The sequence below is a fragment of the Paraburkholderia sp. AV2 genome (genome assembly GCF_054968425.1).
Map to the genome: position 1 here is coordinate 1 of NZ_JBANLK010000006.1, position 57,671 is coordinate 57,671.

General features: G+C 65.9%; 48 protein-coding genes, 1 other RNA gene and 1 pseudogene (1 of these 50 running past the window's edge). 19 read left to right on the top strand and 31 right to left on the bottom strand.

The genetic code is table 11. From position 1 onward, the window contains the following. The 3 genes and pseudogenes from V8683_RS06335 to V8683_RS06345 form a co-directional block, all read right to left on the bottom strand. Positions 1-178, bottom strand: a pseudogene (locus tag V8683_RS06335) (electron transfer flavoprotein subunit beta/FixA family protein); the annotation flags it as partial. Between the two features lie 215 nt (positions 179-393). Continuing rightward, positions 394-1,047 (bottom strand): methionine ABC transporter permease, encoded by a 654-nt coding sequence (locus V8683_RS06340; protein ID WP_411188941.1) that lies wholly within the window; start codon positions 1,045-1,047, stop codon positions 394-396. Beyond that, positions 1,037-2,071 (bottom strand): methionine ABC transporter ATP-binding protein, encoded by a 1,035-nt coding sequence (locus V8683_RS06345; protein WP_411188940.1) that lies wholly within the window; start codon positions 2,069-2,071, stop codon positions 1,037-1,039. The genes V8683_RS06340 and V8683_RS06345 overlap by 11 nt, the downstream gene beginning before the upstream one ends. A gap of 368 nt (positions 2,072-2,439) precedes the next feature. Here V8683_RS06345 and V8683_RS06350 point away from each other — a divergent pair, with 368 nt between their 5' ends. Beyond that, complete coding sequence (locus V8683_RS06350) at positions 2,440-3,303, top strand: alpha/beta hydrolase (protein ID WP_411190508.1); 864 nt, start codon at positions 2,440-2,442, stop codon at positions 3,301-3,303. 2 nt (positions 3,304-3,305) lie between these two features. Here the strand turns inward: V8683_RS06350 and V8683_RS06355 are convergent, their stop codons facing one another. Next, on the bottom strand, positions 3,306-4,115 hold the full coding sequence (locus V8683_RS06355) for an enoyl-CoA hydratase (RefSeq protein ID WP_411188939.1): 810 nt from the start codon (positions 4,113-4,115) through the stop codon (positions 3,306-3,308). Between the two features lie 90 nt (positions 4,116-4,205). Then, a complete protein-coding gene (locus V8683_RS06360) occupies positions 4,206-5,132 on the bottom strand; it encodes a histone deacetylase family protein (RefSeq protein ID WP_411188938.1) in 927 nt (308 codons plus the stop codon). Positions 5,133-5,336: 204 nt separating this feature from the next. Between V8683_RS06360 and mltB the strand changes: the two genes are divergently transcribed. Next, complete coding sequence (gene mltB / locus V8683_RS06365; RefSeq protein ID WP_411188937.1) at positions 5,337-6,632, top strand: lytic murein transglycosylase B; 1,296 nt, start codon at positions 5,337-5,339, stop codon at positions 6,630-6,632. A 66-nt stretch (positions 6,633-6,698) separates the two neighbouring features. On the opposite strand, the gene cysM is transcribed toward mltB, so the two are convergent. The 17 genes from cysM to gyrA form a co-directional block, all read right to left on the bottom strand. Further along, complete coding sequence (gene cysM, locus V8683_RS06370) at positions 6,699-7,601, bottom strand: cysteine synthase CysM (RefSeq protein WP_411188936.1); 903 nt, start codon at positions 7,599-7,601, stop codon at positions 6,699-6,701. A 266-nt stretch (positions 7,602-7,867) separates the two neighbouring features. Beyond that, the gene (locus V8683_RS06375) at positions 7,868-8,224 is read right to left on the bottom strand and encodes a ComEA family DNA-binding protein (RefSeq protein ID WP_411188935.1); all 357 of its coding nucleotides are present in this window, start codon (positions 8,222-8,224) and stop codon (positions 7,868-7,870) included. 78 nt (positions 8,225-8,302) lie between these two features. After that, positions 8,303-9,295, bottom strand: coding sequence for an ADP-glyceromanno-heptose 6-epimerase (gene rfaD, locus V8683_RS06380; protein ID WP_411188934.1), 993 nt, complete (start codon positions 9,293-9,295; stop codon positions 8,303-8,305). 12 nt (positions 9,296-9,307) lie between these two features. Beyond that, the gene (gene rfaE1 / locus V8683_RS06385; RefSeq protein WP_411188932.1) at positions 9,308-10,315 is read right to left on the bottom strand and encodes a D-glycero-beta-D-manno-heptose-7-phosphate kinase; all 1,008 of its coding nucleotides are present in this window, start codon (positions 10,313-10,315) and stop codon (positions 9,308-9,310) included. Further along, on the bottom strand, positions 10,278-11,684 hold the full coding sequence (locus V8683_RS06390; RefSeq protein ID WP_411188931.1) for a UDP-glucose dehydrogenase family protein: 1,407 nt from the start codon (positions 11,682-11,684) through the stop codon (positions 10,278-10,280). Before V8683_RS06390 ends, rfaE1 begins: the two co-directional genes overlap by 38 nt. Before the next feature lie 79 nt (positions 11,685-11,763). After that, positions 11,764-12,939 carry a lipopolysaccharide assembly protein LapB gene (gene lapB / locus V8683_RS06395; protein WP_411188930.1) on the bottom strand — a complete coding sequence of 392 codons (1,176 nt, stop codon included), beginning with the start codon at positions 12,937-12,939 and terminating at the stop codon, positions 11,764-11,766. 64 nt (positions 12,940-13,003) lie between these two features. Beyond that, entirely contained in the window at positions 13,004-13,297 is a 294-nt protein-coding gene (locus V8683_RS06400) for a lipopolysaccharide assembly protein LapA domain-containing protein (RefSeq protein ID WP_411188929.1), read from the bottom strand. A 279-nt stretch (positions 13,298-13,576) separates the two neighbouring features. Next, a complete protein-coding gene (locus V8683_RS06405; protein WP_411188928.1) occupies positions 13,577-13,900 on the bottom strand; it encodes an integration host factor subunit beta in 324 nt (107 codons plus the stop codon). A 26-nt stretch (positions 13,901-13,926) separates the two neighbouring features. Then, on the bottom strand, positions 13,927-15,657 hold the full coding sequence (gene rpsA / locus V8683_RS06410; RefSeq protein ID WP_411190507.1) for a 30S ribosomal protein S1: 1,731 nt from the start codon (positions 15,655-15,657) through the stop codon (positions 13,927-13,929). A 159-nt stretch (positions 15,658-15,816) separates the two neighbouring features. Next, positions 15,817-16,542, bottom strand: a complete 726-nt coding sequence (gene cmk, locus V8683_RS06415) for a (d)CMP kinase (protein WP_411188927.1) — start codon at positions 16,540-16,542, stop codon at positions 15,817-15,819. A 71-nt stretch (positions 16,543-16,613) separates the two neighbouring features. Next, entirely contained in the window at positions 16,614-17,918 is a 1,305-nt protein-coding gene (aroA, locus tag V8683_RS06420; RefSeq protein WP_411188926.1) for a 3-phosphoshikimate 1-carboxyvinyltransferase, read from the bottom strand. 64 nt (positions 17,919-17,982) lie between these two features. Continuing rightward, the gene (locus V8683_RS06425) at positions 17,983-18,918 is read right to left on the bottom strand and encodes a prephenate dehydrogenase (RefSeq protein WP_411188925.1); all 936 of its coding nucleotides are present in this window, start codon (positions 18,916-18,918) and stop codon (positions 17,983-17,985) included. A gap of 34 nt (positions 18,919-18,952) precedes the next feature. Further along, complete coding sequence (hisC, locus tag V8683_RS06430; RefSeq protein WP_411188924.1) at positions 18,953-20,059, bottom strand: histidinol-phosphate transaminase; 1,107 nt, start codon at positions 20,057-20,059, stop codon at positions 18,953-18,955. Between the two features lie 57 nt (positions 20,060-20,116). Continuing rightward, positions 20,117-21,199 carry a prephenate dehydratase gene (gene pheA / locus V8683_RS06435; RefSeq protein ID WP_411188923.1) on the bottom strand — a complete coding sequence of 361 codons (1,083 nt, stop codon included), beginning with the start codon at positions 21,197-21,199 and terminating at the stop codon, positions 20,117-20,119. A 69-nt stretch (positions 21,200-21,268) separates the two neighbouring features. Next, the gene (gene serC, locus V8683_RS06440) at positions 21,269-22,351 is read right to left on the bottom strand and encodes a 3-phosphoserine/phosphohydroxythreonine transaminase (RefSeq protein WP_411188922.1); all 1,083 of its coding nucleotides are present in this window, start codon (positions 22,349-22,351) and stop codon (positions 21,269-21,271) included. 178 nt (positions 22,352-22,529) lie between these two features. Further along, on the bottom strand, positions 22,530-23,138 hold the full coding sequence (locus V8683_RS06445; protein WP_411188921.1) for a DUF2059 domain-containing protein: 609 nt from the start codon (positions 23,136-23,138) through the stop codon (positions 22,530-22,532). A 189-nt stretch (positions 23,139-23,327) separates the two neighbouring features. Further along, positions 23,328-25,940 (bottom strand): DNA gyrase subunit A, encoded by a 2,613-nt coding sequence (gyrA, locus tag V8683_RS06450; RefSeq protein WP_411188920.1) that lies wholly within the window; start codon positions 25,938-25,940, stop codon positions 23,328-23,330. A 542-nt stretch (positions 25,941-26,482) separates the two neighbouring features. Between gyrA and ompA the strand changes: the two genes are divergently transcribed. From ompA to ssrA, 4 genes are all read left to right on the top strand, one after another. Beyond that, positions 26,483-27,130 (top strand): outer membrane protein OmpA, encoded by a 648-nt coding sequence (gene ompA, locus V8683_RS06455; RefSeq protein WP_411188919.1) that lies wholly within the window; start codon positions 26,483-26,485, stop codon positions 27,128-27,130. Positions 27,131-27,301: 171 nt separating this feature from the next. Beyond that, positions 27,302-28,000 (top strand): bifunctional 2-polyprenyl-6-hydroxyphenol methylase/3-demethylubiquinol 3-O-methyltransferase UbiG, encoded by a 699-nt coding sequence (gene ubiG / locus V8683_RS06460; protein WP_411188918.1) that lies wholly within the window; start codon positions 27,302-27,304, stop codon positions 27,998-28,000. 28 nt (positions 28,001-28,028) lie between these two features. Continuing rightward, entirely contained in the window at positions 28,029-28,760 is a 732-nt protein-coding gene (gene gph / locus V8683_RS06465) for a phosphoglycolate phosphatase (protein ID WP_411188917.1), read from the top strand. A gap of 91 nt (positions 28,761-28,851) precedes the next feature. Then, positions 28,852-29,221, top strand: a transfer-messenger RNA (tmRNA) gene (gene ssrA / locus V8683_RS06470). A gap of 109 nt (positions 29,222-29,330) precedes the next feature. Here ssrA and V8683_RS06475 read toward each other — a convergent pair. Both V8683_RS06475 and V8683_RS06480 read right to left on the bottom strand, forming a co-directional pair. Further along, positions 29,331-29,597 carry a hypothetical protein gene (locus V8683_RS06475; protein WP_411188916.1) on the bottom strand — a complete coding sequence of 89 codons (267 nt, stop codon included), beginning with the start codon at positions 29,595-29,597 and terminating at the stop codon, positions 29,331-29,333. A 105-nt stretch (positions 29,598-29,702) separates the two neighbouring features. Beyond that, the gene (locus tag V8683_RS06480) at positions 29,703-30,788 is read right to left on the bottom strand and encodes a substrate-binding domain-containing protein (RefSeq protein WP_411188915.1); all 1,086 of its coding nucleotides are present in this window, start codon (positions 30,786-30,788) and stop codon (positions 29,703-29,705) included. Positions 30,789-30,919: 131 nt separating this feature from the next. On the opposite strand from V8683_RS06480, the gene V8683_RS06485 reads away from it, so the two are divergent. Genes V8683_RS06485 through V8683_RS06500 form a run of 4 tightly spaced genes read left to right on the top strand, consistent with a single transcriptional unit; the run spans position 30,920 to position 36,200 of the window. Then, entirely contained in the window at positions 30,920-31,438 is a 519-nt protein-coding gene (locus tag V8683_RS06485) for an NAD(P)H-dependent oxidoreductase subunit E (RefSeq protein WP_411188914.1), read from the top strand. Continuing rightward, complete coding sequence (locus tag V8683_RS06490) at positions 31,435-33,003, top strand: formate dehydrogenase beta subunit (protein ID WP_411188913.1); 1,569 nt, start codon at positions 31,435-31,437, stop codon at positions 33,001-33,003. Before V8683_RS06485 ends, V8683_RS06490 begins: the two co-directional genes overlap by 4 nt. 13 nt (positions 33,004-33,016) lie before the next feature. Next, the gene (fdhF, locus tag V8683_RS06495; RefSeq protein WP_411188912.1) at positions 33,017-35,956 is read left to right on the top strand and encodes a formate dehydrogenase subunit alpha; all 2,940 of its coding nucleotides are present in this window, start codon (positions 33,017-33,019) and stop codon (positions 35,954-35,956) included. Positions 35,957-35,960: 4 nt separating this feature from the next. Continuing rightward, positions 35,961-36,200, top strand: a complete 240-nt coding sequence (locus V8683_RS06500; protein WP_411188911.1) for a formate dehydrogenase subunit delta — start codon at positions 35,961-35,963, stop codon at positions 36,198-36,200. Between the two features lie 30 nt (positions 36,201-36,230). On the opposite strand, the gene V8683_RS06505 is transcribed toward V8683_RS06500, so the two are convergent. The 3 genes from V8683_RS06505 to V8683_RS06515 all read right to left on the bottom strand — a co-directional run bounded on the left by V8683_RS06505 (position 36,231) and on the right by V8683_RS06515 (position 39,343). Further along, positions 36,231-37,907, bottom strand: coding sequence for an FAD-dependent monooxygenase (locus V8683_RS06505; protein WP_411188910.1), 1,677 nt, complete (start codon positions 37,905-37,907; stop codon positions 36,231-36,233). An 81-nt stretch (positions 37,908-37,988) separates the two neighbouring features. Continuing rightward, the gene (locus tag V8683_RS06510) at positions 37,989-39,017 is read right to left on the bottom strand and encodes a cation diffusion facilitator family transporter (protein WP_411188909.1); all 1,029 of its coding nucleotides are present in this window, start codon (positions 39,015-39,017) and stop codon (positions 37,989-37,991) included. Beyond that, positions 39,017-39,343, bottom strand: coding sequence for an ArsR/SmtB family transcription factor (locus V8683_RS06515; protein WP_411188908.1), 327 nt, complete (start codon positions 39,341-39,343; stop codon positions 39,017-39,019). The genes V8683_RS06510 and V8683_RS06515 overlap by 1 nt, the downstream gene beginning before the upstream one ends. A gap of 128 nt (positions 39,344-39,471) precedes the next feature. Here V8683_RS06515 and V8683_RS06520 point away from each other — a divergent pair, with 128 nt between their 5' ends. Further along, a complete protein-coding gene (locus V8683_RS06520) occupies positions 39,472-41,379 on the top strand; it encodes a tetratricopeptide repeat protein (protein WP_411188907.1) in 1,908 nt (635 codons plus the stop codon). A 24-nt stretch (positions 41,380-41,403) separates the two neighbouring features. On the opposite strand, the gene tcuC is transcribed toward V8683_RS06520, so the two are convergent. Further along, complete coding sequence (gene tcuC / locus V8683_RS06525; protein ID WP_411188906.1) at positions 41,404-42,699, bottom strand: MFS transporter; 1,296 nt, start codon at positions 42,697-42,699, stop codon at positions 41,404-41,406. Positions 42,700-43,003: 304 nt separating this feature from the next. On the opposite strand from tcuC, the gene V8683_RS06530 reads away from it, so the two are divergent. Both V8683_RS06530 and V8683_RS06535 read left to right on the top strand, forming a co-directional pair. Continuing rightward, positions 43,004-43,534: a GNAT family N-acetyltransferase gene (locus V8683_RS06530; protein WP_411188905.1), complete on the top strand. Its 531-nt coding sequence runs from the start codon at positions 43,004-43,006 to the stop codon at positions 43,532-43,534. Positions 43,535-43,766: 232 nt separating this feature from the next. Beyond that, positions 43,767-44,888 carry a hypothetical protein gene (locus V8683_RS06535; RefSeq protein WP_462847611.1) on the top strand — a complete coding sequence of 374 codons (1,122 nt, stop codon included), beginning with the start codon at positions 43,767-43,769 and terminating at the stop codon, positions 44,886-44,888. A 152-nt stretch (positions 44,889-45,040) separates the two neighbouring features. On the opposite strand, the gene V8683_RS06540 is transcribed toward V8683_RS06535, so the two are convergent. From V8683_RS06540 to V8683_RS06550, 3 genes are all read right to left on the bottom strand, one after another. After that, complete coding sequence (locus V8683_RS06540) at positions 45,041-45,760, bottom strand: DUF2968 domain-containing protein (protein ID WP_411188903.1); 720 nt, start codon at positions 45,758-45,760, stop codon at positions 45,041-45,043. A 235-nt stretch (positions 45,761-45,995) separates the two neighbouring features. Continuing rightward, complete coding sequence (locus V8683_RS06545; RefSeq protein WP_411188902.1) at positions 45,996-47,345, bottom strand: gamma-glutamyl-gamma-aminobutyrate hydrolase family protein; 1,350 nt, start codon at positions 47,343-47,345, stop codon at positions 45,996-45,998. A 124-nt stretch (positions 47,346-47,469) separates the two neighbouring features. Beyond that, positions 47,470-49,227, bottom strand: a complete 1,758-nt coding sequence (locus V8683_RS06550; protein ID WP_411188901.1) for a cation:proton antiporter — start codon at positions 49,225-49,227, stop codon at positions 47,470-47,472. A gap of 144 nt (positions 49,228-49,371) precedes the next feature. On the opposite strand from V8683_RS06550, the gene V8683_RS06555 reads away from it, so the two are divergent. The 6 genes from V8683_RS06555 to V8683_RS06580 all read left to right on the top strand — a co-directional run. After that, positions 49,372-50,760: an amidase gene (locus V8683_RS06555; RefSeq protein WP_411188900.1), complete on the top strand. Its 1,389-nt coding sequence runs from the start codon at positions 49,372-49,374 to the stop codon at positions 50,758-50,760. Between the two features lie 144 nt (positions 50,761-50,904). Next, positions 50,905-51,435 (top strand): disulfide bond formation protein B, encoded by a 531-nt coding sequence (locus V8683_RS06560; RefSeq protein ID WP_411188899.1) that lies wholly within the window; start codon positions 50,905-50,907, stop codon positions 51,433-51,435. Positions 51,436-51,826: 391 nt separating this feature from the next. After that, positions 51,827-53,368 carry a xanthine dehydrogenase small subunit gene (gene xdhA, locus V8683_RS06565; protein WP_411188898.1) on the top strand — a complete coding sequence of 514 codons (1,542 nt, stop codon included), beginning with the start codon at positions 51,827-51,829 and terminating at the stop codon, positions 53,366-53,368. Further along, on the top strand, positions 53,365-55,782 hold the full coding sequence (xdhB, locus tag V8683_RS06570) for a xanthine dehydrogenase molybdopterin binding subunit (protein WP_411188897.1): 2,418 nt from the start codon (positions 53,365-53,367) through the stop codon (positions 55,780-55,782). The genes xdhA and xdhB overlap by 4 nt, the downstream gene beginning before the upstream one ends. A 66-nt stretch (positions 55,783-55,848) precedes the next feature. Then, positions 55,849-56,907: a xanthine dehydrogenase accessory protein XdhC gene (gene xdhC, locus V8683_RS06575; RefSeq protein ID WP_411188896.1), complete on the top strand. Its 1,059-nt coding sequence runs from the start codon at positions 55,849-55,851 to the stop codon at positions 56,905-56,907. Between the two features lie 28 nt (positions 56,908-56,935). Continuing rightward, positions 56,936-57,671, top strand: the 5' portion of a protein-coding gene (locus tag V8683_RS06580) for an adenosine deaminase (protein ID WP_411188895.1). 308 nt of this gene lie beyond the right edge of the window; only the first 736 of its 1,044 coding nucleotides appear in the window; its start codon is at positions 56,936-56,938; its stop codon lies off the right edge, out of view.

The following is a 57,671-nucleotide window of genomic DNA, read 5'->3' on the forward strand; positions in this document are numbered from 1 at the left end:
CCACCACCTCGGTCGCCACGCCCGCTTCCTTCAGACGTACCGCTTCTTCCACCGCAATCTCGTCGAACGGGTTCATCGACATCTTCACATTGGCGATATCGACGCCCGTGCCGTCCGACTTCACACGGACCTTGACGTTGTAATCGACTACGCGCTTGACTGGCACAAGGATTTTCATTCACATGCTCCGAAGTTACGAATACGTCAACCTGGCGGACATTATAGCGAGCGCCTCGCCGTGCGCCTCTGCCGCCCGCACTTTTCACAGCTACCGCTTTTGCGCGACAGCGAACGATCGTGCTATTTTACGGTGGAAAAAACCCGGGCTACAACCCCGGGTTCCGACGAATTTCTCTAAACGGGAGATCCATGGCCTCCCGCCCTGGTTGTCGTTCACTTGTGACTCAGGCGCCGCACGAGCCAGTCGCCGAGCGACTGCACGAGTTGCACGAACACGATCAGGATCACGACGACGATCAGCATGACCTCCGGCTCGAAACGCTGGTAACCGTAGCGGATGCCGAGATCGCCCAGGCCACCGCCGCCGATCGCGCCCGCCATCGCCGAATAGCCGACGAGCGAGATGAACGTGATAGTGAGCCCCGCCACGACGCCGGGCAGCGACTCGGGCAGCAGCACCTTGAAGACGATCTGGCTCGTGCTCGCGCCCATCGCCTGCGCAGCCTCGATGAGACCGCGATCGACTTCGCGCAGCGCCGTTTCGACGAGCCGCGCGATGAATGGCGCGGCGGCAATCGTAAGCGGCACGACCGCGGCTGCCGTGCCGATCGACGACCCCACCACGAGCCGCGTAAACGGAATCACGGCAACGAGCAGGATGATGAACGGCACCGAGCGCACGGCGTTCACGATCGCACCCATTACGCGATTGACGGCGAGACTCTGCAGCACGCCGTCCCGATCGGTCAGATAGAGCAGCACGCCGAGCGGGAGACCGACGGCCGCGCCCACGACGCCCGAGATGCCCACCATGACGAGCGTTTCCCAGAACGACTGGACGAACATGTCGAACATTTCACTCCACATGGGACAGTTCCTCCACCACCACGCCTTGCTCGCGCAGCCAGGCCACGGCCTGCGCCACCCTGGCCGGATCGCCGCCGGCCAGCACCGCGAGCGAGCCGAACGCCTGCCCCTGGATCTCGTCGATCTGGCCATGCAGGATGTTGAAATCGAGTTCGAAGCGGCGAATCGTCTCCGAGAGCACCGGCTGATCCACGCCCGTACCCTTGAAAGCCAGGCGCAGCAGATGGCCGCTGCCCTTCGCGAGCCGTTCGGTCACGCGCGCCTTGAGCGCGGGCGGCAGTTCCTGCGCGATCACGTCGCCGAGCAGCGCGCGCGTCACTTCGTGGCGCGGCTGCAGGAACACGTCGATCACGGGGCCGGTTTCGACCACGCGGCCGGCATCGAGCACGGCAACGCGGTCGCAGACCTGTTTGATCACCTCCATCTGGTGCGTGATCATCACGATCGTGAGGTTCAGCTCGCGATTGATCTTGCGCAGCAGGTCGAGGATCGCCCGCGTGGTTTCAGGGTCGAGCGCGGACGTGGCTTCGTCGGAGAGCAGCACCTTCGGCTTGCTCGCCAGCGCGCGCGCAATGCCCACGCGCTGCTTCTGGCCGCCGCTGATCTGCGACGGGTAGCGATCCTTCTGCGCCGCGAGGCCCACGAGTTCGAGGAGCGGCAGCACCGTCTCCTCGATCTGCGCGCGCTTCATGCCCGCGAGTTCGAGCGGCAGCGCCACGTTGTCGAACACGGTGTGCGACGAGAGCAGATTGAAGTGCTGGAAGATCATGCCGATCTCGCGCCGCGCTTCGCGCAGCGCGGCGGGCGAGAGCGACGTGAGCGTATGGCCGTTGACGACGATATCGCCTTCGGTAGGGCGCGTGAGCAGATTGATGGTGCGCACGAGCGTACTCTTGCCCGCGCCGCTGCGCCCGATGATACCGAACACTTCGCCCGGAGGGATGGTCAGATTGACGTTGTGCAGCGCCTCGATCCAGCCTTGCGGGCCGGCGAAACGCTGGGACACGTTGCGTATTTCGATCATGGAGAAAAACGAAACGGCGGACGTGCCGCGCACCGCACGCCGGAAAGATCGCAGGGATCACCGAAGCGCCGGGCGCCGGCAAACAGCCGCCGTTGCTGGACTGAATTCAACTCGCGATTTTACCCTGGCGGCCGTCATTCCTTTTAATAATTGATTTCGATATTTTCATAACCGGATTGCATTAGAGGAATGCCGCTGCCCCGCGCGAGCCCAACGGGGCGGCGCGGCGGCTATGATCGGGCGGCGCACCGCGCAGACGATACCGACAATAGCCACCGCAAAGGACAAGAAGAGCCATGGAGACAAACCCGCCGTTCGACGCCGCCGCGCGTGATGCCGCACCCGGCGCGACTCCCGAAACCTCGACACTGCATGCGCCCGACGGCGCGACGCTGCCTCTCTACGTCTGGCGCACGACCGCCACGCCGCCGGTGGCCGCGATCGCGCTGCTGCATGGCCTGGCCGAACATGCGGGCCGCTACGCGGCATTCGCTGCCGCCATGAACGCCGCGGGCATCGACGTCTATGCGATCGACCTGCGCGGCCACGGCCGTGCAAGCGGCCCTCGCGCGTGGGTCGCGCACTTCGACGAATACCTGAACGATGCGTATGCCCTCGTCGCCCACGCGGGCGATGCCTGCGCCCGGCAAGGCACCCCGCTCTTCCTGATGGGGCACAGCATGGGCGGCGCCATTGCGGCGCTTTATGCGATCGAACGCGCGCCGCATGGCGGCGTGCCGCTCGCGGGCCTGTTGCTGTCGAGCCCGGCGCTGGCGCCCGGCCGCGACGTACCGTCATGGATGATTGCCGCGAGCCGCGTGATGAGCGCGATCTGGCCGCGCTTTCCCGCAATGAAGATCGATGCTGCCCTGCTCGCGCGCGACGCGCGCGTGGTCGAGGCGAACCGTGCCGACCCGCTCGTCCATCACGGCCCGATTCCGGCGCGTACAGGAGCCGAAGTGCTCAACGCGATGCGGCGTATCGAAGCCGGCCGCGCGGAATTGCGCCTGCCGGTGCTGATCTGGCACGGCACCGCCGACAAGCTCACCGAACCCGACGGCAGCCGCGCGTTCGGCCCCCATGTGGGCTCGCCCGACCGCACGCTCACGCTCTACGAAGGGAATTATCACGAGACGCTCAACGACCTCGAACGCGAACGCGTGATCGACGCCGCGATCGACTGGATAAAGGCGCACAACGCGGGCACGACGGCGGCGCCCGCTGAAGCCTGACCTCACTTCACCCCGCGGCGCTCGATGAAAGCCTGCACGCCATCGAGCGCGGGGTCGGTCATCATGTTGCAGGCCATCGTCTGGCCCGCCAACTGGTACGCGGCCTCGATGCCCATTTCGAGCTGCCGGTAGAAGAGCCCCTTGCCGGCCACGACCGCTTCGCGTGGCTTGGCGCAAATGCTTGCGGCCAGCGCCGTCACCGCCGCGTCGAGTTCTTCCGGCGCAACCACGCGGTTCACGAGCCCCTCGCGCTGTGCAGCGACGGCATCGATGAATTCTCCCGTCATCAGCATCTCGAACGCCGCCTTGCGCGAAACGTTGCGCGTAAGCGGCACCGCGGGCGTCGAGCAGAAGAGACCGAGGTTGATGCCCGATACGGCGAAGCGTGCCGTGTCGGCAGCGACGGCCAGATCGCACATCGCCACGAGCTGGCAGCCGGCCGCCGTCGCGACGCCGTGCACGCGCGCGATCACGGGCTGCGGCATTTTCTGGATCGTCAGCATCAGCTTCGTGCAGCGCGCGAATAGCTGCGCGTAGTACTCGCGCGAAGGGGCCGCCCGCATTTCCTTGAGATCGTGCCCGGCGCAGAACGCGCGGCCCGCACCGGCGATGACGACCACGCGCGCCGGCGACTTTGCCAGCGCCGAAAGCTGTTCCTGCAGCGCGTCGATGAGCGCCTCGGAGAGCGCGTTGAACGCATCGGGCCGGTTCAGCGTGACACGCACGACGCCCGGCACACCCCAGGCATCGTGCGTCACTTCGATTAGCGACGATTCGGCACCGGTGGCCGGGACGGACGGTTGAACGCTCATGCACACTCTCCTTCAGGCTCGATGCGTGTCACGAGGCATGACAAAGCGACACGGCAATACGGCAACACGGCACGGCGATGCGCGGCGATTTCACAGATCGGCGAGCGCGCGCAGATGCGCGACCACGCTGCGCCCGAGCGCCGAGAGGTTATAGCCGCCTTCGAGGCAGCTCACGATGCGCCCCTTCGCATAGCGTTGGGCGATCGCGCGGACCTGCTCGGTGATCCACGCGAAGTCGTCCTCGACGAGGCCCATGTTGCCGAGGTCGTCCTCGCGATGCGCGTCGAAGCCTGCCGAAATGAACAGCATCTCCGGCTTGAATTCGTGCAGGCGCGGCAGCCACATCAGGTCGATGGCCTCGCGCACTTCCATGCCCTTCGTGCGTGCGGCCATCGGCAAGTTGACCATGTTCGGCATCGGGTGATCCGCACCCGAGAACGGGTAGAACGGATGCTGGAAAAAGCTGCACATCAGCACGCGCGAGTCGCCCGCAAAGGCCGCCTCCGTGCCGTTTCCGTGGTGTACGTCGAAATCGATGATCGCGACGCGCTCGAGGCCGTGCACCTCCAGCGCGTGCCGCGCCGCGACCGCGACGTTATTGAAGAAGCAAAAACCCATTGCGCGCGCGGGTTCCGCGTGATGGCCCGGCGGCCGGATGCTGCAGAACGCGTTTTCGTAGCGCCCCGCGATCACGGCGTCGGTGGCGGCAAGCGCCGCGCCCGCGGCGCGCAGCGCAGCCTGCCACGTGTGCGGATTCATCGACGTATCGGGATCGATCTCCGCATACCCTTCTTGCGGTGACGTATTGCGGATGAAGTCGATATGCGCCTGCGTGTGCACGCGCAGCAGCGCTGACACTTCGGCGAGCGGAGCCGACTCGTCGCGCTCGATCAGCGTGTCGATGCGGCCCGCGATCAACTGGTCTTCGATGGCCTGCAGGCGCGCCGGGCATTCGGGATGCCAGTCGCCCATTTCATGCAGCAGGCAGTCTGGGTGCGTAAAGAATCCGGTCGTCATATGTCGTGCTTGCCGCGGCATGCACGTCGCCGCGGGTCTCCATCCTTGGGGCGCGCCGGAAAAGCACGCAATCAGTCATCACGTTACCACAGGGACTCCGTGCGAAAGCGCCGACCCGGCACGCCGGAGCGCCAATTCCGGCGGGGCGCTCGGGTATACTGCCCCGTGCCCCTTTCACTCTTCGCTCCCACCTTTCCGCTTCCCATGACGCTCAAGTCCGCTCTGTCCGCATCCGGCCGCCTGCGCATCACGACTTTCGCCCTCGCGCTCAGCGCCGCGCTGCCGCTGTGGACCGGCACGGCGCGTGCCCAGACGGCAGCGCCACAGGTACCCCAAGCGCCCCAGGCCCCGCTCACCGTCACGCAGGCGCAGCCCCAGGCGCCCACGCAGCAGGGCCAGACGTTCGAAGAGGAAATCATCCCGCAGCGTTATGCGAACAACCCGGATGTCGACGGATTCATCAACGACATGGTGGCGCGCTACGACTTCGACCCGACCGCGCTGCACGCGCTGTTCGCGGGCGTGAGCTATTCGGCGACGGCGGTGAAGCTCGTCACCCCCTCGCCCACGCCGGGCATCAAGAACTGGCGCGTCTACCAGGCGCGCTTTCTCGATCCCGTGCGCATCAATGCGGGCGTGAAGTTCTGGCGCGAAAACGCAGCCACGCTGCAGCGCGCCGCCGACGAGTTCGGCGTGCCGCCGGAGGTGATCGTCGGCATTATCGGCGTCGAGACGATCTACGGCCGCTACATGGGCAACTTCCGCGCGCTCGACGCGCTGACGACGCTTGCGTTCGACTACCCGAACACGCCGAACCGCGCCGACCGCGAAGCAACGTTCCGCAAGAATCTTGAAGACTATCTGGTGTGGACGCGCGGCGCGCAGATCGATCCGACCTCGGTGCTGGGTTCCTACACGGGCGCAATCGGCATTCCGCAGTTCCTGCCGAGCAGCATCGTGCAGTATGCGGTGGACTACGACGGCAATAACCATATCGACCTGCGCACGAGCCCGGCCGACGCAATCGGCAGCGTCGCCAACTATCTGCGGCAGAACGGCTGGGAATCGGGCCGTCCGGTGGTCTGGCAGATCGCCGGCGATGCGGGTAGCCAAGGTATCGCGCAGGCCGCCGCCGACGGGCAGCCGGAACCGCACTGGCCGCTCGAACAGTTGCTGCGCTCGGGGCTAGTGCTCGGCGAGCCGAGCGTGGACATCGCGGCCGAAGCGGGCACGCCGGTCACGGTCGTCGATCTGCCGACGCCGGGGCGGCCCACTCAGTACATGCTCGGGCTGAAGAACTTCTACGTGCTGACGCGTTACAACCGCAGCTTCTTCTATGCGCTTGCGGTGTATCAGTTGGGGATGCGCGTGAAGGCGCAGATGCTGGCGACGCAGCCCGGTGTGGGCAGCGGGCCAGGTAATAGCGGATCGGGTAGCCCGGGTGGATCGGGTGGCCCTGCCGCGCCGGGTATGGCGCCCGCTCCCGGCGATCAGCAGTAAACATCGATCCAGGGGTGGCCCCCCGCTTTTCCTGAGCGGCGCGCCACCCGCGCGTCACGACGCCGCTCAGGCCGGGAACACGCCAGTCGAAAGATAACGGTCGCCACGATCGCAGACAATGAACACGATGGTCGCGTTCTCGACCTGACGTGCAATGCGCATCGCCACCTCGCACGCGCCGCCCGACGATATCCCCGCGAAAATGCCTTCGACGGAAGCGAGGCGCCGCGCCATGGTCTCGGCGGCGGCCTGGCTCACGTTCTCGGTGCGATCGACGCGGCTGCGGTCGAAGATTTTCGGCAGGTATGCCTCCGGCCACTTGCGGATGCCCGGAATGCGCGAACCTTCTTCCGGCTGCGCCCCGACGATCTCGATGGCCGGATTCTTTTCCTTCAGAAACTGCGACGTGCCCATGATCGTGCCGGTCGTGCCCATCGACGACACGAAGTGCGTGATGCGGCCCTCGGTCTCGTTCCAGATTTCCGGACCGGTGGCCTCGTAGTGGGCAAGCGGGTTGTCCGGGTTCGCGAACTGGTCGAGGATGATGCCCTTGCCGTCGCGCTGCATCTGCTCGGCGAGATCGCGCGCGTACTCCATGCCGCCCTTGACCGGCGTGAGCAGGATCTGCGCGCCGTAGGCAGCCATGCTCTGGCGGCGCTCGACCGAGAGATCCTCCGGCATGATGAGCAGCATCTTGTAGCCGCGAATCGCCGCTGCCATCGCGAGCGCGATGCCGGTGTTGCCGCTCGTGGCCTCGATGAGCGTGTCGCCGGGCTTGATGCGGCCGCGCTCTTCCGCCTTGCGGATCATCGAGAGCGCCGGACGATCCTTCACCGAGCCCGCGGGATTGTTGCCCTCCAGCTTGGCCAGGATGACGTTGTTGCGCGCGCGGATGTCGTCGTCCACCAGGCGGACGAGTTGCACGAGGGGCGTGTTGCCGATCGTGTCTTCAATGGTCTTGTATGGCATGGCAGATTGCGTTTCGGGCGCGATGCACAAGGCATGGCGCGTAGGATGTGATCCGTCGATTCTAAACCACGCAGTGGCCTGGCGCTGACGACCCCTGACAGCGGTAGGGGCGAGGCCGCTGTGGTGTGGCGCTGCGATGATTGCACGGTGGCGCAAAAAACCCGCGGCCCGGGCCGCGGGTCAAGGCCACGGGTCGACGTCACCTGAGTGGCCACCTGAAGGGACCGTCAGGCGCTACCGCGCGTAAGCGAAGAACGGGACGGCGGCTACTTCTTGACCGTCACGGCGGCCGCCGGCTGTCCAGGCGGTGCCGCCTTCGCAGTTTGTGCCGACTGACCGTTGCCGTGCGCGGCCTGCGCGCTCGCCGGCCCGACCGACAATCCTTCGGCCTGCAAACGTTCGACCGTATGGCCGCCCATGCCCTTCACGCGCTTGCCGAGGTCGGAGGCGTCCCTGAACGGCCCGTGCGCGCCGCGCTCGTCGAGAATGGCCTTCGCGCGTGCCGGCCCGATGCCCTTGATGCCGCGCAGCGCGTCTTCATTGGCGGTGTTGACGTCGACCGCCGCGAACGCGTGGCCGACTGCGGCAACGAAGAGTGCCGCGGCGAGCAGTTTTCTGAACATGCTGGATCTCCCTTGAAACGACCTGCCGGCGACCGTCGCCGGCAGTGAGAGTCCAGTTTAGGGAGCGGCGGGTGCGAATTACACCTGGCCAGACAGCCAACGCACGTAGCGATCGACGCCTTCCTGCACCGTGAGGAACGGCGCGTCGTAGCCTACTGCGCGCAGTTTCGTCTGATCGGCCTGCGTGAAGCACTGGTACTTGCCGCGCAACGCGTCGGGGAACGGAATGTACTCGATCAAACCTTGCTCCACCTGTTCGCCGAGTGTCAGCGCGTTCTTGCCTTCCATCGCGCGCAACGTGTTGACCACGGTGCTTGCAATGTCGTTGAACGGTTGCGCACGGCCGCTGCCCAGATTGAAAATGCCCGTCTTCCCGGGATGATCGAAGAAGAACAGATTGACCTTCACGACGTCCTCGACCGAGACGAAGTCGCGCGTCTGCTCGCCCGGCGCATAGCCGTTGTACTCGCCGAACAGCTTCACTTTGCCTTCGGCGCGGAACTGGTTGAAGTTGTGGAACGCCACCGACGCCATGCGGCCCTTGTGCGTTTCGCGCGGACCATAGACGTTGAAGTAGCGAAAGCCCGCAATCTGGCTCTGCGCCGTGGGCAGCACGCGGCGGATCACCTGGTCGAACAGGAACTTCGAGTAGCCGTAGACGTTCAGCGGCGCCTCCACCTCGCGATCTTCGACGAAGCGGCTCGAACCGCCGTAGATCGCCGCCGACGAGGCATACAGGAACTGCACGCGCTGCGCGAGGCAGGCGTCGAGCACCGCGCGGCTGTAGCGGAAGTTGTTGTCCATCATGTAGCGGCCGTCGGTCTCCATCGTGTCCGAACAGGCGCCTTCGTGGAATATCGCGCGCACTTTACCGAAGTCGCCGCGCGCGAAGCGCTCGACGAATTCGGTCTTGTCGAGGTAGTCGTCGATTTCGCAATCGACCAGATTTTTGAACTTGTCGGCGCGCGTGAGGTTATCGACGGCGATGATGCGATCCTCGCCGCGCTCGTTGAGCGCCTTGACGATATTGCTGCCGATGAAGCCGGCCGCGCCGGTCACGATAAGAGTCATGGTGTGCCTGCGTCAGCGAAAGAGTTCGTCGTAGTCGACGGTAGCGGTCCCGAGCTTGCCGACCACGATGCCGGCCGCACGGTTCGCGAGCGCGACGCCCTGCACGAGCGGCAGGCCCGCGCCCAGCGCCACGGCCACCGTGGCGATCACCGTGTCGCCGGCGCCCGAAACATCATACACTTCGCGCGCGTCGGCCGCCGCGTGCAGCACGCCGTCGTCGGTGAAGAGCGTCATGCCCTCCTCCGAGCGCGTCAGCAGCAGCGCATCGAACTGCAGCTCTCGGCGCAGCTTCGTCACGCGCGCGAGCAGATCCTCTTCGGACTTCCACGTGCCCACCACCTCGCGCAGCTCGGCGCGGTTCGGCGTGATGACGCTCGCGCCGCGATAGCGCTCCCAGTCGTCGCCCTTCGGGTCGACCAGCACGGCCTTGCCTGCCGCACGCGCCTTCGCGATCATCTGCGTGACGTGCGTGAGGCCGCCCTTCGCGTAGTCGGACATGAGGATCACGTCGTGCGAGGGCAGCAGTGCGTCGAAGCGCGCGAGGCCTGCGAGCAGCACTTCGTGCGCCGGCGTGTTTTCGAAGTCCACACGCAGCAACTGCTGCTGACGCGAAAGCACGCGCAGCTTGATCGTGGTGGGCAACGCAGGATCGCGTTCGAGATGGGCGTTGACGCCGCTTTCGCCGAGCAGTCCGACGATGCGCTCGCCCGGCTCGTCGTGGCCGACCACGCAGAGCAGGCCCGCTTGCGCGCCGAGCGCGGTGGCGTTGCGCGCAACGTTCGCCGCGCCGCCCAGGCGATCCTCCTGGCGCTGCACGTGCACGACCGGCACCGGCGCTTCGGGTGAAATGCGGTTGACGTCGCCGAACCAGTAACGGTCGAGCATCACGTCGCCCACCACGAGCACGCGCGCGGCGGCGAAGCGCTCGCGCGGCACGTGCTCGACGGCAGGCGCGGGCGTCGCGACGCCCTTCTCCGTGGAATCAGACCGTGGGAGTTGCATCGGTTGCGAGCTTGACATGGGGTCGCCCAATCGAATAGTAGTCAATGCCGAGTTCCGCCATCGCGTCCGGCTCGTAGAGATTGCGGCCGTCGAAAATAAACGGCGACTTGAGCACGGACTTCAGGTAGGCGAAGTCCGGCGCCTTGAAAACGGTCCATTCGGTAACGATCACGAGCGCGTCGGCCCCCACGACCGTCTCTTCGGGACCCGTTGCAAACGTCAGCCGCGCGAGCAGTTCCGGCACGTGTGCGAGATCGAGTCCGAACACGCGGCGCGCCTCGTCGGTCGCAACCGGATCGTAGGCCGTCACCGCCGCGCCGCGCGCGAGCAGCTCGGCAATCAGGCGACGGCTCGACGCCTCGCGCATGTCGTCCGTGTTCGGCTTGAATGCGAGCCCCCAGACCGCGAAGCGCCGGCCGGAAAGATCGTCCCCGAATGCGCCGACGATCTTGCGCACCAGCACTTCCTTCTGCCCGTGGTTCACGTCCTCGACGGCTTCGAGAATGCGCAGATTCTGGCCCGATTCCGCTGCGGTGCGGATCAGCGCCTGCACGTCCTTCGGAAAGCACGAGCCGCCGTAGCCGCAGCCGGCATAGAGGAAGTGATAGCCGATGCGCGGATCAGAGCCAATGCCGCGACGCACCGACTCGATATCGGCGCCTACGCGATCGGCGAGGTTGGCCATTTCGTTCATGAACGAAATGCGCGTGGCGAGCATGGCGTTGGCCGCGTACTTCGTGAACTCGGCGGAACGCACGTCCATGTAGATCGTGCGCTCGTGATTGCGGTTGAACGGCGCATAGAGGCGCTTCATCTTCTCGCGCGCGAGGCCGCCGTTCTCGTCTTCGTCGATACCGATGATGATGCGGTCGGGCCGCATGAAGTCGTCGACGGCCGCGCCTTCCTTCAGGAACTCGGGATTCGAGACAACCGAGTAGCGATGCTCCGCGCTGCCCGCCAGGCCGCGCCTCGCGAGTTCCTCGCCGAGCACGGCGTGAACGCGCTGCGCGGTGCCCACGGGCACGGTCGACTTGTCCACGATCACCTTGAAGGCGCTCATGTGGCGGCCGATGTTGCGCGCCGCTTCGAGCACGTATTGCAGGTCGGCGGAGCCGTCCTCGTCGGGCGGCGTCCCCACGGCGATGAACTGCACCTCGCCGTGCGCGACGCTCGCGGCGACGTCGGTGGAAAACGTGATGCGGCCCGCCGCACGGTTGCGCGCAATGAGCTCGAGCAGGCCCGGTTCGTGGATGGGCACGCCACCGCCATTCAGGATGTCGATCTTGCGCGGATCGACGTCGAGGCAGAACACGTCGTGACCGATCTCGGCAAGGCACGCCCCGGTGACGAGGCCGACGTAGCCGGTGCCGACAATGGTGATTTTCATACGCGCTCCGGTGAGAGATTCTGTGTTGTGTTGCGGCGCCGCCCCGCCTGCATACGGCCCGCGGACGAACGCCGGACGCTCAGCTCGACGCGGGGATCGGCTCGACGCGGCGCGGCGCGTAGGTTTCCCAGCCGCTGCACCCCGGGCACTGCCAGTAGAAGAGGCGCGCCCGGAAGCCGCAATTCTGGCACGTGTAGCGTGGCAAATTTTTGGTGCGCTGCTGCAGGAGCGAGCGCATCAACTGGAGCTCGCTGTTGCGCGGCTCCTCTGCCGTGGCCTGCTGCGCTTCGAGCAGACGCGCCATGCCGGCGAGATTCGGTGCCTTCTGCATCTGCGTGCGCGCAAGCGCGTGCGCCGCGTCGCCGCCACGCAGCGCCGCAACGTACTTGTAGGCGACGTCGAGCAGATCGTTCGACGGATACGTATCGACCCACGTGGTCAGCAATTGCGCGCCCTCTTCCGCGCGGCCGAGCGATTCGTAGGCTTTCATGACCTTCTCGGCGACGAGCGGCAGATACGCGGGATTCTGCTCCTCCACGCCGCGCCACCGGTCGAGCGCCGCCTCCCAGTCGCCACCCGCCGCGTCGGCGTCGCCGCCAAGGATCGTCGCGCGCACATTCTGAGGATTCGCCTTGAGCGCGAGCTCGAGCTGGCGCCGCGCTTCGTCGGGCTTCTTCTGCTGTAGCGCTTCCTGCGCCAGCTCGCAATGGAACTGGGCGATTTCGACGTCGAGCGAACCCGCGCCCATGGTTTCGAGCTGGCGCGCGGTATCGATCGAGCGGTTCCAGTCCTTCTCGATGCCGTAGATCGTGAGCAGTGCCCGCTGGGCGCCCAGCGCATAGTCGCCCGATTGCAGCGAGACGAAGGTCTCTTCCGCGCGATCAAGCATGCCCGCCTTCAGATAATCCTGGCCGAGTTCATAGAGCGCGTGATCGCGCTCGTTCACCGGCAGGTCCGGGCGCGAAAGCAGATTCTGGTGCACGCGGATGGCGCGGTCGGTCTCGCCGCGGCGGCGGAACAGGTTGCCGAGCGCGAAGTGCAGCTCGACCGTTTCGGGATCGAGCTTGGCGACTTCGATGAACGCATCGATGGCCTTGTCCGGCTGTTCGTTGAGCAGGAAATTCAGGCCGCGGAAATAGGAGCGCGGCAGGTTGGCGCTTTCGGACAAAAGCGCCTTGAGGTCGTAGCGCGACGCCATCCAGCCGAGCGCGAAAGCGACGGGAATGACGAGAAGCCACCAGAAATCGAGATCCATGCGAGCGACGGTGTAAGCGGGACACAAGCCGCACGCCTTGCGGGCGCACGGCGAAACGATGGCGTCAGATGAGCGGCGGCAGCGGCGGCTCGACAACCGGCGACGGCGTCTCGCGCGCCACCCGCAGATCGCGCTTCAGGCGGCCATTCTCCATACGCAGCCGGAACAGGCCCGGCAGCGCCGAAAGCAGCCCGGCCAGCAACCCCACCACGAAGAATGCGAGGCCGATCAAGATCAGCGGAGCCTGCCACGCGTACCCGGCAAGAAAGTTCAACGTTGTGGTTTGCGTGTTGGCGAGCGCAAGCACGAGCAGCAACACGAATACCAGCACACGGATCACCCAGGCAATCAATCTCATGAAAGAGTCTCTTGGCAGTTGCGAAGAAGGCGCCGGCACCGGCCGCCATGCTGCGCCGCAGCACGAGCCGTGCCGAAGTGACCCGTATTGTAAATGAACGCCTCGCCCATCGGGATGTGCGCTATAGCGCATGTCGCGGGCACGCGGCGAATCCGCAGGCGATACCACCGGGTATGCACAAAAAAAAACGCCGGGGGTCGATAACCCCCGGCGCTTTCCGGTCCTTATATCTGGCCATCTGGCATTGACCGCCGACAACCGCAAGCACCCAAGGGCGACTTACAGATCATCGTCCGGCTCGTCCGCTTTCAGCGGCTCGCCCGCACGCCGGTCCACACGCTCGCGCAATTCCTTGCCCGGCTTGAAGTGCGGCACGAACTTCTCAGGCACCAGCACCTTCTCACCCGACTTCGGGTTGCGTCCCACGCGCGACGGCCGGCGGTTCAGGCCGAAGCTGCCAAAACCGCGAATTTCGATGCGATGGCCCTTGGCAAGCGCCTCGGACATCGCATCGAGCATCGTCTTGACCGCGAAATCCGCATCCTTGAGGACAAGTTGCGGAAATCGCGTAGCCAGCTGCGCGACCAATTCAGATTTGGTCATACTTCAGCTTGCCCCCGTTATGAGGCTTACTGGTTCTGGCCGTCGAGCTTGGCCTTGAGCAGCGCGCCGAGGTTGGTCGTGCCGGTGGCAGCCGAACCCGTGTCCGACGACATGCTGCGCAGCGCTTCCTGCGTTTCAGCCGAGTCCTTCGCCTTGATCGACAGGTTGATGCCACGCGACTTGCGATCGATGTTGATGATCATCGCGTTAACCTTGTCGCCTTCCTTCAGCACGTTGCGAGCATCTTCCACGCGGTCTTGCGCGATTTCCGAAGCACGCAGGTAGCCTTCGACGTCGGCCGTCAGGGTGATAACCGCACCCTTCGCGTCGACCGACTTCACCGTACCGTCGACAGTCGCACCCTTGTCGTTGATGGCAACGAAGTTGCTGAACGGGTCGCCTTCGAGCTGCTTGATGCCGAGCGAAATGCGTTCCTTCTCGACGTCGATGCCCAGAACCACGGCTTCGACTTCGTCGCCCTTCTTGTACTTGCGCACGGCTTCTTCGCCGGTTTCGCTCCACGACAGGTCGGAGAGGTGAACCAGGCCGTCGATGCCGCCAGGCAGACCGATGAAGACGCCGAAGTCGGTGATCGACTTGATCGCGCCTTGCAGCTTGTCGCCCTTCTTGAAGTTGCGGCTGAAGTCATCCCACGGATTCGGCTTGCACTGCTTCATGCCGAGCGAGATGCGGCGGCGGTCTTCGTCGATCTCGAGGACCATGACTTCGACTTCGTCGCCGAGCTGGACAACCTTCGACGGCGCAACGTTCTTGTTGGTCCAGTCCATTTCGGAAACGTGAACCAGGCCTTCGATGCCCGATTCGACTTCGACGAACGCGCCGTAGTCGGTGATGTTCGTGACCTTGCCGAACAGGCGCGTGCCCGACGGGTAACGGCGCGAGATGCCTTCCCACGGATCGTCGCCCAGTTGCTTGATACCGAGCGAAACGCGGTTCTTTTCCTGGTCGAACTTGAGGATCTTCGCGGTGACTTCCTGGCCAACCGAGAGAACTTCGCTCGGGTGACGCACGCGACGCCATGCGATGTCGGTGATGTGCAGCAGGCCGTCGATGCCGCCGAGGTCCACGAACGCGCCGTAGTCGGTGATGTTCTTGACCACGCCGTTGACGATCGCGCCTTCCTTCAGCGTTTCGAGCAGCTTGGCGCGCTCTTCGCCTTGCGTGGCTTCGATCACGGCACGGCGCGACAGCACGACGTTGTTACGCTTGCGGTCGAGCTTGATGACGCGGAATTCGAGGGTCTTGCCTTCGTACGGCGTGGTGTCCTTGACCGGACGCGTGTCGACGAGCGAACCCGGCAGGAACGCGCGGATGCCGTTGACCATGACGGTCATGCCGCCCTTGACCTTGCCCGTGATCGTGCCGGTCACGAGTTCGTTGTTGTCGAGAGCCTTTTCCAGCGACAGCCACGAAGCGAGACGCTTCGCCTTGTCGCGCGACAGGATCGTGTCGCCGTAGCCGTTTTCCAGCGCGTCGATCGCGACGGAAACGAAATCGCCCGCCTGAACCTCCACTTCGCCCTGGTCGTTCAGGAATTCCTCGATGGGAATGTAGGCCTCGGACTTCAGGCCAGCGTTCACGACCACGAAGTTGTGGTCGACGCGCACGACTTCAGCGGAGATGACTTCGCCGGCGCGCATGTCCTGGCGGGTCAGCGACTCTTCGAACAGAGCCGCGAAAGATTCGGTATTCGGGGTGGAGGTTTGCAGGTCGGACATAAAAATCTGAATTTGCAGGGTTTTCGCCGCGGGTTCGACTGCCTGCCGGTCATCTGGACCGGTCCCGCCTTGCTGCCGGAACGCCTGTTCGCGGCACGGATGCGAAAGCCATACGGGGTTAAAGGGTTTAACACACGCTCCGCTCGTGCGGAGCACCACTGCTACTACAACTACGGCTTACGCCTGTTTGCCGTGCCCGTCGTGGTGACGGGCGGGCTGCGATGCTGACGACAGCGTCTGGTACCACTGCACCACCTGTTCGACCGCCTGGTCGATCGAGAGCGCCGAGGTGTCCAGAAGCTTCGCATCTGCTGCGGGCTTGAGCGGCGCGGCCGTGCGACTACTGTCGCGCGCATCGCGTTCACGCAAATCCCGGAGCAAGTCATCCATATTAGCAGAAAATCCCTTCTGGATCAATTGCTTATGCCGGCGGGCCGCGCGGGCCTCGACGCTCGCTGTCAGAAACACCTTCAGAACCGCCTCCGGAAAGATCACGGTACCCATGTCGCGACCGTCCGCGACGAGCCCCGGCAGCTTGCGGAAGGCCCGCTGGCGCGCCACGAGCGCCGCGCGCACCGAAGGATGCGCGGCGATCACCGAGGCCCGGTTGCCGACTTCCTCGGCGCGGATTTCGGTCGAGACATCGACGCCGTCGAGCTGCGCAAGCCCCTCGCGGAACGTGATGTGAAGATCGTCGATCAGCTTTGCAAGGCCGTCCGCGTCGTCGCAGGCAATCGCATAGCGGATGCTGGCGAGCGCCGCGAGCCGGTACAGGGCGCCGCTGTCGAGCAGGTGAAAGCCGAGATGCGCGGCCACGAGCGTGGCCACCGTGCCCTTGCCGGAAGCGGTCGGGCCGTCGATTGCAATGACGGGCGTCGGATAAAAGGGACGGTTTGATTTCATGCTGGCGTTATTAGCAACTGCGAACCACTACGGTGACAACTTCAGTATCGGCGTCAGGGAAAAATAAGGCGTTACGGCTGCGCGAGCGCGAGGAACCGGTCGAAATAGTCGGGGAACGTCTTGCCGACGCATTTCGGGTCGTTGATGCGCACGGGCACGCCGCCGAGACTCACGAGCGAGAAGCACATTGCCATGCGGTGATCGTCGTACGTGTCGATTGCCGCGTTCGGCGTGAGTTGCGCGGGCGGGCGCACGATCAGATAGTCCACGCCCTCCTCCACCTCCGCGCCGACCTTGCGCAGCTCCTTGGCCATCGCCGCGATGCGGTCGGTTTCCTTCACGCGCCAGCTCGCGATATTGCGCAGCGTCGTGGCGCCGTCCGCGAAAAGCGCCGCCACGGCGATCGTCATGGCCGCGTCGGGAATCAGATTGAAGTCCATGTCGATCGGGTCGAGCTTGCCGTGATCGTTGCCGATCCCGCGCACTTCGATCCAGTCGTCGGCCATCGTGACGTTGGCGCCCATGCGGCCGAGCGCGTCGGCAAAGCCGATGTCGCCCTGGATGCTCGCGCGCCCCACGCCCTCCACGCGCAGCGGACCGCCGCCGATGGCGCCCGCGGCGAGGAAATACGACGCGGACGACGCGTCGCCCTCGACCATGATCTTGCCGGGCGACTGATAGCGCACGCCCGCCGGCACTTCGAAGCGGTGCCAGCCGTGGCGCCCGACCTTCACGCCAAAGCGCTCCATGAGCTTGATCGTGATCTCGATATAAGGCTTCGAAATGAGCTCGCCGTCCACCTGCACGACCGTCACGCCGTCCTTGGCGCGCACGAGCGGCAGCGTCATCAGCAGCGCCGTGAGGAACTGGCTCGAAACGTCGCCGCGCACGGTGATCGGCGCATCGACCGAAATCGCCGACGGACGAATGCGCAGCGGCGGAAAGCCTTCGTTCTCCTCGTAATCGATCTTCGCGCCGATCTGGCGCAGGCCGTCCACGAGGTCGCCGATCGGCCGTTCGTGCATGCGCGGTACGCCGTGAATGCGGTAGTCGCCGCCGTTCACCGCGAGCGCCGCCGTGAGCGGACGCACGGCCGTACCCGCGTTGCCGAGGAAGAGATCCGCGCGCACCGCCGTGAATGCGCCGCGCGTGCCCTGCACGACGCAGGTGTCGTCTTCGCGCTTGAGCTTCACGCCGAGCTTTTCGAGCGCGTCGAGCATGACCCGCGTGTCGTCGGAGTCGAGCAGATTCGTGATCGTGGTCTCGCCTTCGGCCAGCGCCGCGAGCAGCAGCACGCGGTTCGAGATGCTCTTCGAGCCGGGCAGGCGGACGGTGCCGGACGCACGGGAGAAAGGTCCGAGATCGAGGTAGTCCATGGGTGTGTCCTGAGAATTCGGTCGGGCGCGAGGGCGCGGCGGGTCTGTCGGCTGATCTTTCGGCTTACTTGTCCGGTGCGGCCTCGGCAGCGCGCTTGCCGCCGCGCTCCTGCCACGCGCTGCGCGCCGCGCGCGAGCGCGCGAACACCGTTTCGAGGGCGGCGCCGTCGCCGGTGTCGATGGCTGCGCGCAGCTTCGCCAGCACTTCGGTGTAGGCGTCGAGCTCGGCGAGCAACGCCGCGCGGTTCGCGAGGCAGACGTCGCGCCACATCTCCGGGCTCGACGCGGCAATACGCGTGAAATCGCGAAAGCCTCCGGCAGCGAACGAAAATTTGAGCTCGGCATCGGGCGACGCGAGGATCTGGTCCACGAGGGCGAACGACAGCACGTGCGGCAGATGGCTCACCGAGGCGAACACGCGATCATGCTGCGCAGCGCTCATCGTGCCGATCACGGCCCCCGTCGCGCGCCACATCGCGGCGATGCGCTCGACCGCTTCCGGCGCGTTCTCCGCGAGCGGGCACAGCACCACGTTGCGGCCGACATAGAGATCGGGCAGCGCGGCCTCCACGCCGCTCGACTCGCGGCCCGCAATCGGGTGAGCCGGCACGAACTGCGCGATACGCGCGCCGAGCGCCGCGCGCGCGGCCTCGATCACGTCGCTCTTGGTGCTGCCCGCATCAGTGATGAGCGTCTCGTCTTCGAGATGCGGCGCGATGCGCTCGAACAACGCGCGCATCTGCGCGACAGGCGCAGCCAGCAGCACGACGTCGGCGCCCTTGAGCGCTTCGGCCAGCGCCGCATCGTCGTCGAGCGTGGCGGCCGCATCGATCACGCCCAGTTCGAGCGCGCGCTCGACCGAATGCAGACGCCGCCCCACGCCAATCACGCGGCCCGCATGGAGGCCGCCGGCACCGCGCTCGCGCAGCCCGCGAGCGAGCGACCCGCCGATCAGGCCGACACCGAAAATCACCAGTTTGTTGAAGGAAAACACGCTCACGACATCACCGGAAAAACGAAAACATACGCGTCGCTCACACGAGCGCGCGTTCAAGCGCCGCGAGGAAGGCCACGTTCTCCTCGGGCAGGCCGATCGTCACGCGCAGCCACTGCGGCAGGCCATAGTTGCCGACCGGACGCACGATCACGCCCTGCCTGAGCAAGGCGAGATTCACCCGGTCGCCCGCGCCGTCTTCATTGCCTACGCGCACGAGCACGAAGTTACCGTCCGACGGCACGTATTCGAGCTTGAGGCGTTCGAAAGCGGCCGTCAGCAGGCGATACCCTTCGGCGTTGAGCGCGGCGCTCTTTTCGAGGAACGCGGTGTCGCCGAGTGCGGCAACAGCCGCAGCCTGCGCGAGCGTATTCACGTTGAACGGCTGACGCAAACGGTTCAGCAGATCGGTCAGCTCCGGCTGCGCAATCGCGAAGCCGATGCGCAGACCGGCGAGCCCGTACGCCTTCGAGAACGTGCGCGACACGAGCAGGTTCGGATAGCGGCGCACCCAGGCAATCGAGTCGTAACGCTTGCCGGCGGCAAGATACTCCGTGTAGGCCTCGTCGAGCACGACCACCACATGGCTCGGCACCTTCGCGATGAAGGCCTCGAGCGTCGCGCCGTCGATGAACGTGCCGGTCGGGTTGTTCGGATTGGCGACGAAGACGAGGCGCGTGTCGTCGGCAATCGCCGCGAGCATCGCGTCGAGATCGTGGCCATGATGGACGGCCGGCGTCACGAGATGCCTTGCACCGAGGCCCTGCGCGGCGAGCGCATAGACCGCGAACGAGTACTGCGAATAGACGATCGACTGCCCCCGCTCGACGAACGCACGCGCCGCGAGTTCAAGGATGTCGTTGCTGCCGTTGCCGAGCGTGATCCATTCGGGCGGCACGTCGTAGCGCGCGGCGAGCGCGGCCTTCAGTTCGAACGCGTTCGAATCGGGATAACGGCCCAGCTCGCACGCGGCCTGCGCGATTGCGCGTTGCGCCGACTCGGGCATGCCGAGCGGGTTCTCGTTCGAGGCGAGCTTCACGATGCGCGCCTCGTCGAGCCCGAACTCGCGCGCCACTTCCGAAATCGGCCTGCCCGCAACGTAGGGCGCGATCGCGCGCACGTAGTTCGGGCCGAATTGCGATGTCATGCAGGGTCTCCTTCAGCAGTTCCTGGCGGACGGCCTGGCAGCCGCCCGACCACGTTTTCAGCGCGAGCGCGGATACGAACCCAGGATCTTCAGATACGCGGCCTTCTTGCCGAGATCGTCGAGCGCGCCGGCCACGGCGGGATCGTCGCGATGGCCCTCGAAGTCGATATAGAAGTAGTACTCCCACGTACCGACACGCGCCGGACGCGACTCGAAGCGCGTCATCGACACGCCGTGGCGCGCGAGCGGTTCGAGCAGCTTGTAGACGGCGCCCGGCTCGTTCTTCACCGAAACGATCATCGACGTCTGGTCGTTGCCCGTCGGGCCCGCCGGCTGCTTGCCGATCACGACGAAGCGCGTGCGATTGTGCGGATCGTCCTGGATCAGCGCATTCGCGATCAGGAGGCCGTAATGGGTGGCCGCCCGCTCGCCGGCAATGGCGGCGACCGTCGGGTCGGCGCCGGCAAGACGCGCCGCCTCCGCGTTGCTCGCCACGGCCTGGCGTTCCAGGTGCGGTGCGTGCGCCGTGAGCCAGTGCTGGCACTGCGCGAGCGCTTGCGGATGCGCGCACACGCGCGTCACGCCCGCCAGCTTGCCGCTTTGCGTCATCAGGTTGTGCTCGATCGGCAGCGCGATTTCCCCGCCGATCACGAGCTGCGTCTCGAGAAACAGGTCGAGCGAGCGCGACACGGCGCCTTCGCTCGAATTCTCGACCGGCACCACGCCGAACTCGGAGGCCCCGGCCTCGACCGAGCGGAACACCTCGTCGATCGACGGACACGGCAAGCCTTCGATCGACTGGCCGAAGTACGCGTGCATCGCCTGCTCGCTATAGGTGCCGACCGGCCCGAGATAGGCCGCGGTGATCGTCTTTTCGAGCGAGCGGCTCGCGGCCATGATCTCGCGCCAGATCGCGCTGATGTGCTCGTTGCCGAGCGGCCCTGCGCTCAGTCCCTGCAGGCGCGCGATCACCTGCAGCTCGCGCTCCGGGCGGAACACCGGCGCGTTGTAGTGCTTCTTGACCTCGCCCACTTCGAGCGCCACCGCCGCGCGCTGGTTGAGCAGCGCGATCAGTTGCGCATCGATCGCGTCGATACGTTCGCGCAGCGGCTTGAGTTTGGAATTGAGTTCGTCGTCCATGCGTGAGACCGGCAATCTGAAAGGAGGCGCACGCGCGAGCCGCGCATAGTTAGATACTAAATGCGGCGCTCATGCGTGCTTCGCTTCGAATTCCTTCATGTACTCGACCAGCGCTTTCACTGCTTCGAGCGGCACCGCGTTGTAAATCGACGCCCGCATGCCGCCGACGGACTTGTGGCCCTTCAGCTGCAACAGCCCACGCGCCTTCGCGCCGGCAAGGAAATCTTCGTTACGTGATTCGTCGGCGAGGAAGAACGGTACGTTCATCCGCGAGCGCGCGCGGCGCTCCACCTTGTTGATGTAGAAGCCGCTCGCGTCGATCGTGTCGTAGAGCAGCTTCGCTTTTTCGATGTTGCGCGCTTCGATGGCGGTGAGGCCACCCTGGCGCTTGAGCCACTTGAACACGAGCCCGGCGATGTAGATCGCATAGGTGGGCGGCGTGTTGAACATGGAGTTGTTCGCGGCAACCGTCTTCCATTCGAACGCGGACGGGCAGATCGACATCGCGCGGTCGAGCAGATCCTCGCGCACGATCACGACCGTCACGCCGGCCATGCCGATGTTCTTCTGCGCGCCGCCGTAGAGCACGCCGTACTTGGCGATGTCCATCGGGCGCGAGAGGATGTGCGACGAAGCGTCGGCCACGAGCGGAATGTCGCCGAGATCGGGGATCTCGAAGGTCTCGACGCCGTCGATCGTCTCGTTCGTGCACAAATGGACGTAAGCGGGATCGTCCGAAAGCTTCCACTCGTTCGCGGACGGCGCATGCGTGAAGCCCGCCTCGGTCCGCCCGCTGGCCGCGATGTGCGACGCGCCGTACTTGAGCGCCTCCTTCTGCGACTTCTGCGACCAGGCGCCGGTGACCACGAAGTCGGCGCGCGGCTTCACCCCGAACAGGTTCAGCGGCACGATCGCGTTCTCGCCAATGCCGCCACCTTGCAAGAACAGGATGTGGTGGCTCGCCGGGACTTCCATCAACTCGCGCAGGTCGAGCAGCGCCTCGCTGTGGATCTGCATGAACTCGGGGCCGCGATGGCTCATTTCCATCACGCTCATGCCGCTACCGTGCCAGTCGAGCATTTCGTCGGCGGCCTGGCGCAGCACTTCTTCGGGCATGGCCGCAGGTCCGGCGGAGAAGTTGAAGACGCGCATCGTTAAAGGACCCCGGGGAGGCAGGCGCGGCGGTATCACGGTGGCATAAAAGGCACCGGAAAAACGCGCCCGAAATGAAAAATGGTTGCTTGCGCTCACGCGCAAACAACCATTATCGCACTGTCAGCTGGAACCCGCCAACGCGAGCCCGGCAGCCAGCGGCGCCGGTATGCCTGACTTACTTGGCCTTGGCGGCGTTGGCGACTTCCTGGTCAGCCTGCTGACGCGTTGCCTTGATCGACTGCGGCATGTACTTCTGCATCAGGCCGTTCACGACGTCGCGGCCCACCTGGTCTTGCACCTGGATGAACTTGCGGCCGGTCGGGCTGCGGTAGAACGTCGTCAGGTCCTTGATTTCCTGCGTGCTGTAGTACTTCGCGTAAGCGTCGTACTGAGCTTGCATGGCATCTTGCTGGAACGCGGGGGTCGCGAAGACCTGGCCTGCCGAGTCAACCAGCTTCGGCACGGCATTCTTCTGCAGCCCCGGGACGGAAGCCTGCTTCTGCTTGTCCGTCATCGTCTTGTTTTCCGTCAGCGCGTCCGACAGGATCGCCGGGACGAGTTGCTTGGCCTGCATCTGCGCGCTGTTGCCGATTGCGCCGACGAGCTTCTGCGCGTCGATCGCGTCGAGCAGGTCCTTGATCGCGGCTTGCTTTGCCGGATCGATCGGTGCTGCGGCAGCGGCCGGTGCAGACTGGTCGGGCGCCTGGTTCTGGAGCGCCTGAGCCATCGCAAACGTCGGCACGAGAGCGGCCAGCAACAAAACCTGCTTGAATCGTTTTTGCATCATTACTCCCTTAGAGAAATTAGTCGAACTGCCTGCCAGACGGACCATTCAGGGACAAACTCAGACCCGCGCGGCACCGTCTTCACTCGAAGACGGTCGCCCGCAGCCGGATCCGCCCGGCACCATTTCAGGACCTTCCTGCGCTGGCCCGCCCGCATCTCGCGGACCGTCGCTTTGCATCACGCCTGCTTACTCCTGGCTTTCACCCTCGCCCGGCTCGGCATCACCCGCTTCGCCTTCCCCGTCGGCCTCTGCGACCTGCTGCAGGCCGGAGAGTTTCGTGCCTTCGTCAAGGCTGATGAGTGTAACACCTTGCGTCGCGCGGCCCATTTCGCGTATCTCGGAAACACGCGTGCGAATCAGCACGCCTGTCGTCGTGATCAGCATGATCTGGGCTTCCGGGTCCACGAGCGTCGCTGCGACCACCTTGCCGTTGCGCTCCGACGTCTGGATCGCGATCATCCCCTTCGTACCGCGCCCGTGGCGCGTGTACTCGGTGATCGGGGTGCGCTTGCCGTAGCCGTTCTCGGTTGCGGTGAGCACCGACTGCTGCTCGTCGCCCGCCACGAGGAGCGCGATGACCTGCTGACTCTCTTCGAGCTGCATGCCGCGCACGCCGCGCGCTTCGCGGCCCATCGGGCGCACGTCGTTCTCGTCGAAGCGCACGGCCTTGCCGGCGTCGGAGAACAGCATGACGTCGTGTTCGCCGTCGGTGATGGCCGCGCCGATCAGGTAATCGCCGTCATCGAGGCCGACCGCAATAATACCCTTGCGCAACGGGCGGCTGAAGGCCTCGAGCGGCGTCTTCTTCACGGTACCGAGCGCGGTCGCCATGAAGACGTACTTGTCGGCCGAAAACTCCTTGACCGGCAAGACAACCGTAATCTTTTCACCGTCCTGGAGCGGGAACATGTTGACGATCGGCCGGCCGCGCGAGTTGCGCGAGCCCTGCGGCACTTCGTAGACCTTCACCCAGTAGACGCGCCCGCGATTCGAGAAGCACAGGATGTGGTCGTGGGTGTTGGCGATGAAGAGCGTGTCGATCCAGTCGTCGTCCTTCATCGAGGTGGCCTGCTTGCCGCGACCTCCGCGCTTCTGGGCGCGATATTCGGACAACGGCTGCGATTTCACGTAACCCGCGTGCGACATGGTCACGACCATGTCCTGCGGCGTGATCAGGTCCTCAGTGTTGAGCTCGGTCGCGTTCATCTCGATCTTCGAACGGCGTTCGTCGCCGAATTCGCTCTTGATCGCGGTGAGTTCGTCGGAGATCATGACCGTTACGCGCTCGGGGCGTGCAAGAATGTCGAGCAGGTCGGCAATCTGGGCCATCACGTCGCGGTACTCGCCGATGATCTTGTCCTGCTCCAGCCCCGTTAGGCGCTGCAGACGCATCTGCAGGATTTCCTGCGCCTGGGTATCGGACAGACGATAGAGACCGTCGCCCTGCATGCCGTACTGCGGGTTCAACCCTTCCGGGCGATACGCCTCGCGGCCGCCCGCCGCCGAGTTTTCGGTCTCGGCGCGCGCGAGCATTTCGCGCACGAGGGACGAATCCCACGAGCGGTTCATGAGTTCCTGCTTCGCGATAGGCGGCGTAGGCGCGGCCTTGATGAGCGCAATGAACTCGTCGATGTTCGCGAGCGCGACGGCGAGGCCTTCCAGCACGTGGCCGCGTTCGCGCGCCTTGCGCAGTTCGTATACAGTGCGCCGCGTCAGCACCTCGCGGCGGTGCGACAGGAAATGCTCGAGCATTTCCCTCAGGTTCAGCAGCTTCGGCTGGTTGTCTACCAGCGCGACCATGTTCATGCCGAACGTGTCCTGCAGCTGCGTCGCCTTGTACAGATTGTTGAGGATAACCTCGGGCACTTCGCCGCGCTTGAGCTCGATCACGACGCGCATGCCGCTCTTGTCGGATTCGTCGCGAATATCGGAAATGCCTTCGAGCTTCTTCTCGTTGACGAGTTCGGCGATACGTTCCAGCAGCGACCGCTTGTTCACCTGGTACGGCAGTTCGTCGACGATGATCGCCATGCGCTGACCGCGATCGATTTCCTCGAAGTGCGTGGCCGCGCGCATCACCACCCGGCCACGGCCGGTGCGATAACCGTCGCGCACGCCGGAGACACCGTAGATGATGCCGGCGGTCGGAAAATCGGGCGCCGGAATGATTTCGATGAGTTCGTCGATCGACGCCTGCGGATTCTTCAGAAGATGCTGACAAGCATCGACGACTTCGTTCAGGTTGTGCGGCGGAATGTTCGTGGCCATGCCGACCGCGATCCCCGACGAACCGTTGATGAGCAGGTTCGGGATGCGCGCGGGCAGGATCAGCGGTTCGCTTTCGCTGCCGTCGTAGTTCGGCCCAAAATCGACCGTTTCCTTGTCGATGTCGGCCAGCAGTTCGTGACCGATCTTCGCCATGCGGATTTCGGTGTACCGCATCGCGGCGGCATTGTCGCCGTCGATCGAACCGAAATTACCCTGGCCGTCCACCAGCATGTAGCGCAGCGAAAAATTCTGCGCCATGCGGACGATCGTGTCGTAGACAGCCGTGTCGCCGTGGGGATGGTATTTACCGATGACGTCGCCGACGATACGCGCCGACTTCTTGTAGGCGCGGTTCCAGTCGTTGTTCAGTTCGTGCATCGCGTAGAGCACGCGCCGGTGCACGGGCTTGAGGCCGTCGCGAACATCCGGGAGCGCCCGCCCGACAATCACGCTCATCGCGTAGTCGAGATACGAGCGGCGCATTTCCTCCTCGAGGGAGATAGGCAGAGTCTCTTTGGCGAATTGATCCATTATCGATGTCGTATACAGGCACACGCGAGGCACGCGCGATGCTACCCGGAGGCAGCAACGCAAAAGCGCACCCTGCTGTCGCATGGACGCCGCGGACGCAGCGCATCACGCGATTCTACCACGCACGACACCCCCGACTTCGCTCTACGTATACCTATTAGAGGGGTGGCGCCGAACCGCTCAGAACGCCACCTGAGCGCCATCCGGCGACTCCGGCGAGGAGCCGCCAGGATATCCGCAGTGCAGCACCCGCCCGTTTGCGGGACCTGCCCGAAATCAGGCGCCATACCAGGGTATCCCGCGGGAACTTTTTGTTGCGGGTGTACCACATTCGATCGATCGCAAAGAAAGGGGCGGATTTTTTTTATCGTACGACGGGAACGATATGGCAAAATGCCAACGCACAAAGTTAGACGCTGCTCGAAGTCTACACAACACGTTCGCTGCAACGCGCCAATGTTATACTTCGAGCAATGTATGACTTGTCTTCGTCATATGGCTCGCAGTAAACCTGCGGTAATCTCAATTTCGAGAGGAGAAATATGAATAAACTTTCAAAGCTCGCGTTCATTGCAGCTACCGCAGTCATGGCTGCATCCGCTCAGGCACAGTCGGTGCCGGCGTCGCGACAAGCCGTCAATGACAACTGGGTGAATGGTACGGGCGAGTGGGTGTGGATGAACGGCACGAACGAGCTTTGCTGGCGCGATGCGTTCTGGACGCCGGCCACGGCCAACGCCAAGTGCGATGGCGCGCTGGTCGCCCAGGCACCGCAGCCGCCGGTCGCTCCGCCGCCGCCGCCGGCCATCACGAGCCAGAAGATCACGTATCAGGCTGACGCTCTGTTCGACTTCGACAAGGCTATCCTGAAGCCGGCCGGCAAGGAAAAGCTGGACGATCTGGCAAGCAAGATCGAAGCTCTGAACCTGGAAGTCGTCGTTGCAACCGGCTACACCGACCGCATCGGCTCGAACGCGTACAACGACCGTCTGTCGCTGCGCCGTGCGCAAGCCGTCAAGGCGTACCTGGTCAGCAAGGGCGTGCCGGCCGACCGTGTCTACACGGAAGGCAAGGGCAAGCGCAACCCGGTCACGACGGGCTGCAACCAGAAGAACCACAAGGCTCTCATCGCCTGCCTCGCACCGGATCGTCGCGTGGAAGTCGAAGTTGTCGGCACGCAGAAGCAGTAATTCGCGAGTCGCGACTGAAAGTCTCAAAGCCCCGCTTCGGCGGGGCTTTTTTATTCTTCACGTCCTGAGAGGCACTGCGAAGGTGCGTGGCATTTTGCCGCCATCGGAGCCCGCCTATATACTCAGGCCTTATCCTCACCCATCCGCCCCCGCGCTTCAGGCCGCTCCGACATGACCAATGCCGATCCCCACGAACTGCAGAAATTCAGCGATCTTGCTCATCGCTGGTGGGACCCGAACGCGGAATTCAAGCCGCTCCACGAACTGAACCCTGTCCGCCTTGGCTGGATCGACGCGCACGCGCACGTCACCGGCAAGCGCGTGCTGGACGTCGGCTGCGGCGGAGGCATCCTGTCCGAGTCGATGGCCGGGCTGGGCGCCACCGTGAAAGGCATCGACCTCGCCCGCGAGGCGCTGGGCGTCGCCGATCTGCACAGCCTCGAAAGCGGCGTCACGGTCGATTACGAAGAAATCGCCGCGGAAGCGCTCGCAGCACGCGAGCCCGCCTCGTTCGACGCCGTGACCTGCATGGAAATGCTCGAGCACGTGCCGGATCCTGCCGGCATCGTTCAAGCCTGCGCCACCCTCGTGAAGCCGGGCGGCTGGGTGTTTTTCTCGACGCTCAACCGCAACCTGAAGGCCTATCTGCTCGCCGTGATCGGCGCCGAATACATCGCGCAGATGCTGCCCAAAGGCACGCACGACTACGCGCGCTTCATTCGCCCCTCCGAGCTCGCCGGCTTCGTGCGCCTCGCCGGTTTGCGCCTCGTCGAGATCAAAGGCATCACCTACAACCCGCTGACGCGGCATTTCTCGCTCTCGAACGACTCCAGCGTCAACTACATGATCGCGTGCCGGCGCGAGGGCTGACGCGGCAACAGGTACCCCCCTCTCCGATATGACTGCATCGACTCTCATTGACGCCGCATCCGGCAACGGCGTGGCGCTCGCCGCCTGCGACGCCGTCCTGTTCGACTTCGACGGCACGCTAGCCGATACCGCCCCGGACCTCGCCGCCGCCGTGAATCAGATGCGTCACGCACGCGGTCTCGCGCCTGCGCCGCTCGAACGGCTGCGGCCGCTCGCCTCGGCGGGCGCACGCGGTCTGATCGGCGGGGCATTTGGCATTGGCCCTGACCATCCCGATTTCGCGGCGATGCGCGAGGAATTCCTCGCCAACTACGCGGCGAACCTGCGCGTCGAGACGGCCCTCTTTCCGGGCATCGACACCGTCCTCGACGACCTCGACGCGCGTGGCGTGCGCTGGGGCATCGTGACCAACAAGGTCGCACGCCTGACCGATCCGCTCGTGAAGCTCATGCATCTCGACGCGCGGGCTGCATGCGTCGTCAGCGGCGACACCACGCCCTACTCCAAGCCGCACCCGGCGCCGCTGCTGCATGCGGCCGAGGTAATCGGCGTCGAGCCGCAGCGTGTGGTCTATGTCGGAGACGACGCGCGCGATGTGCAGGCGGGCGCGGCTGCCGGAATGGCGACGATCGCCGCCGCCTACGGCTACTGCGGCAACGAGGTTCCGCCGTCGCAATGGAACGCGCACTACATCGCTGAAACGACCGCGGCGCTGCTCGACTTGCTCAAGCCGGTCGGAAAGGCAGCACGGCCGGACTAAATCCCGCCGATTCCTTGATGCAGCCCGCGCCTGTTGAAACGGGCGCGGTTCGCCTCATCCGGCGAACTATGGGATAATTGATCCTTCCTCTGGGGCCGACCTGGTTTCGACAGGGGTTATGAAGCAGTCAGGGCATGCCGAGGACCCGTCACCTCGTTAATCAATGGGAAAAACGTAACTGCAAACGACGATACGTTCGCACTGGCAGCCTAAGGGCCGCCGTCCTCTGCCTGGCTCACTGACGGGTTAGCGTCGCAAGACCGGTAGCAATACCGCCAGAGGTCATTTACGTCAGTTAAGCTCTGTCGGCGTCACGACGGCAGAGTCGAAAATTTAGTGAATCGCCGTAGCGCAGCGTGTTCGTCCGCGTCGCTGCGGTTAAATCAAACGACAGAACTACGCATGTAGAACTGGGTGTGGACTGCCTTTGGACGCGGGTTCGATTCCCGCCGGCTCCACCAGAATTCCCGCCTCAAAAGAAAAACTCGCGGCGCCCTTACGGGCCTCGCGAGTTTTTCTTTTTACGCGCCGCAGCCGGCAGGCACGTCGTACACGGCCGGCTTCAATCCCTCAATTGTCGTCCGGACACTGCAGATTACAGCCGTTCGGATCTCCCATATCGCCCTTTTTGCGCATTTCCGAAGGCGCACCGTGCTGATATTTGTTCGACGGCGCCGAAGCCGCGAACGGCAACTGCGGATGTTGCTGCAGACGGAATTCGTCGCTGAGAATACCGTCGGGCTGGCCCGGCGAATTCTGCGCAAAGGCGATCGAAACAGTGGCGAACAAGGCTCCCGCAGTCGCGGCAGCAGCACAAACATTAAACAGGAATTTCATGGTCGATCGGCGCGTGTGGCGCGCATCTGAAACGAGAAGGCCAATACCCGCCCGAAAGTATCACAGAAAGCACCGTCGGCTGCAGTACCCGCTAATTGCATCGCATTACAGCGCCGGCTCCAGTCCGGCCCAGCCGGCGTCGAGCGCCACGACCTTGCCGCAGTCGGCGGGATCGTAGCCTTCGAGGCGCGCGACATTCTGGCGGAACGCAGCGCCGCGCAGCAGCGCCAGTACGGCAGCCAGCGGCTCCCGCTCCAACTGGGCCCGATCGCACGCGAAATAGTAATCTTCATCGGCGATTGGCATGAAGTCGAGCCCGAAATGATGCGCCGCCGGCTCGACCCCGAACCCCACGTCGGCCATGCCGCTCGCAACGAAGGCGGCAATCGCCGAATGGGTCAGTTCCGACGACGCGTAGCCATTGACCCGTCCGGGATCGACGCCGATGCGCGTCAGCAGCAGATCGATCAGCATCCGCGTGCCCGAGCCCGGCTGCCGGTTTACGAAGCGGATGTCGCCGCGCGCGAGATCGGCTAGCCCGGCGATCTGCTTCGGGTTGCCGCGGCCAACGAAGAGGCCCTGCTTGCGCCGCGTCAGATGGATGAAGACATGCCGCTGGGGATCGAGCCAACCGCGATATGCATCGGCGCAGGCCGCGCGAAAGTCCCCGCGCGGCAGGTGAAAGCCGGCCAGATCGCACTCGCCGCGCGCGAGCGCCGTAATGGCGTCGACGCTGTCGCGATACTTGATCTCCACCGGTAACTGCTGCGCGACCAGCGCCGTCACCAGCGAGGCCACGGCGTAACCGTGCGAGGCATGAATGCGCAGATCGAGCGCATGCGGCACGAGCCAGCGATTGAGGTCGCTCGCCACTTCGCTCGCCAGCGCCTGCAGGTTGCCTTGCAGACGCTCGCCGCACAGCCGCTGCGAGCGCAGCACCGCCTCGCCGAGTTCCGAGAGGACCGATCCACGGCCACGCGCCTTGGCGATCAACGCGCCGCCCAGACGCTCTTCCACCTCGCGCAGCAGGCCCCACGCATGCCGATAGGACAAACCCTTACGCTGTGCGGCCTGCGCGATGCTGCCTTCCTCGGCGACCAGCGCGAGCAGCGGCACAACGTCCGTCAGGCTTGCCTCACGCCCTTCCGCATCGCGCACGACGAGTTGCGCCTGGCATTCGACCTTGATCATTATGAATTCGCCCTTCCTATTGCGAAACCCAATACATCGGCCTATCGTTCGTTCACACAACGAGACAACGGCAGCATATATGCGCACTTTATGAATAACAAGTGCATATTTGCTCCAGGAGGTACCCCACCTTGGACGAGACGACACCTATCGCGCCCGACGAACTCGTGCGCCGGCACACGCTGCCAGGGCGCACCCTGCTCGCGATCCTGCATGCGATCCAGGACGAAACCGGCTACGTGCCGCCCCAAACCATCGTGCCGCTTGCGAAAGCCCTGAATCTGTCGCGGGCCGAGGTGCATGGCGTCATCAGCTATTACCACCACTTCCGCACGGCGCCGCCGGCGGCCGTCACCGTTCAGCTTTGCCGTGCCGAGGCATGCCGCAGCATGGGCAGCGAGGCGCTGGCCCGGCACGCCGAAGCGCATACGGGCTGCCGCTTCGCGCAGGCGCACGGCCATGATGGGCAAACCGCGCGCGAGGCCACCGGGCAGGTCGCGCTGGAATCGGTCTACTGTCTCGGCCAGTGCGCGCTCTCGCCGGCGATGACGATCAACGGCACGCTGCACGCGAAAGTGACGCCGCAGAAGTTCGACGCACTCCTCGGCGCCGCGATGGCCGCGGCCGTCGGCGCAAAGGAGGCCGCATGATCCGCGTCTACGTTCCCCGCGACTCGTCGGCGCTCGCCCTCGGCGCCGATGCGGTCGCCGGGGCCATCGAACGCGAAGCCGCCGCGCGCGGCGACGCCATCGAACTCGTGCGCAACGGTTCGCGCGGCCTGCTCTATCTGGAACCGCTCGTCGAAGTGGAAACGCCCGATGGCCGCGTCGGCTATGCCAACGTCGAAGCAGCGGACATCGCTGCGCTGTTCGACGCCGGCTTTCTGCAGGGCGGCCAGCACGCGCGCAGCGTCGGCCTCGTCGAGCAGATTCCGTATCTGGGCAAGCAGCAACGCCTCACCTTCGCGCGCATCGGCATCACCGACCCGCTCTCCACCGACGACTACGTCGCGCACGGCGGCCTCGAAGGACTACGCCAGGCACTCGCGACGACGGGCGCCGCCGCCTGCGAAGCGCTGATCGAATCCGGCTTGCGCGGACGCGGCGGCGCAGCGTTCCCGGCGGGCATCAAGTGGCGCACCGTCGCGAACGCGCAGGCGGATCAGAAGTACATCGTCTGCAATGCCGACGAAGGCGACTCGGGCACGTTCTCCGATCGTCTCATCATGGAAAGCGATCCATACGTGCTGATCGAAGGCATGACGATCGCGGGCATCGCCGTCGGTGCGAGCGTGGGGCATATCTACGTGCGCAGCGAATACCCGCATGCGATTGCCGCGCTCGAAGAAGCGATCCGGCGCGCACGCGCGGCGGGTTGGCTCGGCACAGACGTGCTGGGCAGCGGCAAGCCGTTCGATCTCTTCGTAGCGAAAGGCGCCGGCGCTTACGTATGCGGCGAGGAAACCGCGCTGCTCGAGTCGCTCGAAGGCAAGCGCGGCATCGTGCGCGCGAAGCCGCCGCTGCCCGCGCTCGCGGGTCTGTACGGCAAGCCCACGGTCATCAACAACGTCATCACGCTCGCCACGGTGCCGGTGATCTTCGCGAAGGGTGCAGCGTTCTACAAGGATTTCGGCATGGGCCGCTCGCGCGGCACGCTGCCGTTCCAGCTTGCGGGCAACATCGCGCGCGGCGGGCTCGTCGAGCTCGCGTTCGGCGTCACGCTGCGCGAACTCGTGTTCGACTACGGCGGCGGCACGGCGAGCGGCCGCCCGGCTCGCGCCGTACAGGTAGGCGGCCCGCTCGGCACCTATCTGCCCGAAAGCCAGTGGGACATTCCCATGGACTACGAAGCGTATGCGGCCGTCGGTGCCGTGGTGGGACACGGGGGTCTCGTGGTTCACGACGACGCCTCGAATCTCGCGGAGCTCGCCCAATACGCGATGGCGTTCTGCGCGCTCGAATCGTGCGGCAAATGCACGCCGTGCCGCATCGGCTCGACGCGCGGCGTGGAAGTGATCGCGAAGATCCGCCAGGGCGACACCTCGGAGAAACAGGTCACGCTGCTGCGCGACCTGTGCGACACGATGATGGCCGGCTCGCTCTGCGCAATGGGCGGCATGACGCCCTACCCGGTGCTCTCCGCACTGAACCATTTCCCCGAAGATTTCGGCCTCGAACCCGCAGCCCACCCCACTGCCCCTGCGGCGGCGGCCTGATTCAGGAGCCAGCATGTCCGACGCGCTCATTCCCAACGCCGGATGCGGTTCCGGCGCGTGCAGTTGCAAGTCGCAGGCGATGAAACCACGCTCGCCGTTCGACGACACCGACTACGGCACGCCGTTGCGCCACGCCGATGTGGACGTCGCGCTCGAAATCGACGGCCAGGCCGTGACGGTGCCCGCGGGCACGTCCGTCATGCGCGCCGCGATCGAGGCCGGCGTGAACGTGCCGAAGCTCTGCGCCACCGACACGCTCGAGCCGTTCGGCTCGTGCCGCCTGTGCCTCGTCGAGATCGAGGGGCGCCGCGGCTACCCGGCGTCGTGCACGACGCCGGTCGAAGCGGGCATGAAAGTGCGCACGCAAAGCGACCGTCTGCAGCAACTGCGCCGCAACGTGATGGAGCTTTATATCTCCGATCACCCGCTCGACTGCCTCACCTGTCCCGCCAACGGCAACTGCGAACTGCAGGACATGGCGGGCGTAACGGGGCTGCGCGAGGTGCGCTACGGATTCGAAGGCGCCAATCACCTCGCCGACCAGAAGGACGAATCGAACCCGTACTTCACCTACGATCCGTCGAAGTGCATCGTCTGCAACCGCTGCGTGCGCGCGTGCGAGGAAACGCAAGGGACGTTCGCGCTGACGATCGCCGGGCGCGGCTTCGAATCGCGCGTGGCCGCGGGCGTCGACGAGCCGTTCATGGAATCGGAGTGCGTTTCGTGCGGCGCGTGCGTGGCCGCGTGCCCGACCGCGACACTGCAGGAAAAGAGCGTCGTGATGCTCGGCCAGGCCGAGCATTCGGTCGTGACGACCTGCGCCTACTGCGGCGTGGGCTGCTCGTTCAAGGCCGAAATGAAAGGCAACCAGGTCGTGCGCATGGTACCGCACCGCAACGGCCAGGCGAACGAAGGCCACGCCTGCGTGAAGGGTCGCTTCGCGTGGGGCTACGCCACCCACAAGGACCGCATCAAGAAGCCGATGATCCGCGCGAAGATCACCGATCCCTGGCGCGAAGTGAGCTGGGACGAGGCGATCCGCTACGCGGCCAGCGAATTCCAGCGCATCCAGGACAAGTATGGCCGCGACTCGATCGGCGGCATTACGTCGTCGCGCTGCACGAATGAAGAAACGTATCTCGTGCAGAAGCTCGTGCGCGCCGCGTTCGGCAACAACAACGTCGACACCTGCGCCCGCGTGTGCCACTCGCCCACGGGCTACGGCCTGAAGACGACGATCGGCGAATCGGCAGGCACGCAGACCTTCGCGTCGATCGATCACACCGACGTCATCATGGTGATCGGCGCCAATCCCACCGACGGCCACCCCGTGTTCGGCTCGCGCCTGAAGCGCCGCGTGCGCGAGGGCGCCAAGCTGATCGTCGTCGATCCGCGCCGCATCGACATCGTCGATACGGCGCACGTGAAGGCGGAGCATCACCTGCCGCTGCGTCCCGGCACGAACGTCGCGATCGTCAACGCGCTCGCGCACGTGATCGTCACCGAAGGTCTCGTCGACGAGGCGTTCGTCGCCGAACGCTGCGAAATGCGCGCCTTCGAGCAGTGGCGCGATTTCGTCGCGCTGCCCGAGAACTCGCCGGAAGCGATGGAAGCCGTTACGGGCGTACCGGCGCAGGACGTGCGCAAGGCCGCGCGCCTCTACGCCACGGCGGGCAACGCCGCGATCTACTACGGCCTCGGCGTCACGGAGCACGCCCAGGGCTCGACAACGGTGATGGGCATCGCGAACCTCGCCATGGCCACGGGCAACATCGGCCGCGAGGGCGTGGGCGTGAATCCGCTGCGCGGCCAGAACAACGTGCAAGGCTCGTGCGACATGGGCTCGTTCCCGCACGAGCTGCCGGGCTACCGTCACGTGGGCGACACCGCCACGCGCACCCTCTTCGAGGACGCCTGGCACGTCGCGCTGCAGGCCGAGCCGGGCCTGCGCATCCCGAACATGTTCGAAGCCGCGCTCGACGGCAGCTTCAAGGGGCTCTACTGCCAGGGCGAAGACATCGTGCAGTCCGACCCGAACACGCAGCATGTGGCGGCGGCGCTCTCGTCGATGGAATGCATCGTCGTGCAGGACATCTTCCTCAACGAAACGGCGAAGTACGCGCACGTGCTGCTGCCGGGTTCGTCGTTCCTCGAAAAGGACGGCACGTTCACCAATGCCGAGCGCCGCATCTCGCGCGTGCGCAAGGTGATGCCGCCGCTGGCCGGGTACGCCGACTGGGAAGCCACGATTCTGCTCTCCCGCGCGCTGGGCTACGAGATGAACTACACGCACCCGTCGCAGATCATGGACGAGATCGCTCGCCTCACGCCCACCTTCCACGGCGTTTCGTACGAGCGGCTCGACGAGCTCGGCAGCATCCAGTGGCCCTGCAACGAGAACGCGCCCGATGGCACGCCGATCATGCACGTCGACACGTTCGTGCGCGGCAAGGGCAAGTTCGTGATCACGAAGTTCATCGCGACACCCGAGAAGATCACGCGGCGCTATCCGCTGCTGCTCACGACGGGGCGCATCCTCTCGCAGTACAACGTGGGCGCGCAGACACGCCGCACCGAGAACTCGCGCTGGCACGAAGAGGATCGCCTGGAGATCCATCCGGTGGACGCCGAGGATCGCGGCATCCGCGACGGCGACTGGGTGGGCATCGAGTCGCGCGCCGGTCAGACGGTGCTGCGCGCGAAGGTGAGCACGCGCATGCAGCCGGGCGTGGTGTACACCACGTTCCACTTCCCCGAATCGGGCGCGAACGTGATCACGACGGAATCGTCCGACTGGGCGACCAATTGCCCCGAGTACAAGGTGACGGCCGTCCAGGTCAGCCACGTGCAGCAGCCGTCGCAATGGCAGCGCGACTATTCGCGCTTCAGCGCCGAGCAGCTCGAACTGCACCGCCAGCGCGTGGAAGCGGCTGCCACGACTTCAGGGAAATAACGCCATGAATGTCGACCATCTGTTCGAAATGGCCAACCAGATCGGCCTGTTCTTCGAGTCGCTGCCCGATCGCGACGAGGCGCTCACGGGCATTGCCGAACACATCCGGCGCTTCTGGGAACCGCGCATGCGGCGCACGCTGCTGGCCGCGCTCGATAGCGGTGCGGCGGAGGCCGGCCTTTCGGCAATCGTCCTCGCGGCGCTGACGAAGTATCGCGAATCGCTGACGCCCGTGGCGGCCTGATCGAACCGGACGGGCTGCCGTCTTCGCACGTCACGCGACGGGGCCCTGCGCGGCGCCATTCGGCGCGAACCAGGTCTCGCAGTGACGCAGCAGCCCGTCGAGATCCGACGACGGACGCCCGCGCGCGCAGAGATATCCGTCGGGCCGCACGAGGTAGAACGCGGGCCGCGTACGTCCATACGATTCGGCGAGCGTTGGCGCGCCCTCGCCTTTGGGCGTCGTTCCGCCCCTCGGCGCATCGCTGAGCCGCCAGACGCGCAAGGCCTGCGGCAGCAGCCGCTCGACCGCTTCGACGAAACGCGCGAGCGCCGCATCGTCGTCCCGGGCCACGCGCCCAGGCTCTCCATCGACGAGCAGAAACAACGAAAAACTCGCCGGGTCGTGCAGATCGAAAATGCGCCCCGTACCGGGCGCATTGCCGAACGGCCCGTCGATCACGCGCGCCAGCGCATCGGGGGCGCGTTCTCCCGCGCGCGGTCCGCCGTCTAGCCCATGCTCGAGCGTAAGCGGACTGCGCCGGTACTGGATCGACAGCTCGCTCACCGCCTCGCGCGCCGCATCGCGCAACGGCCCTAGCGCGACGAGCACAGGCATCACGCGCTCGCGCAGCAGCTTCAGCGGCCCATGATCGGCCTCCACCAGTTGGGTCATGAAGCTCGTCTGCTGCAGGACGAGCCGCTCGATCGGATGGCGCTCCGCGTGGTAAGTGTCGAGCAGGCGCTCGGGCGCACCGCCCGTCAGCACTCGGGCCAGTTTCCAGCCGAGGTTGAACGCCTCCTGTATGCCGGTGTTCATCCCTTGCGCGCCCGCGGGGCTGTGCACGTGGGCCGCGTCGCCGGCGAAGAAAACGCGCTCCACGCGCATCTGACGCACCATGCGGCTGTTCACGCCGAAATACGAGGCCCAGGTCATCTCCGAGAGCGAGACCGGATGATGGATGCGCTGCCCGACGATCGCGCGGCATTCGTCGAGCGTGGGGACCGGCATCGTCCCTTCCGGCGCGGCAGGCAGCACGGCCTTGTGATCGGCGATCAGGCGCCAGCGTCCCTCGCCGAACGGAAACAGCGCGGCCAGTCCGTCGCTCGATGCGAACACATGGAACTCGTCGTCGGGCCAGGGCGTCCCGGCACCGACATCGGCGAGCAGGAACGACTGCTCCAGCGTCTCGCCTTCGAACTTCATCCCCAGCTTGTGGCGCACGGTGCTATGCGCGCCATCGGCGGCGATCAGATACGCGGCGCGGATCGATTCGATACGGCCATTGGGACAGCGCACCTCGGCGCTCACGCCCGCCGAGCCCTGTGTGAATTCGAGCAACTCGCAGCCGCGCTCGATCTCGACGCCGGACGCCGCAAGGCGCTCGGCGAGAATGCGTTCGGTGACGGTCTGGTCGAGAAACAGCAGATAGGGATAGCGCGTGAAGAGCGGATCGAAGTCGAGCCGCGCCCGGCGCTGGCCGTTCGAGTAGAGATTGGCCGCATGCGCGCGGTGGCCGAGTTCGAGGAAGGGTTCGACGATACGGTGCTGCTCGAAGAGTTCGAGCGTGCGGGCCTGAATGCCGATGGCGCGCGTGTGATGTCCCGGCTCGGGCGTGCGATCGATCAGGCGGACCGCAATGCGCGCGCGGACGAGGGCAAGCGCGGCGGCAAGACCCGTCGGTCCCGCCCCGACGATGAGCACGGGCGGCGAGGAAGAAGCCACGGTCATGCAGGCCTCCATGCGGTCGACATGAACCGTAGTGTACGCCCGCCACCGGCGCGGACCGGGCCGGTGCCGCTTGCCGCTGAATCAGTGCGCGTGCGGAACGACGTCGAGCGAACAGCGGTGTTGCGACGTTCCCATATCGACCTGCAGCGTGACGTGCTTCATGCTGTAGCGCACGCCGAGCACCTGGACGATGCCGTCGAGCGCGGCGTCGCCCGGATGGCCGCCAGGCATCACGAGGTGCGCGCTCAATGCGTTGCCCGTGGTCGAGAGCGCCCAGACGTGCAGATCGTGCACGTCGGTCACCCCCTCCTGCTGCGCGAGGAACACGCGAATGCGCTCCACATCCACGCCTTCGGGCACCGCCGCAAGCGCGAGCCGCACCGACTCGCGCAACAGACCCCACGTGCCGTAGACGATCACGAGCACGACCACGATGCTCATGATCGGGTCGATCCCGTTCCAGCCCGTGAAGAGAATCACGAGGCCGCTCACGGCGACTGCCGCCGAAACGCCGGCGTCGGCGGCCATGTGCAGGAATGCGCCTCGCACGTTGAGATCGTCCTTGCTCCCGCGCATGAAGAGCCACGCCGAGAACCCGTTGACCACCATGCCGACCACGGCGACGACGAACACGTCGAGCCCGGCCACCGGCGCTGGCGTCAACAACCGGCCGATTGCCTCGGCAATGATGGCGCCGCAGGCGATGAGCAGCAGCGTCGCGTTCGCGAGCGAAGCCAGAATCGACGAACTGCCAAAGCCGAACGTGAAGCGTGCCGACGGGCGGCGCGTGGCAAGCCAGATCGCGCCCCAGGCGAGCAGCAGGCCAAGGACATCGGACAGGTTGTGGCCGGCATCGGCGAGCAGTGCCGTCGAATGGGCAATCACGCCGTATACGGCCTGCACGGCGACGATCACGATGTTCAGCGCAACAGCCAGCGCAAAGGCGCGCCCATGGCCGGCTACGGGGGCATGGTGGTGGTGGCCGTGACCATGGCCGTGGTTGTGCCCCGCGTGATCGTGGCCGCCGTGATCGTGGCCCGCGTGGGTATCGTGGTCATGATCGTGATCGTGCGCTTCGACAGCGCTTCGTTGTTTGCGATCGTCGCTCATCAGACGGACTCCTGATATTCGGCAGCGGGCTCGCCGACGTGTTCGAGCATTCCCGCGAGCATCGTGCTGATATGCGCATCGGCGGCCATGTAAAACACCTGCTTGCCCTCGCGCTCCGCACGCACGATGCGTGCTGCGCGCAAAAGTCGCAGGTGGTGGCTGACGAGCGATTGCGAAAGCCCGAGCACCTCCGCGATCGCGCCAACGGAAAGCCGGTCGTGCACGCAAGCGAGCACGATGCGCAGGCGCGTAGGGTCGCCCAGCAAGCGAAAGAGATCGGCGAGCGGCGCGATACGCTCGTCGTCGAAGCGTGTAGACAGGGTCATTAATCAAACATATGAATATGTGTTCACATGTTAAAGACTTACAGGATCTCCTGTCAAGTGTCGGGGGCACTCGTTCGAGTATGGGAAAATGCTGCCTTTGTTTTATTCAGGTCTTGCCCCTGCCGGTCATGGAACAGGTTTTTTTCCGCGCGTACGCCGCACATCGCGACGGACGGCTGGACGACGCCGAGCGCGACTATCGCGCGACGCTCGCCGCCGATCCCGTGCACGTCGATGCGCTGCACCTGCTCGGCGTGCTGCGGCACCAGCAGGGCCAGCACGCGGAAGCGGCGGACCTCGTGCGCCGTGCGGTGGACCTGCGCCCGGACGACGCCGCGCTTCAACTGAATCTGGGCAACGCCCTGAAGGCGCTCGGCCAGCTCGAAGCCGCCATCGAGCGTTTTCGCAACGCGCTCACGCTCTCACCGGCCTTCGCGCTCGCGCACTACAACCTCGGCAACGCCTATGCGGCGCTGGGCCGCCACGAGGACGCCATGTTCTCGTTCGGCCATTCGGTGCGACTGCAGCCGGGCGACGCGTCTTCGCACAACAATCTCGGCAACGCCTACCACGCGCTCGGGCGCTACAGCGAAGCTGCCGATTCGTTCCGCCGCGCGCTGAAAATCCGCCCGAGCCACGCGGGTGCCCACAACAATCTCGGGATGTCGCTGAATGCGCTCGGCGATACCGAGGGCGCACTCGTCCAGTTCCGCGCCGCGTTGGCGGCGCAGCCGCGCTTCGTCGCCGCGCACTTCAATCTCGCGAACACGCTCGACGCTATGGGCCAGCACGCCGAGGCCGTCACGGTATTCGAAGCCACGCTCGCGCTTCAGCCGCGTTTCTCGCCGGCGCTGTTCGGCCTCGGCACCGCGCTCGCGTCGCTTGGCCGTCACGACGAGGCCATCGGTCCCTATGAGCGCGCCGTCGGCCTCGACCCGAAGTTTGCGCTGGCCTGGCTTGGGCTCGGCACGGCGCACCATGCGCTGGGCCGGCACGCAGCCGCCGTGCGGGCCTTCGACGAAGCCCTGCGTCTGCGTCCCGAGCTTGCCGCCGCGCATCTGAACCGCGCGCTCGCCTGGCTCACGATGGGCGACTTCCGCCGCGGCCTGCCCGAATACGAATGGCGCCTCGATCCGGCCTCGCGCGGACCGGCGCAGTACCAGGCGACGATAGCCTCGCATGCCGCATCCCCCCCCCTCACCGGCGCGCCCGCCGACGCCCTGCCGCGCTGGCGCGGCGAGCCGCTCGACGGCCGGACACTGCTGATCCAGGCCGAGCAGGGTTTCGGCGACACCCTGCAGTTCGTGCGCTTCGTGCCGCTCGTCGCGGACAGGGGGGGACGCGTCGTGCTCGAGGTGCAGCCGCAGTTGCTGCCGCTCATCGCGCCCGTCGTGGAAACCGCGCGTGTGACGTTGATCGCCCAAGGGGCGCCGCGCCCGGCCGCCGACCTGTACTGCCCGCTGCTTTCCCTGCCACTCACACTCGGCACGACCTTCGACGCCCTGCCCGGCCGCAAGCCGTACCTCGAGGCACCGGCCGCCTACCGGCGCAAGTGGCGCGGCTCGCTCGGCGGGCAGGCGAAGCGCAAGATCGGCATCGCGTGGTCGGGCCGACTCCAGAAGCAGGAAAATCGTTCGCTGGCGCTGGCCGCACTCGATCCGCTGTTCGCACTCGAAGGTATCGACTGGATCGTGCTGCAACCGCAATTGAGCGACGCCGACCACGCCGCGCTCGGCGCTCACCCGCGCGCGCGCTCGATCCACCGCCTCGGCCTGAAGGTCGCCGATTTCGCCGATACGGCTGCGGTAATCGAGCGTCTGGATGCCGTGGTGTCGATCGACACGTCGATCGCGCACCTGGCAGGCGCGCTAGGCGCGAAGCTCTGGCTGATGCTGCCGTTCGCGGCAGACTGGCGCTGGTTCACGGACACCGACACGAGCCCCTGGTATCCGCGCGCGCGGCTCGTGCGTCAGCCCCGGCCCGGCGCATGGGCGGAAGTCGTGGAAGACGTCGCGCGGGAATTGCGCGACGCCTGACTGCCGTACCGGGGACCGCACTCGTCAAACGGTCTTGTACTGATTGCGTGCTTCCGCAGTGCGATAGAGCACGAGCGTCGCAATGAGGCCGCAGACGCCCGCGATGCCCATCCACGCTCCCGGCGCGGCCTTGTTGCCGCTCACATGGATCAGATAGGTCGAGATGGCCGGCGTGAAACCGCCGATCGTCGTCGCGAGACTGTACGCCAGCGAGAAGCCGGCCGTGCGCACGTCGGGCGGCATGACTTCCGTGAGCGCGACGACCATTGCGCCGTTGTAGCAGCCATAGAGGAACGAGAGCCACATCTCGACCATCAGCAGCCGGCCGAATGACGGATCGGCGACGAGCCATTGCACGGCCGGATAGGCGGTGAGGATCGTGAGAACGGTGAAGGCAAGCAGCACAGGGCGACGACCAATGCGATCAGATATGGCGCCCGAAACCGGCAGCCAGAACAGATTCGAGAGGCCGATGCAGATCGTCACGACGAGCGTATCGACTTCGCTGAGCTTGAGCACTTCCTTGCCGAAGGTCGGCGTGTAGGCGGTGATCATGTAGAACGACACGGTCGTCATGATGACCATGCCCATGCCGCCGAGCACGGTGCCCCAGTTCTGGATCATCGAGTTCATGATCTCGCCGATCGACGGGCGATGCTTCTTGTGCGCGAACTCTTCCGTTTCCTGCAGCGAGCGGCGAATCAGGAACAGGAACGGCACGATGCAGCAACCGATGATGAACGGCACGCGCCAGCCCCACGAGGTCATCTCCTCGACAGGCAGGATGCGGTGCAGCGACACGCCGAGCAGCGCGGCGAACACGACGGCCACCTGCTGGCTGCCCGACTGCCACGACACATAGAAGCCCTTGTTGCCTTTGGTCGCCATCTCCGAGAGATAGACCGAGACACCGCCCAGCTCCACGCCCGCGGAAAAGCCCTGCAGCAGGCGCCCGCACAACACGAGCAGCGGCGCGAAAAAGCCGATCGTCGCATAGCCCGGAACGACGGCGACGGTGAGCGTGCCGAGCGCCATGAGGCCGAGCGTAAGGATGAGGCCCTTGCGGCGGCCGTGATGGTCGATATACGCGCCGAGAATAATGGCACCGAGCGGCCGCACGAGGAAACCCGCGCCGAACACCGACAGCGCCAGCATCAGCGAGGCGAAGGGATTGTTGCTCGGAAAGTAGGCCCTGGCAATCGCCGAAGCGTAATAGCCATAGACCATGAAGTCGTACATTTCCAGGAAGTTGCCGCTCGTGACGCGAAACACGGTCCGAGCTCGGGATTCCCTGGAAGCAGCGTGAGGCGCGGTAGACATGACGTTCTCAAAGGAGGCGTCCGCCGCACCCTGCGTGGCCGGCTGGGCAGACAGTGAAACAGAAAGCCCGCGAGCGGAGCGTCACGCGGGCGCGCCCAGCGGGCGGCCATTATGCTGCCCGTGCGCACTCTCATATATCAGGGTATTACCTGAGGGTGCGACACAAGCACCGAATGATCTTTGCTCCGCCAGTTTATTGCGTTTTATCGCGGTTTCGGGGAGCCCTCGCGCCGGTGCGCCTATCATGCACAATAAAGCCTGTGCGCAGTGCCTCGCACCATCCGTTTCGATGCCCAGCCACCGCATGCCCAACGCTGCTCCTCTGATACTGCGCCCGGCCACCGCTGCCGACGCCCCGCTGATCGCCACCCTGCACGCCGCCAGTTGGCAAACCACGTATCGCGGTCTGCTGCCCGCCGCCTTCCTCGAGCGCGAAGTCGGCGACGAACGTGCGGCCTGGTGGCGCGCACGCATGGAAGCGCCGGGCGGTGAGCGCCGCCTCGTGCTGATTGCCGAACTGAACGACACGACGCCGGTGGGTTTCGTCTGCGTCGAGCAGCAGCCCGATTCGCCGTGGGGTGTCTTGCTCGATAACCTGCATGCGTTACCGGACCATCAGGGTATCGGCGTCGGCAAGCGGCTGATGCAGGCCGCGCAGGAATGGGCCCGCTCGCGTGGCGAAGCCCAGTTGTACCTCTACGTGCTCGAAGGCAATGCGCCGGCGATCGCGTTCTACGAACGGCAGGGCTGGAAATTCTCGGGCGCCGAACCCGACCATATGGGCGGGGTGGATATTACGGCGCTGCGTTACGTCTTGCGGCTCGATACTGTGTAAGCCTTGATCAAACTCAATACCGGGTCGCGCACGAAGGCTTCCTGCCGCGCGGAGCACCCGGCTTTCGAGCCATCTGCCGCCGCGCTGCCGGATTTAGGCGATATCAATTTTTAAGACATTTCTGATAGATCGCTCTTCTGCCGTCCTGCATCATCGCCTGCGATAAACAGAAAGATGGCGTGAAGCGCGGCCCGTAGCCCCGCTTCGTTCAAGCTATGGCTGCGAGAGATCGATGTCGACAATTCCGTTCGTTCAGGTTGAGGGTGCCATTGCGCTACCGCGCGTGCTCCCGCTCGACCACATTCCGCCACCGTTCGGTCGCGAATGGATGCTGCTACCGCCGCACTTCAGCCTGCGCGTCGAAATGAAGGCGCTTTACGCCGCCATCATGCGCACTGTTTGCCTGAGTGCGGAGGCGTTTCGCGCGGCCTGCCGCTGGGACCCGCATCGCCGTACGATTCCCGAGCCAGCAGGAGCACGGGTTGGCGAATCGATCCATGCAGGGGCGAACGGGGCAGTTGCCGTGACCGTGCCCTTCTCCGTCGGTGGGCTCGAACCGGCGGTCGAGCCGCATATCGAAGCCTTGCGGCCGGTCCTGCCGGCCGGCACGGGGGGCATGTCACCACCCGACCGGAGCCGGCTGGCGGGTGGAGCCTGTGCAATCGGCGGTGCCGCATTGCTGACGTGGATACTGGCAAGCCATGCTCCGCAGAGCGACACGCAGTTGGCCGCGCCACCGCCCACACGTGCGGATCATGAATCCGGCGGTACCGTCTCGCAGCGGCTCGCCGACGAACGCGCTGCGCACGACCTCGCGGTAGCGGACTCGCAGACGATTCTCCAGACCAGTCAAGCCGTGGAGCCGACTGCACCGTTGCAAAGCGCAACGCCGACACCCGGCACGGATGCGCCTCTCATCGCGAGCCGGCCGGACTACTCGGCAGAGAGCCATCACGTGACTGCGCCGCCCCCGATCCTGGCGCTGCCGCTCGTTGCAGACAACGAAAAACATCCAGCCCGATCGGTTCCAGGCGCCGCAAAGTCCAAGGCCGCCATCAAGCCACGCGCCTTCAACGATCGGCATGCGGCGCACACGTTCACGCCGCACCGCGTGAACCCCCACCAGGTCGCTACCCACCGTACTGCGGCCAGGTATTCGAAAGCGGGGCATTATTCGCCCCGTCGGCCGAGCGCGCATCATAGCGACGAGTACGCATCGATCGCCTCCTACGCTAGCACCTACACAACGCCACGCCCGGCCAGCCGCTCATCGGTCCCTGTCGATAGTACCGAATGGGTTAACCACGTCTCGCAACGTCGAGTGACTGAAATACCCGACAGCTTCGCGAAGTAATGTGCTCAACAACACCGTTTAGCAACGTATCAGTCAGACAGTAAAAAGCCCGGCACGCCGGGCTTTTTACTGATTGGCGGCACTGTTTGATCCGCCGCTTGACCTGTCATTTGACCTGCTATTTGCCCCGCTCCTGGCGCCTCTACCCTGCCTCATTTTCTCGCGCCGGGCAGGCCCGCCTCGGCCTCCCGCTGCAGATCCTGAACCTGGCGTTGAAGATCGCGCAGTTGGGCCTGGGCTTGAGCCTTCTCGGACCGCAGCGTCGCCGCGTCGGCCTGCATCTGCTGCTGGCGATCGTTGACCTGTGCCTGCTGTGTGTGCGCCACGTCGAGGTCGGCCTGCAGACGGCGTGCACGGTCCTCGGACAGTGCGATCACACGCTGGATATACGCCTTCTGCGCTTCGAGCTGGGTACGGTGTATCTCGACGTCCGCCAGCCGCCCGGTCTGCCGCGCGAAATCCGCGTAGATCGCCTCCGAGCGTCCTTCGTCCTGCGAACGGATCACCCGCCAGAAATGCTTGTCCTGAAACAGTACGACGTACCAGGTCATATCCGGGGGATAGAAGAACAGACTCGCGCCGTAGCTGCCGTTGTAGGTCGTGCGCAATTCGACAAGTTGGGAATCGTGTATCAGCTCCATGAGCATGGCGACATCGCCCTGCGCGCTGTCTGCGCTCGCCTGCTCGTCGGTTGACGCGGGCGGCACCGCGCCGGCCGGGGGCGGCGTCAGGGTGCCAAGCGACGGCCGGTTGCCCGCTACGGGCGCCAGCTCGCCGCCGTCGTCCTGCGCCCATCCTGCGGCGCCATGCAGCAACATCAAGATAGCTGCGGCGCCGGGCAACGCGCGGCGCAGTGCCGTTGAGTACTTCATACCTGCCATTCCGTTGATGATTCAGAGTAACCCTTCATTATCCCCGTCCGGCAATCTCAAAAACGGGCTTTAATTCGGGATTACCTGGAATCGAATCAACCGGACAGACGGAATGCAGTCGTCCCGGACGTCACCCCGTTGCGGGGCTTGGACACGCCTCGGACCAGGGTAATGATGCGACGCAACGGCGCACCGCGGTGGCGCGCCGGCAAGCGATGCTAAAAACGCGCGATGGCTAAAAACGCGTCTCGCGCGCCGAACGCAGGAAGGCGTCGAGCAGCGGCGTGCAGTCGAGCAGTTCGGGACCGCCCGCGCGATGGAATTCCGGGTGCCATTGCACGCCCACCACGAAAGGCGCGCGACGGTATCGCACCGCCTCGATGAGGCCGTCGCCCGCCGAAACCGCCTCGATCGTGAGGTCGCGCCCCAGGCTCTTCACGGCCTGGTGATGAATGGAGTTCACGATGGCCTCGCTGCGGCCCGGAAACATGCTGGCAAGCGACGAGCCCGAGGGGAACGTGATCGCGTGACGATGCTGGTCGTAGCGTTCGCTCACGTGAGCACTGGCGGTAGGCACATCGGTGGCGATGTCCTGGTAAAGCGTGCCGCCAAACGCCACGTTGATCAACTGGCAGCCTCGGCACACACCCAGCACCGGCTTGCCCGATTCGACGAATTCGTGCAGCAGCTCCAGCTCGTACATGTCGCGTACCCGGTCGCCGGGCCACTCGGGGCGCGCCGAGACTTCCGCGTAGGTCTGCGGCGAGACGTCGGCACCGCCCTGCAGCAAGAGGCCGTCGAGATGCTTCGCATAGTCGCGCAGACGGATATTGCTCGGATGCAGCATCCCCTGGTGCCCGACGGTCGGAATCATGAACACGATCACGTCGCGCGACATGACCCAGTGCGCAATCGACTCTTCCAGATATTGCAGCGTCTTGCCACGCAGCCCCATGGCTCCCGGTTCCGGATGGAAGATGCGCGCCGACACGCCGATGCGCAGGGTCCGCTGCGTGATCCGCTGCCCCGCACGGTCGAACAGCTGGCGCGCGCGCGCCGCGATGATGCGGCCGAGCACCGACCACGCCGAATCGCTCGGGCGCAGGTAGCGCGGCGGATTCGGCGGCAAGGCATTGGGCGGCGGCGGGTTCTGCGCGCTGAAGTCCGGTGCCTGGCCGAAGCCCGCGGGCGCCGCACCTGGGCGCGGAGCATCGGCGGACGCTGGTGGTTCGGTCGCCGCGGACGCCGCCTCGGTTCCCTTGGCGGCTTCCCTTGCCGGGCTCTGCGGCGTGCGTCCCCCGCCCCCCTCTGCCCCATGAGACTGTGCGTCGGGCGTGACCGTCGAGGCGCTTTCGGGCGCATCGGTCGACGCACGCTTTGCCGGCGCGCCTTCCGCCACAGCAGCGGCGGCAACGGGCTCCGCGGATGTGGGCGTGGGCTTGGGCGACGTGGAGGTCGATGCAGCGGGAGAAGCGCCGGAGGATCCGGCCGAAGCGTTGGATTGGGAGATGCCGGGTGAGCCGGCATGGGCGGGACGGTCGATGCCGTCGGATGCCTCAGGGCGGTCGGATCTGTTTTCGCTCATGACGTGGGGTCGGGTGCGCGGCGCGCGCGAACGATGAACATGGACCGATTATCCTTCGCCCCGTCAGAGGCCGCCAGCCCCGCGCACAATTCCTCACATCCGGTCACATCCGCGCAACACGGCGTCATGCGTCGGGGCGTTCGTCGAAGGTCTCGCGCAGCGCGATCTGCATCGAGGCGTGGATCCTCACGAACCAGCGCCACAGCAGCATCGTGAGCGCGGCCGCCCCTACCAGCACGCCGATCAGATAGCCGGTTGGCGGCAGGATGGTGCCCGAAAGCCCCGCGACGAGCAGAAAGACGCCGACCATGGCCAGCACGGGCACGACTTCGGCAATCGCATGGCGCAGCGCGCGCGTGAAGCGCCCCGCCTTTTCGGGCTGCACGCTCGCCTCGGCCAGCAGCAGCGCGAGCGACTGCGTCTTGCGCCAAACCGCCACGAGAAACGGCATCGCCAGCACGAGCGCGAGGCTCCACAACACCACGCGCTGGAGGCGCTCGTCGGCAATCCACGCGGAGAGCGGCGCGCCGGCATAGCGGGCACCGTACGACACGCCGATGAAAATCGCCGACACGAGCGCAAGATTCACCGCCACCTGCAAGACGATCCGGCGCACGAGCGTGAAGAACGTCGGCCCCGACGAGCGCGGCATGAGACAGCGCAGCCATTGGCCATAGAGGCCGAAGACGTTCGCCACGGTGGCCGGCATCGCTCGCGCGAGCCGTTGCGAAAGCGGATCGGCGAAGCGGATCAGATACGGGGTCGTGAGCGTCGTGATGGCGGAGACCGCCACCGCGATCGGATAGAGAAATCCGCTCGTCACCTTGAGCGTGAGGCCGAGCGACGCGATGATGAACGAGAACTCGCCGATCTGCGAAACGGTCATGCCCACGCGCATCGCCGTGCGGCCGTCGCGGCCCGCGAGGAACGTGCCGAGGCCGCACGAAACGAGCTTGCCGAGAATCACCGCGAGCGAGATCACCGCGATCGGCCATGCGTAATCCACCAGCACGAGCGGATTGAGCATGAGCCCGATCGTCACGAAGAAGATGGCCGAGAACGCGTCCCGCAGCGGTGCGACGAGATGCTCGATGCGATGCAGGTGGCGCGACTCGGCCATGATCGCGCCGATCAGGAAAGCGCCGAGCGCGATGGAGTAATCGAGCTTGACGACCAGCAGGCAGAACCCGAAGCAGAAACCCAGCACGGAGACGAGCAGCATCTCGTCGCTGCCCACGCGCGCGACGTAGCCGAGCACGCGCGGCACGATCAGGATGCCCGCCAGCAGCGAGACGAGCATGAAGAGCAGCAGCTTGCCGAGCGTGATGAACGCGATGCCCGGCGAGAGCTCGCCTGTCTGCGCGATGCCGCCCAGCAGGACCAGCATCGCGATGCCCAGAATGTCCTCGACGATCAGGATGCCGAACACGAGCTGCGCAAACGGCTCGCGCTTGACGCCGAGATCGGAGAGCGCCTTGACGATGATCGTGGTGGAAGAGATGGCGAGGATCGCGCCGAGAAAGAGCGCGTCCATTGCGCTCCAGCCGAACGCGCGGCCGATCTCGTAGCCGATCCACAGCATCAGCACGATTTCCGAAAGCGCGGCGATGATCGCCGTCACGCCGACCTGGAACAGTTTCCTCAGGCTGAACTCGAGGCCGAGCGAAAACATCAGGAACACGACGCCCAGCTCGCCGAGGGTCTGGATGGTCTGCTCGTCGTGGATGAGCTGGAATGGCGGCGTGTACGGACCGATGATCACGCCCGCGGCAATGTAGCCGAGTACCACGGGCTGCTTCAGGCGATGGAACAGCACCGTGACGACGCCGGCGAGCGCCATCACGACGGCCAGATCCTGAATGAAGCCGATTCCTTGGTGCATGTCAGCAAATCCTTACAAATAGCTGTCTATTTGAAGAATCTTACCTGATGAGCGCGCCGATCCAAATTACGCCGCGATGAAAATCCGGCCCTACAATGTGATGCGTCCGCCGCCCGGACCGCCCGCCTCCCACCGCCCATCGCCATGACCACCGACTCCGCCCCCTTCACCCCATTTGCTCCCCTCGCCCAGCTTGCCGCCGATCTGGCCGCGGGCCGCACGACGAGCCGCGCGCTCGTCGAGACCGCGCTCGGGCGCATTGCCGACCCGGCCGGCCAGGGCGCCACCGTCTTCACGCACGTCGATCCCGCACGCGCGCGCGCCGCGGCCGACGCCCACGATCGCCTGCGTGCCTCGGGCACCGTGCTCTCGCCGCTCGCGGGCGTGCCCGTTTCGGTGAAGGACCTGTTCGACGTGCAAGGCGAGGTCACGCGCGCGGGCTCCACCGCGCTCGCGGGCGCGCTACCCGCGCAGGACGACGCCGTCGCGGTCGCCCGGCTGCGCCACGCGGGCGCCGTGCTGATCGGGCGCACCAATATGAGCGAGTTCGCGTTCTCCGGGCTCGGGCTGAATCCGCACTACGGCACGCCTCTTTCTCCCTATGGGCGCAACGTGGAAGACAACGCGCGTGTCGCGGGCGGCTCGTCGTCGGGCGCGGCGGCTTCGATGGCCGATGGCATGGCCGCGGTCGCGCTCGGCACCGACACCGGCGGCTCGATCCGCATCCCCGCCGCGTTCTGCGGACTCACGGGCTTCAAGCCCACGGCCGCGCGAATTCCGAAGACGGGTGCCGTGCCGCTCTCGCCGACGCTCGACTCGTTCGGGCCGATTGGCAACAGCGTGGCATGCTGCGCGCTCACCGACCGCATCCTCGCCGGGCTCGCGCCGCACGTCCCCGCGGCACGACATCTGGAAGGCGTGCGCCTTGGCGTGCTGACCAACTACGTCACGGAGGATGTCGAGCCCGAAGTCGCCGCGACGATCGACGCGGCGCTCAGGCATCTCGACGCGGCAGGAGCGATCGTGAGCGAAGTCCGGTTCGGCGCGCTCGATCGGCTGCCGGAGATCAATCGCTATGGTTTCTCGCCGATCGAAGCCTATGCGTGGCACCGCGAGCTGATCGCCCGGCATCGCGCAGACTACGATCCGCGCGTGCTCGCCCGCATCCTGAAGGGTGAGCCGGCACGCGCCTGTGATTACCTCGACCTGATCGCGGCGCGCGCGGCGGTGCTCCAGGAAGCCGAGGCCACGCTCTGGTCGCGTTTCGATGCCGTGATCGCGCCGACCGTGCCGATCGCGGCGCCGCGCGTGGCGCCGCTTATCGACGACGACGCCGTATTCGCGCAAACCAACGCGCTCGTGCTGCGCAACCCAAGCACGTTCAATTTCCTCGACGCCTGCGCGTTGTCGCTGCCGTGCCACCATCACGGCGCGGCGCCGGTCGGGCTGATGCTGGCCGGCGCGCCCTTTGCCGACGACACCCTGCTGGCGATCGGCCGCGGCGTCGAGGCGGTGCTTGCGCCGTTGCGCTGAGCCGGCAGCGGCGTGCGATGCTTTTCCAATCGCAACCCCATACGGTCAAGCGCACATGGCCGCACGACACGCCCTTCGCGCTAGAATCGCGGACACGCCGCCGCAGCCCGTGCGCTGCGTCACCAAACCGAAAAATCGAGCGACATGAACGACGATAACGCGCTGTTGCGCCGCGAGCGCCGCCTGCTGGTCCTTCTTTGCCTCATCTCTCTTGCGCTGCTGGGCGGCGCGCTCTACATGCAATATGTCGAGCACGAAGATCCCTGCCCGCTGTGCATCCTCCAGCGCTACTTCTTCGCGCTGATCGCGATCTTCGCGTTCCTCGGCGCGCGCCTGTCGAGCTGGCGCGGCGTACGCCTGCTCGAAGGGCTGGTCGTGCTGTCCGCTGCGGGCGGCATCGTCGCCGCGGCGCGGCTCGTCTGGGTGCAGGCGTTTCCGAGCTTTAGCTGCGGCTTCGACACGCTCCAGCCGATCATCGATGGGCTGCCGCCCGCGCAATGGCTGCCCGGGGTCTTCAAGGTCCAGGGCCTGTGCGAAACCGTCTATCCGCCGATCCTCGGCCTGTCGGTGCCCGCGTGGTCGCTGGTCGCGTTCCTCTGCATCTTTGTTCTGGTATTCCTGAGCCTCTGGCGCAATCGCCGCCGCCAGGTGTCCTGGCCCGGCCTCCGTCGCTGAGCGACAGCCGGAGGCCCGCGGCAGCGATGTTCCGCCCGGGCTTCCGGACCTCACCGGGACTGGCGCATCCACGGCGGTACCGTACCGCCGTTCCAGTCCGGCATCCGCGCCCTGCGTTTGCCCCGTCTTGCTCACCGCCGTAGCCGCCCACGAGCGGCATTCCGGCAACGCCCCGCCCTGCACCCCACCACCGGAATCCTCGCAAAGGGCCGGAGCACCGCGCCCGCTGCCATGACGGCAGCGTGATAACCCCCATCATGCGCGGGTAATACTTTCCCGACGCAAGCAGTGCTATCTTCGGAACTGGATGGCGATCTACGTGCGCGAGGCCGGCTTTGGCACGCCCCCTGCGTAACGCGCGCCTGATCCGCAATGTCTCCCGGGTTTCACCATGACAACGCAAACCATCCGATTCCTGCGCCGGGGCGCCGTGCACGAGGTGCGCGACGTGCCGGTCACGCGCACCGTGCTGCAGCACCTGCGCGAGGATCTGCACGCCTGTGGCACGAAGGAAGGCTGTGCCGAAGGCGATTGCGGCGCGTGCACGGTGGTCGTCGGAGAACTCGACGACGAGGGACGACTCGCGCTCAAGGCGGTCAACGCCTGCATCCAGTTCCTGCCTACGCTCGACGGCCGCGCGCTCTTCACCGTGGAAGACCTGCGCGCCGCCGACGGCACGCTCCACCCCGTCCAGCAAGCTCTCGTCGACTGCCATGCGTCGCAGTGCGGTTTCTGCACGCCGGGCTTCGCGATGTCGCTGTGGGCGCTCTACGAACGCCAGCCGGCCAGCGCCGGCCTGCCCACGCGCGACGAGATCAATCAGGCCCTTTCTGGCAACCTGTGCCGCTGCACCGGCTACCGGCCCATCGTCGACGCCGCCCAGCGCATGTTCGACTACCCGCGCACCGCGCTCGACCGCCCGGCCATCGAAGACGCCCTGCGCGCGCTCGCGCGCGACGGCACGTTCGAATACCGCGCAAAGAGCGTGGCCGGCGGCGAAGCGACGTTCTTCGCCCCGCGCACGCTCGGCGAGTTCGCGAAGCTGCGCGCGGAACGGCCGCAGGCGCGCGTGCTTGCCGGCAGCACCGACGTTGGCCTGTGGGTCACGAAGCAGTTTCGCGAGCTGGGCGATCTGATCTATACCGGCAACGTCGCCGAACTGCGCGACCTCGCGACCGATGCCGAGGCCTTGACGATCGGCGCCGCGGTGCCGCTCGAAGAAGCCTACGCGGCGCTGACGATCGACTACCCCGAACTCGCCGAACTCTGGGCCCGCTTTGCATCGCTGCCGATCCGCAACGCCGGAACGCTGGGCGGCAACGTCGCGAACGGCTCGCCCATCGGCGATTCGATGCCCGTGCTGCTCGCGCTCGACACGCAACTCGTGCTGCGCCGGGCCAACGCGGAGCGCACGCTGCCGCTCGCCGCCTTCTACACCGGCTATCAGAAGACGGCACTTGCGCCGGGCGAGTTCGTCGAGTCGATCCGCGTGCCGCGCCCCACGTCCACGCTGCGTTTTCGCACGTACAAGATCTCGAAACGCTACGACCAGGACATTTCGGCCGTATGCGCGGCGTTCGCGCTCGACGTCGGCGAAGACGGCGTCATCGCGAAGGCGCGCGTGGCGTTCGGCGGCATGGCCGCGACGCCTTTGCGCGGCGCGCGCACCGAAGCCGCATTGACCGGTGCGCGCTGGGACGAAGCCACGGCGCGGCGCGCGATGGACGCCCTCGCGGCCGACTACCAGCCGCTCACCGACCTGCGCGCGAGCGCCGCCTATCGCCTGAAAGTCGCGCGCAACCTGCTGTGGCGCTGCTGGCTGGAGACCCGCGACGACGCTCCGCTCGCGCTCTGCGACGTCAATGCGTTCGCCTTCGGCGCCGGCGACGGCTTCGAGGACGACGCCATCCTCGCCGCGGGAGAAACGCCATGAACCGACAGTCCGAACCGTTTGTCGCGAGCGTCGCCGGGGCCGCAGCGCGGTTGGCCCACTCGGCGCTGGGTGCGTCGCTGCCGCACGAATCCGCGGAACTGCACGTGAGCGGCGAGGCCCGCTACACCGACGACATCCCCGAGGTGCAAGGCACCTTGCACGCGGCGCTCGGACTCTCGCGCCACGCACACGCGCGCATCGTGTCGCTCGACCTGCGCCGCGTGAGCGAAGCGCCGGGCGTAGTCGCGGTGCTCAGTGCTGCCGACATCCCCGGCGAGAACAATTGCGGCCCCGTGCTGCACGACGATCCGGTACTCGCGGACGGCACGGTGCAATACCTCGGGCAGCCCGTCTTCGCGGTGATCGCGACGAGCCAGGATCTGGCGCGCCGTGCCGCGTCGCTTGCCGCGAGCGACGACGTGGTGCGCTACGAGCCGCTCGAACCGGTGCTCTCCATCGCCGAGGCGCGCGCCAGGCAGCACTACGTGCTGCCGCCGCTGCATCTCACGCGCGGCGCACCCGCGGAGCGGATCGCGGCGGCGCCGCACCGCATTACCGGCACGTTCGCCGTGGGCGGCCAGGAGCAGTTCTATCTGGAAGGTCAGGTTGCCTACGCATTGCCGCAGGAACAGGACGGCATGCTGGTCCACAGTTCGACGCAGCACCCGAGCGAGATGCAACAGGTCGTGGCCCATCTGCTGGACTGGCCCGCGCATCGCGTCGCGTGCGAATGCCGGCGCATGGGCGGCGGCTTCGGCGGCAAGGAATCGCAGTCGGCCGTCTTCGCCTGCGTCGCCGCGCTCGCGGCCCACAAGACCGGCCGCCCGGTGAAGCTGCGCGCCGACCGCGACGACGACTTCATGATCACGGGCAAGCGCCACGACGCGCTTTACGAATACGAAGCCGGCTTCGACGACGAGGGGCGTTTGCTCGGCGCGCGCGTGGAAATCGCGCTGCGCGCGGGCTATTCCGCCGACCTCTCCGGTGCGGTGGCGACGCGCGCGGTCTGCCACTTCGACAACGCCTACTTCCTCTCCGACGTCGAGATCGTGGCGCTTTGCTGCAAGACGAACACGCAGTCGAACACCGCGTTCCGCGGCTTCGGCGGCCCGCAAGGCGCGCTCGTGATGGAAGTGATGCTCGACAGCATCGCGAAGAGGCTGAACCGCGATCCGCTCGACGTGCGGCGCGCGAACTACTACGGCATCGGCGAACGCGACGTCACGCCCTATGGCCAACCCGTGGAGGATAACGTCCTCGCGCCGCTCACCGACGAATTGCTCGCCTCGAGCCGCTACCGCGAGAGGCGCGCGGCGCTCGCGGCCTGGAACCGCTCGAACTCGGTCCTCAAGCGCGGCATCGCCTTTACTCCGGTGAAGTTCGGCATCTCGTTCAACGTGCCGCACCTGAACCAGGCCGGCGCGCTCGTGCATGTTTATCGCGACGGCTCGGTGCTCGTGAATCACGGCGGCACCGAAATGGGACAGGGACTCAACACCAAGGTCGCCCAGGTCGTGGCCGGCACGTTCGGACTGCCGCTGGCGCGCGTGCGCGTGAGCGCGACCGATACGTCGAAGGTGGCCAATACTTCGGCAACCGCGGCCTCGACCGGCAGCGACCTGAACGGCAAGGCCGCGGAAGCGGCCGCGCTGACCATCCGCGCACGCCTCGCCGGGCTCGCCGCCGCCGAGTACGGCGGTACGCCCGATGCCGTCGTGTTCGAAGACGGTGCGGTTCGCACGAACGGTGTCTCGGTAGCGTTCGCGGAGTTCGTCGAGCGCGCGTATATGAAACGCGTGCAGCTCTGGTCGGACGGCTTCTACGCGACGCCGAAAGTTCACTGGGATGCGCGCACGCTCACGGGCCATCCGTTCTATTACTTCGCCTATGGCGCGGCCGTGTCCGAAGTGGTCGTCGATACGCTGACCGGCGAATGGAAACTCGTGCGCGCGGATCTGCTCCACGACGCCGGCCAGTCGATCAATCCGGCCATCGACATCGGCCAGGTGGAAGGCGCGTTCATCCAGGGAATGGGCTGGCTCACGACCGAGGAGCTCTGGTGGAGCGGCGAAGGACGCCTGATGACGCACGCGCCGTCCACCTACAAGATCCCCGCGATCAGCGATACGCCCGCCGCGTTCACGACCCGGCTCTATCGCAACGACAACGCGGAGCCGACCGTATTCCGCTCGAAGGCCGTGGGCGAGCCGCCGCTTCTGCTGCCGTTCTCGGTGTTTCTCGCGATCCGCGACGCCATCGGCGCGGCGGTGCCCGAGGCGCGCGAGGCCGCCTCGCTGCGTGCGCCGGCAACGCCCGAAGCGATACTCGATGCACTCGACGCTTTGCGCACAAGTGCCATGGCGCAAGCCGACGCAGCGCCGGTAGCCGAAAGCCTGGCCGGCGCGAAGCCATAAGACGAAGTTACCAGGATCAACCGGCGGCGCGCCCTTCGTGCCGCCTGAAGCAAGGAGAACCGCAAGATGCAAGCCTGGCTGACCGATCTGCAGCAACTGCTCGCGCACGGCGACGCCGCCGTGATCGTGACGGTCGCGCGCGTCGAAGGATCGGCGCCGCGCGAAGCGGGCACGAAGATGATCGTGACGCGCGAGGCCGCGCGCCACACGATCGGCGGCGGCCACCTCGAATGGAAGGCTATCGAGATCGCGCGTCAGGTGCTGCGCGACGGCATGCGCGCGCCGAACATGCGCCGTCTCGAACGGCTCGCGCTCGGCCCGAGCCTCGGCCAGTGCTGCGGCGGCGCGGTCGTGCTCGCGTTCGAGCGGGTCGACGTGGGCGACCTCGGCTGGCTCGCCACGCTGGCGCGCCGCCTCGCGGCAGGCGCGTCGACCGTGCGTAGCGTATCATTCCGCTCCTCGCGGAATGGGAGCCCGATCGGCGCGGGCAGCGCCGCGGCGGCCGACCCCATCTTGCTGTCCGAGCCGGAGCCGGGCGTGGAAGCCCCCGACTGCCTCCTCTGGGACACGCACGACGGCGAAGGCGGCGCGCTGCTCACCGAAACGATCGCGCCCAACGACTTCCCCGTCGTGCTGTTCGGCGCGGGGCACGTGGGCGCGGCGCTCGTGCGTGTGCTCGGCACGCTGCCGTGCCGCGTGCGCTGGGTGGACGAGCGCGACGCCGCGTTTCCGTCGCCCGAAGCGTTCGCGGCGCTGGCGGCGCCCAACGTCGAAATCGACGCGAACGACGCCCCGGACGAAGCCGTCGATACCGCCCCGCCGGGCACGAGCTTCATCGTGATGACGCACGATCATTCGCTCGACCTCGAACTCGCCGAGCGCATCCTGCGCCGTGGCGACTACGTGTTCTTCGGGATGATCGGCTCGCACACGAAGCGCAAGCAGTTCGAGCACCGGCTCGCCGCGCGCGGCATCGATCCGCTGCAGATTGCACGGATGAAGTGCCCGCTCGGCGTCGACGGCATCGTGGACAAGTCGCCCGAAGTGATCGCCATCTCGGCCGCCGCGCAGCTCCTGCAGGCGATCGAGGCGCACGCAGCCCATGCCCTCGCCCATTCCGCGTGATGTCATCTACCCACGGACCGACCCAACCATGACCATCACGACCACCGCCGTCCCGCTCACCGAAAAGGCCGCGCGCGCGCCGAAGTCCGAGCTGCACATCCATATCGAAGGCTCGCTCGAACCCGAACTGATCTTCGCGCTCGCGCAGCGCAACCAAGTGAAGCTCGCCTACGACTCGATCGAGTCGCTGCGCCGCGCCTACGCGTTCACCGACCTGCAGTCGTTCCTGGACATCTACTACGCGGGCGCGAGCGTGCTGCTCAAGGAGCAGGACTTCTACGACATGACGATGGCCTACTGCGAGCGCGCGCTCGCGGACAACGTCGTGCACGCCGAAATTTTCTTCGATCCGCAGACGCACACCGAACGCGGCGTGCCGATCGAAACCGTGGTCGCGGGCATCGACCGTGCGCTCGCCGACGCCGAAAAACGCGGCCTCACGAGCAAGCTGATCCTGTGCTTCCTGCGCCACCTGAGCGAAGCCGATGCGCTCGCCACCTTCGAAGCCGCGCTGCCGCTCTTCGACCGCTACCCGCGCCTGATCGGCGTGGGCCTCGACTCGTCCGAGCGCGGGCATCCGCCTTCGAAATTCGAGCGCGTGTTCGGGCAAGCTCGTGCCAAGGGGCTGAAGCTCGTTGCACACGCGGGCGAGGAAGGCCCGCCGTCGTACATCTACGAAGCGCTCGACCTGCTGAAGGTGGACCGCGTCGACCATGGCGTGCGCAGCATCGAGGACGCGGCGCTCGTCACGCGTCTTGCCGACA

Bases quoted from the DNA above. Each gene is read 5' to 3' on its own strand.
- V8683_RS06340 (WP_411188941.1), bottom strand. From the start codon at position 1,047: ATGTGGAGTGAAATGTTCGACATGTTCGTCCAGTCGTTCTGGGAAACG.
- V8683_RS06345 (WP_411188940.1), bottom strand. From the start codon at position 2,071: ATGATCGAAATACGCAACGTGTCCCAGCGTTTCGCCGGCCCGCAAGGC.
- V8683_RS06355 (WP_411188939.1), bottom strand. From the start codon at position 4,115: ATGAGCGTTCAACCGTCCGTCCCGGCCACCGGTGCCGAATCGTCGCTA.
- V8683_RS06360 (WP_411188938.1), bottom strand. From the start codon at position 5,132: ATGACGACCGGATTCTTTACGCACCCAGACTGCCTGCTGCATGAAATG.
- mltB (WP_411188937.1), top strand. From the start codon at position 5,337: ATGACGCTCAAGTCCGCTCTGTCCGCATCCGGCCGCCTGCGCATCACG.
- cysM (WP_411188936.1), bottom strand. From the start codon at position 7,601: ATGCCATACAAGACCATTGAAGACACGATCGGCAACACGCCCCTCGTG.
- V8683_RS06375 (WP_411188935.1), bottom strand. From the start codon at position 8,224: ATGTTCAGAAAACTGCTCGCCGCGGCACTCTTCGTTGCCGCAGTCGGC.
- rfaD (WP_411188934.1), bottom strand. From the start codon at position 9,295: ATGACTCTTATCGTGACCGGCGCGGCCGGCTTCATCGGCAGCAATATC.
- rfaE1 (WP_411188932.1), bottom strand. From the start codon at position 10,315: ATGTCAAGCTCGCAACCGATGCAACTCCCACGGTCTGATTCCACGGAG.
- V8683_RS06390 (WP_411188931.1), bottom strand. From the start codon at position 11,684: ATGAAAATCACCATTGTCGGCACCGGCTACGTCGGCCTCGTCACCGGG.
- lapB (WP_411188930.1), bottom strand. From the start codon at position 12,939: ATGGATCTCGATTTCTGGTGGCTTCTCGTCATTCCCGTCGCTTTCGCG.
- V8683_RS06400 (WP_411188929.1), bottom strand. From the start codon at position 13,297: ATGAGATTGATTGCCTGGGTGATCCGTGTGCTGGTATTCGTGTTGCTG.
- V8683_RS06405 (WP_411188928.1), bottom strand. From the start codon at position 13,900: ATGACCAAATCTGAATTGGTCGCGCAGCTGGCTACGCGATTTCCGCAA.
- cmk (WP_411188927.1), bottom strand. From the start codon at position 16,542: ATGAAATCAAACCGTCCCTTTTATCCGACGCCCGTCATTGCAATCGAC.
- aroA (WP_411188926.1), bottom strand. From the start codon at position 17,918: ATGGACTACCTCGATCTCGGACCTTTCTCCCGTGCGTCCGGCACCGTC.
- hisC (WP_411188924.1), bottom strand. From the start codon at position 20,059: ATGACATCGCAATTCGGCCCGAACTACGTGCGCGCGATCGCGCCCTAC.
- pheA (WP_411188923.1), bottom strand. From the start codon at position 21,199: ATGGACGACGAACTCAATTCCAAACTCAAGCCGCTGCGCGAACGTATC.
- serC (WP_411188922.1), bottom strand. From the start codon at position 22,351: ATGCGCGTCTTCAACTTCTCCGCCGGACCTGCGGCCATGCCCGAAGAA.
- V8683_RS06445 (WP_411188921.1), bottom strand. From the start codon at position 23,138: ATGCAAAAACGATTCAAGCAGGTTTTGTTGCTGGCCGCTCTCGTGCCG.
- gyrA (WP_411188920.1), bottom strand. From the start codon at position 25,940: ATGGATCAATTCGCCAAAGAGACTCTGCCTATCTCCCTCGAGGAGGAA.
- ompA (WP_411188919.1), top strand. From the start codon at position 26,483: ATGAATAAACTTTCAAAGCTCGCGTTCATTGCAGCTACCGCAGTCATG.
- ubiG (WP_411188918.1), top strand. From the start codon at position 27,302: ATGACCAATGCCGATCCCCACGAACTGCAGAAATTCAGCGATCTTGCT.
- gph (WP_411188917.1), top strand. From the start codon at position 28,029: ATGACTGCATCGACTCTCATTGACGCCGCATCCGGCAACGGCGTGGCG.
- V8683_RS06475 (WP_411188916.1), bottom strand. From the start codon at position 29,597: ATGAAATTCCTGTTTAATGTTTGTGCTGCTGCCGCGACTGCGGGAGCC.
- V8683_RS06480 (WP_411188915.1), bottom strand. From the start codon at position 30,788: ATGATCAAGGTCGAATGCCAGGCGCAACTCGTCGTGCGCGATGCGGAA.
- V8683_RS06490 (WP_411188913.1), top strand. From the start codon at position 31,435: ATGATCCGCGTCTACGTTCCCCGCGACTCGTCGGCGCTCGCCCTCGGC.
- fdhF (WP_411188912.1), top strand. From the start codon at position 33,017: ATGTCCGACGCGCTCATTCCCAACGCCGGATGCGGTTCCGGCGCGTGC.
- V8683_RS06500 (WP_411188911.1), top strand. From the start codon at position 35,961: ATGAATGTCGACCATCTGTTCGAAATGGCCAACCAGATCGGCCTGTTC.
- V8683_RS06505 (WP_411188910.1), bottom strand. From the start codon at position 37,907: ATGACCGTGGCTTCTTCCTCGCCGCCCGTGCTCATCGTCGGGGCGGGA.
- V8683_RS06510 (WP_411188909.1), bottom strand. From the start codon at position 39,017: ATGAGCGACGATCGCAAACAACGAAGCGCTGTCGAAGCGCACGATCAC.
- V8683_RS06515 (WP_411188908.1), bottom strand. From the start codon at position 39,343: ATGACCCTGTCTACACGCTTCGACGACGAGCGTATCGCGCCGCTCGCC.
- V8683_RS06520 (WP_411188907.1), top strand. From the start codon at position 39,472: ATGGAACAGGTTTTTTTCCGCGCGTACGCCGCACATCGCGACGGACGG.
- tcuC (WP_411188906.1), bottom strand. From the start codon at position 42,699: ATGTCTACCGCGCCTCACGCTGCTTCCAGGGAATCCCGAGCTCGGACC.
- V8683_RS06530 (WP_411188905.1), top strand. From the start codon at position 43,004: ATGCCCAACGCTGCTCCTCTGATACTGCGCCCGGCCACCGCTGCCGAC.
- V8683_RS06535 (WP_462847611.1), top strand. From the start codon at position 43,767: ATGTCGACAATTCCGTTCGTTCAGGTTGAGGGTGCCATTGCGCTACCG.
- V8683_RS06540 (WP_411188903.1), bottom strand. From the start codon at position 45,760: ATGAAGTACTCAACGGCACTGCGCCGCGCGTTGCCCGGCGCCGCAGCT.
- V8683_RS06545 (WP_411188902.1), bottom strand. From the start codon at position 47,345: ATGAGCGAAAACAGATCCGACCGCCCTGAGGCATCCGACGGCATCGAC.
- V8683_RS06550 (WP_411188901.1), bottom strand. From the start codon at position 49,227: ATGCACCAAGGAATCGGCTTCATTCAGGATCTGGCCGTCGTGATGGCG.
- V8683_RS06555 (WP_411188900.1), top strand. From the start codon at position 49,372: ATGACCACCGACTCCGCCCCCTTCACCCCATTTGCTCCCCTCGCCCAG.
- V8683_RS06560 (WP_411188899.1), top strand. From the start codon at position 50,905: ATGAACGACGATAACGCGCTGTTGCGCCGCGAGCGCCGCCTGCTGGTC.
- xdhA (WP_411188898.1), top strand. From the start codon at position 51,827: ATGACAACGCAAACCATCCGATTCCTGCGCCGGGGCGCCGTGCACGAG.
- xdhB (WP_411188897.1), top strand. From the start codon at position 53,365: ATGAACCGACAGTCCGAACCGTTTGTCGCGAGCGTCGCCGGGGCCGCA.
- xdhC (WP_411188896.1), top strand. From the start codon at position 55,849: ATGCAAGCCTGGCTGACCGATCTGCAGCAACTGCTCGCGCACGGCGAC.